The sequence below is a fragment of the Bartonella alsatica genome (genome assembly GCF_013388295.1).
GTDB lineage: Bacteria > Pseudomonadota > Alphaproteobacteria > Rhizobiales > Rhizobiaceae > Bartonella > Bartonella alsatica.
On record NZ_CP058235.1, the window covers coordinates 660,001 to 717,671 of the forward strand.

Below are 57,671 nucleotides of genomic sequence, written 5' to 3' on the forward strand. Positions count from 1 at the left end.
GACCATTTCCCCACAAACTCGCCGTATTGATCTCACTAAAAATTATGCTGAAGATATTATTCCTGTTCGTAAAAAACAAAAGATAGCCGATGCTTTTAAAAACTCCAACTATACAAAGCAACAAATTGAACAGGTTGTAAGTACTTTAACCAAATTCAACCATTCGGATACACTTAAAGAAGGAAGTCTTTTACGCATTGGTATCGTTACACAAGCAGGAGAAGAAGATCATCTAGTACGGGCAAGTATTTATCAAGGAAAATATCATATTCTCACCATAGCCCTGAATGATAAAGGTCGATTTGTAGAAAGTGCAGAACCCAAAATGTCCCAAGCACTTAAAATGGCTCTTCAGAATGGTATTCCACATTCTTATATCAATACAGCACAATTACCAACAGCCTATGATGCACTCTATACTGCTCGACTCAGCCATAATGTGTCTCAATCTCTCTCGCAGCATCTTATTCGTCTACTTGCCACCCACATTGATATGAAAAGCCGGATAACACCAACCGACCAACTCGAAATATTTTATGCCGTGCCCCAACAAAACGATACAGGAAAAAACAACAAAGCAGCCCCGAATGGCAAAAAGAACCAGAAAACGAAAGAAGCACCCACGAACGTAGATCCTGAAATTCGTTATATCAGTGTCACTTCTGGCAATACAATTTATAAATATTATCGTTATCAATCAAAAGACGGAAACGTTGATTACTATGATTCAGAAGGAAAAATTTCCAAACCTTTTTTGCTCCGCAAACCTACCCCAAATGGCATTTTTGGTTCCCCTTTTGGTCCACGTAAACATCCTATTTTAGGTTATGTTCGTATGCACACAGGCGTTGATTGGGTTGCACCCAAAGGATCACCCATTATTGCTGTAGGAGATGGTATTGTCACAAAAGTAGGTGTAACTGGCGGCTATGGAAATCATACAGAAATTCAACACAGTAATGGATATATCAGCAGCTATTCGCACCAAAGCGGTTATGCACCAGAGATCAAACCAGGCGTTAAAGTACGTCAAGGACAAGTCATTGGCTATGTTGGAACAACAGGAATGGCAACGGGGCCTCATTGTCATTTTGAAATCATTGTAAATGGCGTAAAAGTTGATCCCATGCGCATCCGTATACCTGATAGTAAAGCTTTAACAAATCAAGATCTACAAGCATTTATGGAAGAAAAAAATAATATTGATTCCTTATTAAACAGCCCGGCACCATCATTAGAAGATGCTTCTTAACCCACCTTCACATTATTCAAAATATGCCAAGAATTAAAATACACGACACCATTCCCTCTTGCATTTTTGCGAAAACAAAGAAATACCTCTAAAATCTTACACACAATTGAACTCTTTCTGAAAGAGATTTATTGACACAAGAGAAATACAATATTTGCAAAATGATTGAAGAAGAATTGCAAATGCTTCTTTAAGGAATATGAATCTTTCAATTTTACATAAAAACCAAGAGGAAATATTCGTATAAAACGTTCTTGTTTCACATTTATCTCTCTATTTACTATGTTTTCCCTGTCAGTTTTATCCAAAACGTGAGCGGCCTTACCTATCCCAATAAATCTATCCATAAGGTATACACAGATATAAATAGATTACAATTAAGCTGTTAAAGCCCACCAAAGCACCGCTGAATAGAGTAAAAGAAGCTGAAAACCAGTTTATATACTATGGAAAACTGGATCTTACTAATAGTCAAATCTTGGAGAGCTATCGCTCTGAGAAATGTTTTCTGATAATGTGCCCGTTTAAAGCCTTGCTCTGCGATGCAAAAACTCACGGTTCTCGCAGCATCATAGTAGCGCTTAGAAGAAATGCAAACCCTCACACATTGCAATAATTCACTTAACGGAAATGCACTTTTTCATTTTTGCTCCGATTTAATTACAAATCAAGCATAGAAGACACGAAAGAGAATTGCCAATGCAGTAGCTTGCATCCTGTAATAATATTTGGACACGTTGACGTTTTTTCTTAGCGTAATTGCGTGCTCTTTTTAATTCTTGCATGCATTCTCACACGCACTTCAAAAGCTACATGTCACTCTGAAGCAGATATCACAAGATAAAATACTCGACAGAAAAAATAATAAAATACAAAACAATCCAAAACTGTCTGATAAACAATATAACAAATTATATAATCAAAGTTATTCCAGATCTACTAAAATACAAATCATAAAAAATATTTGTATCAAAAAGAGTTTTATAATAAATTAGGATAGTTTATATTATAATAAGTTAGGAAGTAAGTTATGAAATATAAAATAATAACGATCATTGCTCTAATAATGTTTGCTTGTGGAGAAACAAAAGGAGATATTACACAACAAAAGAACATTAGCTCTAATCATTATTCAAAAACATCTTCGGACATAAGAAAAAAAACTTCCAAACAAAACTATACCGCTATCATTATGGCTGACCCGCAAGCATGGTGTTTGGACTATGGTGATCCTAACTCAGAAGAAAACAGAGCACTCTGGATCAGTAAAAATGAGAAAATTGCAAAAGCAATAAAATCACAGAAAGCAACTTTTCATATCGTCAATGGTGACTTAACTGAATTTGGGCGTAAAAAGACTTATGATGATTATGTAAACATATACAAAAAACTCGGCTCTCCTGTTTATGAAGGGCTCGGCAATCATGATTATGCCAATAATGTTGGCAATTGTTCGATTCCTGAAGAAATGAATTCTTCAGGTGATGCATGTGCTATAAGCGCCGTCTTGAGAATGATGAAAGAAATCAAAAAATACAGTGATGTTCTTCCTCAATTCAATCAAGATATCACAGAAAAATTGATTGATACTTCTAATGCACCTGTCCGCCTTATAGAAGGAAGTTTCGGTTATTCATGGGATTATGGAGATATCCACTACGTGCAACTTCACAATTACCCAACTTATACGGTTAATTTAAAACAAAGTGATACGCATATTCATGTTAAGAGCTCTTTAGATTGGCTAAAAAAAGATTTAGCTGCGGCTGATGCTAGAGGAAAAGTCACAATTATCAATTTCCACGATGCTAGCGCATTTTACCCTAATAGTAATGCACGTTTTCTTAAACCTGAAAATGCTCAAGATCTATCGGCATTTAAATCAGTCATTACCCCCCATAATGTCAAAGCAATCTTTGTTGGGCACACCCATTACCAAACTTATTGCCGTGCACAAAATGACAAAGTCTTCGGTAACATTCCTATATACATCGCAGGAGCATTGTTCAGAGGAGACTATTACCTAATCAATGTGAGAGGAAAAGATATATATGTTAAAGCCTATAACGGAAAAACAGGAAAACCCATTTTGATTGAGGATTTGGGCAAGATAGGCACCAACCCAGAATTATTCGAAAGCTGTAGTAATTTATAAGAATACTATTCTCATTTCATATTTACAAACAAAAGGGGATTTTAAGATCCCCTTTTACAAAAGAATTTATGAATCATTTGCACCATTTGTATTAAGTTTTGGCAAAGGGATTGTAACTTTTGTCCCACCTAAATGAGACTTTTCAAAAAGTGGTTTTTCACCAAACTGCATACAAAGTTGTTCAATAACCAAACGACCAAGCCCTGTTTTTTGCTCTGATATTTGGTGCTTTATACCCACACCATTATCTTCCACAATGAGCATCATTTGTCCATTTTCTTGGGGACCGAATGAGATATAAATATGACCAGAACGCTGATCAGGAAAAGCATGTTTTAAAGAATTTGTCAGTAATTCACCAAGAATAATTCCAAGCGTTGTTGCATCTCTTGAAGACAACCGACAATCTTTAAAGTTCGTGTGAATGGTGATATTTTCGCGCAATTCAAAAGGCACTGCCATTTCAACATCGTGCACCACCGAACTAAGAAACTCAGCCAATAAAGTTGTTTCCATATCATCACTCAAACGCAAACGTCGATGTGCTGTGGAGATTGTTTGGATACGGTCGCGTGCGGCACCAAGAACAGAACGCACTTCTTCATTTTTGCTGCGACTTAATTGTAGCCCTAACAAAGAAGAAACTGTACCAAGAGAATTGCCAATGCGGTGGCTTGCATCCTGTAACAATATTTCAACACGTTGGCGTTCTTTTTCAGCATGATTACGAGCTCTTTCCAATTCTTGTGTCCGTTCTTTTACACGTGCTTCAAGAGCAGCATTTTCACTATGAAGCAACAATTGATACATTTTTAAAGAACGTATATCGCGACGAAAACGATTAATAACAAAATAAGCAGAAATAAAAGTACTCACAACAGAAACAATCGCTGCCAATGTTAAAGCAGCCCGCATAAATGCTATACCTTCGCGCTGTTTTTGCCGCACCACATCATCACCATTAATAAAGCTTGTCATCAATTGCGCTAAACGCGCCACTGGAATCTTCGAGACTTCCAAGGATTCCGAAGGTTGAAAAGATTGATCAGGAAGCGCATCAAGCGCATGCATATGAGCTTGCATAAAAGCTTTGCGTGCTTCGACCTCTTTTTTAAAAGCCGCAAACCATTCATACCATTGCGGATGTGCATAAACAATGAGCGCTGTATAATCGAGAATATTATCAAGCTCCCGCACAGCATTTTCAAAGTGTGCTTTATCTTCTGGCTTTCGTTTTTTTGCATAGCTACGGTCAGCGACTGCCATATCAATCAAATTAATGAGCACTAAATCAGCCTGTTCACGCAATTCTGAACTTGTATTTAACTGTGCAACTTCTCGATCAACGGCATTTGAAAGCAATATAATAAAGGCTGAAGCCAAAAGGGCCATAATAAGAGAAACAACAATTGCCACCCAACGCCAACTCGATATATCTGAATCAGAAGAGGGACTTTGAGGAAGAAAACTCGTCTTTGTTGTCATAGAATTTCCATTGGCGAACCTGAAAATCGTCATTTTTCAGTACAAAGGAAGGCGTCCTTATAGAACATAACACCAACAGCCCAATGGATACTTTCGTACAGGCTTTTCTTGTTTTTCCTAAAATTAAACACCAAACACTCTGAATTTCCTCAGATACTGACTTTACTTTAATAGCTATAACGGGAATAAAAAAAACAAGGCTATCAACCATAATTATTATGCCTTTTTAGACATTAAATGAACACAATGTACTTCCAGCCGAATAAGAATCGGGTCCATAATCAGACTCACCATTCACTTTGAGCAGCTCCTGTAAGCGATTACGCGCCCTACTAACACGGCTTTTAATTGTTCCAACCGCACAACCACAAATAGCTGCAGCATCTTCATAAGAAAAACCCGAAGCCCCAATAAGAATAATGGCTTCTCTTTGATCCGCGGAGAGCATATTTAAGGCTTTTTTGAAATCTTGCAAATCAAGGGATCCATATTGAGCAGGATGAATAGCCACATTTTGAGTAAACACACCATCACTGTCCTGAACTTCCCTTCCTTTTTTACGCATTTGGCTATAAAATTCATTACGTAAAATCGTAAAAAGCCAAGCCTTAAGATTGGTTCCCATTTCAAAACTGTCCTGCTTAGCCCATGCCTTCATAATAGTATCTTGGACTAAATCCTCAGCTTTATCGTGTTTTCCACTTAAAGAAAATGCAAAAGCCCTAAGAGCTGGCAGAATTAGAAGGAGTTCCTGTTTAAAATTTTTCACGCACTTTGCCATAAAGGATTCAAACCTTTTCCACATTGTTTAAACCAAATTGCTCTGCGCGCTCTAACCTGTCTAAAAGCTCCAACAAACGCCGTGGAAGTGCTTCTTCCTGAATTTCCATGTAAAATTGGCGTAATTTTCGTGCTATTTCGCTATTAACGCCGAGAAGATCATCTCCAAATGTGAAATGATTGGTGAGATTTTTTTCATCACAGTCGTTCATTTTTTGTCCCCCTAATCCATATAATATTAGTAGCACGGAGAATATTTTCGCCTTATGGTTGTAAATATAGTTGTATGTAAAAAGTTCCATATAAACCAAGGAACTTTTTCATCTCTCAAAGATTTCAACCAACAAAGTGCTTCAAAGGTTAAAGGAGTTATAAAACATGTCATTATCTACGCGCATCGCACCACATCTTCCCTATCTTCGACGTTTTGCCCGCTCTGTCACAGGTAGCCAATCATCTGGTGATGCTTATGTTTCAGCGATGTTGGAAGCACTAATTGCAGATATTTCTATTTTTCCCAAAACATCCAGTGACCGCATTGGTACCTATTGGCTTTTTTGCCATCTTTTTGATCAAACAACACCCAATATACCAGAACCTCTACCGCAATTTGGCCTCGAACAAAAAACGAGTGCCAAATTATCGTATCTCACTCCCCGTGCACGCCAAGCCTTTTTATTGATTGCTGTTGAAGGGTTTAATGAACAAGAAGCCAGCGAAATCATGTCTCTTGATGCAAAGGAATTCCGCAAGCTTCTCAACCAAGCATCGACTGATATTTCTCAACAAATAGCCACACAAGTTATGATTATTGAAGACGAGCCTCTTATTGCACTCGATATTGAGCAAATGGTAAAAAGTCTTGGCCATCAGGTAGTAGGCATAGCACGAACCCGTGATGAGGCTGTCATCATGTATCATAAGAAAAAACCACGGTTGATTTTGGCTGATATTCAATTAGCCGATAACAGCTCAGGCATTGATGCGGTCAATGACATTTTGCAAAATGACCGTATACCAGTGATCTTTATCACCGCTTTTCCTGAGAGATTACTGACTGGAGAACGTCCAGAACCGACTTTTTTAGTCACTAAACCTTTTAATCCTGATATGGTAAAAGCACTTATTTCACAAGCTTTGTTTTTTCAAGAGAATGCTTCAAAAGCAGCCTAGAATAGAGCACCATCTTCCTTATGAGCGTTACCCCTCTTCCCAAGCCGCCCATGGATAAATCCCACCTCAGCGCTCTAATGCAAGCGATTCGTGGTGCTGATATTTGTGTTTTATATCAGACAACAAATTTGGTCTATTTATGGGCTGAAAACTTGCCGCAGCATTTGCATAATAAATGGCGAATAGGATGCCGAGATAGTGATTTTTTTTCACTTGAACTTGCAGACAACATGGAAACCATTAAATTGCAGGTTTTAGCCACCGGCAAAATGCAAACCATTGAAGCACGGTTTGAGGATATAACCAAACAAGCGATTTGGTATAAATTTTCCATTGATTGTCACCGCAATGATAATGGAGACATTGTCGGTATTATCACCACTGGTGTTGATATTTCAGGATTACGCCGACGTGAACAAGTATTGAAAATATTGCTTAGAGAAGTCAGCCATCGTTCTAAAAATCTTCTTGCCATCATTCAAAGTATTGCCAGCCAAACAGCACGTTATACTGAATCCCTTCAGATTTTCTTACGCAAATTTCAAGGACGAATCCATTCTCTTTCACATTCACAAGACCTCATCACCGATTCCGATTGGCGTGGAGCTCAATTTCGCGAATTGGTTCAATCACAAGCTTTGGGTTATTTGATGAAAGAGACAGAACGTTTTTCACTTGAAGGTGTAGATCCTTATCTTTTTCCGAACGCAGCCTTACATATCGGTTTAGCTTTTCATGAACTCATTATCAATTCTCTTTCTTTTGGCGCCTTATCACAAGAAAAAGGAAGTGTATGTATATGCTGTGAAATCCACACAAAAATGAATGGAAAAATGCAACTTCTCATCACTTGGAATGAACATTTTGAAGCAGGAACATTACTCTCTAGCGAGCAAAAAGCCTGTTTTGGTAGTACTGTCCTAGAAAAAATTGTTCCCGTCGCTGTAAACGGTTCAGCTTCTTTCAAATTAACAGAAGAAGGGATTGTTTATTGCTTATGTGTTCCCGATACTTACTTTGATATCGTTTTTTAAAAAAGCGGTTAAAATGCCGCATAACGAAAAAACAAAATACGATGCCCTCAAAATTGTTCCAATAACATCCATTACTCAATCAAAAGACATTCCAACAATCTCTCTTAGGACTCTAAAATCTTGTCCACCGGAACCAATAGATCTTTAAAAACGTTTGTTCATAACGAAAACACCCCACAGGTGACAAATTAGGCTCTACGTTGTCAACCTCTTATTCAGAAAGCATTTTATGAATACCCTTGTTTTTATCCTCTTATTGGTTTCATGCACAGATGATTTTAACAGCTGTTATTCTAACGATAAAATGGTCAAAATTTATCCAACAGCGCAAACATGTGAACAAGCCATGATACCCTCCACAAAACAATTTTCTTCTTATGGGCAACAAATCTTTGCCCAATGCACAAGGGTACTCACAAACTCACATCAACAAGAAATAAAGCTAACCTGGTCAGTAACGAACCGAGGAAATCTCCTGATTAAAAGCCAAAATATGAATGAAACAATATCCAAAATCCCCAAAGCAAATGTTTTCCTTACATCATCCCCACTTCTAAGATTTTCTCCTATAGACCTTTTGCACAAAAAACCTTAAAAGCTAAACTCATCAAGCTCTAAGGAAATAATCCATGGAAGATTACAGCATGATGGATAATAAGCGAATTGATACTTCAAAAAACCAACGTGCAGATCAATGTGCACTACCTCAAGACTTTCCCCTGGATCCAGCAGTAGAACAGGTGAGAAAAAAACTTATGCGTTTAATGATTATTTCTATTTCAATAACACTTATTCTTATTCTTGCTGTACTGTTTGGAGTTGTCTACAAAATTACAGTAACAGAATCAAACACAAAACCGACAGACCACTTTTCCTCTCACAACAGAAAAAATAAAGAAATTGCCCATCACATACTTTCTTTACCAAAAGACACACAGATTCTGTCACAAAGCCTCTCAGAGCATAATATTGTATTGAAAATTTTAACACCAAGTGGGCAGATAAAATTTATGATTTACAATTATCATACCGGTACACTAATCGCAGTTCTTTCTATTGAAACAACAGAAGAAACATTGACCACCTTACCCCATTAAGGCATACCTCTTACAACCCCTTAAACAGCGTTTTTGGTTTAAACATTTTCCTCTGCTGAAGATGTAACTACCCGACGGCGCCGTGGTTTTCTCTGTATTTCTTTATCTAATACAGGCAAAGAGGCAACTTTTTCTGTCGACGTATCTTCATTCTGAGAAGCTTCTGGGAGCTCAAAATGGGGAAACTCAAGAGATTCCTCTTCTTGAACACGCATAGTACGCCGTCTTGAAGGTCGACGCATTTTTTTAACAGGCTCAACAGTCTCTTCCCCAGTACATTTTTCCTGGATAGTTTTCTTATTCAAGAGAGTGTTAGCTTCTAATGCATCTTCACGCGCATGCCCTAATGCATCTTCACGCGCATGCCCATTTTGTGCCTTAACATGTTGGCCATTACTACTTTTTTGTGACAGCATTTGTGAGTCGTCTGTATCACAATCGACAATTTCTTTTTTCTCACCTTCAGCACTAATTTCAATGCATTCTTGCTCATTAGCTTCATCACGGCGGACATACTGTGTTTGCCCAACCGTTGCTAAAATAATACGTAAGTAGTGCTCAGCATGTTGTAGATAATTTTCCGACATAACACGATCGCCAGCACCTTGCGCATCTCGTGCAAGACTTATATATTTGTCAGCAATCTGTTGAGCATTGCCGCGAATTTTAACATCCGGACCGCTACTTTCATAATTCCGAGACAAGGGGTTAGGGCCGCGACGATTATTATTGTTATTACCATTGTTGTTATTATTGCGACCGCGTACCCGTCTATTTTGTTGTGGCCTCATTTTTATCCCTTTTTTATCCCTTTTTGGAGTCTATGTGTCTTAATTTATTTTTCTTCATTACATTATTTTCCGATAACGTTAATCACATTTAAAATACAGTTATCAGGCTATCCGCGTTTTATTTCACTCAAATGATACCTACTGATATTTGATAAAACATAATTTTCTGAAAATCACAAAAACAGCAGGGAAACCATAAGCTTAAATTCCCTTTTTCTCTGTTAACCAGCAGGAACCTAGTGATGTTCACGTAAAATGCCAAGTGTTTTTTTCTAAATAGACCATATTTTACTAAAAAAATAACTATCTTGTGGAAAAACAAAAAACGAGACTAAAGTAAAACATCTCTTGAAAACAAATAATTCCTGCCAGAGAACCAATAAAACTCTCTTTTTTTCTAAATCACTGATCCTAAAAACGCTGATAGCCCATGCCCCATTGCACACCTAACTCAGAAGACTCACTTTCTCACGAGTTACCGCACAAACGCCATCACTTTATGAGAGTAACCTTTCTTCTCCACTAAAGCAACCCCTTCGTAAGCAATAATCCGCTCCTACTTCACAAAGCCTCTTATTTTCTATAAATAGAATAGTATAAAGCATTATTCAAGTCCTATGATTACCAACAGAGTCATTTTTATGCTAAAATTTGCCCACTGCACTATTAAAATTTTTGTTTAGTTTCATGAAACTATAAATAAATCGGATCTCTCAATTTATGACAAGCTCAGCATAAAACTAAGTATAAAATAGACAAAGATTCATAAGAAAGAAACAATTGACATGCTGCGCCCTCCCAAAAATTCAGAATTTACACAAAAAATTCCAAGAACTATGAATAAAAATGGCATCATGGTCTCTCCAATTTTAGTCATACTTCCGAGTAAAGAAACTTTATTTGCAAAACGAGCACAGCGTTTTGCACATTTAGCTAATACCCTTGAACACAAACAGATTCTGCATTTTTTTTCTCATTTTTGTAATGCCCAACAACAATCGATAGAAAAATTTAAAGATTTTGCTGTTCCTCTTAGACATTTTGGTGCACCGACAACACCTCCTCTTAACCGATCAAAATTATTAACCTTAGGTTTATATGAAAGTATTGTTGGTGATTTTTTAAACCGTCTATCAAATGCAACACTTCCTGGCCAAGCATTTTGGGCTACAAAGTACGAAGCTTTAAGCCGTACACAACAGCAAAAAGACCAATGGCGTATTTGGGGACATAATCTGTTAAACCACAAACTTCCCAAACAACAATTAGCAGAACATATTTTTATCACCGGCGCATTGCAAATCATGTATTCTCTTGCCACTTCACAGCTTGATGCGCAACATTTAACTGCACAACAAAACAACCTCTGTCCTGCTTGCAACGGCACACATTCTGCCAACCTCATTATCGACTGGAAATCGCATAAAACCATAAAGGTTTGTTCTTGCCTTTATTGCGGAACTCTTTGGCACATACCGCATACCCAATGCACTTTTTGTGGAGCGACACAGAGTATTTCTACCCACACCAGCAAAAATATTCCCGACGGCATTTTATTTGAAACTTGTGAAACATGTGGATTTTATTGTAAACAGCTCAATCAACAGCAAAACTCGACACTTGATGTTTTTGTTGATGACATTAGCACCCCTACAGCTGATTTTTTACATAAAGCCTCTTTTCATTTTAAGCATAAGAGTTTCAATCCCTTTTTAGCTGAATGCAGAAAATAAGCAATTTTTCTCTAAGCCAAGCAGCTTCAAGAATATTTTCCCTTTCCTACAACGACAAGGGTGCCAAAAATCTATAGACTAATGATGATGAATTTTAAATTATGGATTTTACCACAAAGAAAATGCAAAAACTCTCGTAACACATCGAACGCATATCACATACAAAACACCTTTCTTCATCAATAACAGTACCATTTATATTATAACAGTACCATTTATATTGAAGTGTTTTTCAGGTGAAGAACACATACGCAGCATCACAAAAAATTAATAATTTTCATGCTTCTAAATCAAAGTTCAAAAACATATTTTCCATCTCTTTCTCAGCTCTTTCGAATGATCCCCATGAAGAAAGCAAATAAAGTTCAGTAATTGTTTTTTATTTTTGTAGTATTTTATAATATTGTCTGCCAATCCGTTGTGTAAAAAGCCAAAATTTTACTACCCATTTATCATAATTTGCAGTCATCATTAAAAAAAACACAACTGATACAAGACAATATGTTTTTTTAAGCAACGTAAAAATTTCAAAGAAGGAGATAGCATGTATGAAACAATGGAAAGATTTTTGCCAATCAAAATTTTGTGCTACATGAGTTTTTATATTTTTTCATCAAATTTCCTATACTCTTAAATTTTCATGTAAAAACCTAAAAGCGATTGCGTACCTTACCTTTTTCATCTTCTTTTTCATTGAAAAAACAATCACGTAAAAGAAAATAATTTCCATCCCCCGGACGCACCAATGCCACACATTTTTTCTTTGCAGCATAAGAAAGCTTATCCCACATTTCACGAATGGTAAAATAAGCTTCACTTTCCAAATGAATACAATGCTGATAGACTTCTTTTTTCATATCAAGCATAACTGAAGCAGCAATTTCCTTGCAATACACGCGGTGATCAAAGACTGGAATAGTCAATTCCGCAGATTCCTGTTGTGTTATTTGTTTATTGACAGAAAAATAGCTGATAATTTTTACAACGAAAAAACAGAACGCCAATATACAAAAGAGCAGCATACAAACAAAAGCGATCTTGCGATATAATCTTTTGAAATAAGCTTTTTGTCTTGCGCGGATTCTTTTTTCCATAAAAACCGTATCCTTTAACAACCCAAAGTAAGCTTTTTTACAGCAAACAATAATAGAAGTATCAATATCCAACATACATGTTACAGCAGCAAACTCTTTTTACATCAAAGCACACCGTTTTCTTTATCACGGACATTTTATTTTTTCATTGTTTGCACTCTTATTGGAAACTTTTTCATCTCCTTTATGAAAAAGATTATAGAGGCATTACCATAAGAGTTTGCTGATGTAAAATCCCATACAAGCAATACCAATGCTCTTATAGATAAAGATAAACAGGAATTGTCCAAAAAACGCTACCATTTTCCATGATACTATCTCCATGCTTAATCATGTTTTGCAATATTTGTAAAAGCTTCAATTTGCCCCTCATTATCGCCCAACACAACCAACACAAAGAAAGCAGTAACGAAACACATTTCTGCTTTTGAGAAAAATTAAGATAAAAATAAGCTCTTTTAATAAATATTAGTCTCTTCACCAAGAACTTACTGTAAAACAATAAGATAAAGATATCTCAATTTATCGTAAAACCTCTTGATATAACTGAACTACAATCATGGCACAGCAAGAAAAAGTGTCTCCATTATCTAGTTTAATCAGTACAAAACAAGAAGAATTAGTAAAAATATTTTATAATTCTATATGTTAAGATAGATTTTTGAAATAGCTATAAAATATAAACTGCCAAAGCAGTATCAGCTCATTTGCTAAGCTGTAAACCTAAATACAGCACCATCCAATTGAAAGAGAAAACAGAACAAAAACCCACGACCAATATCTCTTTTCATCTACGTGTCACAATATTAGAAGGAAGTGTTTCTACAAGAGGAATCTTGAGAGCAAACGAATAACCACTCTTTTAATATGATAAAGTCCCAATCGAAGAGTAAAGATATTTACTCCTATCGCCCAATAACCTAATGTGTTAATTTACAAGATACTCATACCATCTTGTTAATGGTTACAGCGAATTCCTGAATCTCATCTTCTTCACCCAAGTCTGTACTAATATTACAGATAATATAGGCCCTAGTATTACAGATAATATAGACCCTAGCAAATCAGGCTTAACTTTACAGCCTATCTCACGGAGATAATAAGCCAACTGCCCCCAACGAGTAAACCTGTTATACGTCCCCGTAGAGACATAAAGGATAGAGATCTATCAGATTCTCAACAACACGGTTTTAACCTTGACTTTATCGAAACAGCTTTTGTGCTTAATATAAAATCCGTTCCCCATATATTAATAACAAAAAATTCTATGTTCTATAGCTTCAACCAACCCCAATCATACAATTAAGAAATAACACTAAATCTCATTTGTGAGAACAAATACAACATACAAATAGAGTCATGGTCACTCGACTAAAATCATTCTCTTCTTAAAAATTCAGCTAATGCCTATTGTGATGTAACTTCGCGGGAATTTTCCTAAATAACCAATGGTATGTTCATTCAACAAACAACACACCTCTTATCAATGAATGAGCGACCATCTTGTTTGGAAGTTAAAGTGTGATCATGAAGTTTAAAAAACTATGCAATAAACAGCTATAAAAACACACCCACTATGGGCCTCGACACCATTGTAAGCAATGAAAAGGTAAACTTTTCAAGCCCTTATCACTACTCAAAACTTTGTAACAATCATCATTCCAACCTTTGCTGCGCATCAATACTGATAATTTTTTGATGAGATCTACAGTGGCGTATTCTGTTCTTTGTTTTTTATACGAAAAGAAAAGTTTTAAATCGAAACCTCTGTTTAACTAAAATACCGTTCACGATAGAAAAGACATCAATACTGCTCATTCACTCCACCTCAAGAGATAAAATCTCTTAAAATATATCTGGTAGCGAATGATTATCGCAACATCTAAACAAAGAGACACCATATTCTGGTATAGATTGATAGGAAATAGTATTATTGAGATAAACTATTATGCCTGCACTGTGCAACTCTACTTGATAAGGAAAAAAATGGTAACCGCTTTATTCACCAAACTTGGTACAATAGTACGCCATCCATTCCCGATTATAAAAGCAGACACAACTTTATAAGTATTTTCTCCTACTTTGGTCCATTTTGACAATTCAGCCCGACAACTATCCCCTGAATTTTTGAAAACATAGAATTATAAAAATTTGTATTTTTCCCTTATAGAAAAGGGGCACAAAAACGGCAAATATACCTTGGTTAAAAATCAATCACTCATCTACTCAAAGATTTTTTCAAATTGTGCTCAAGCTTTTTTAACCGTAAGAGGTTCCACTTGAACAGCAGCAACAAACTATATCTTTCTACACAAGAAGTACCCCTATTTATGCGATAACTCATTATCTTCACACCCACAGCGCTTTGATATGCGCACCCGCAGAAAATCTCCACGTATTTAATGCACACTACCTTCTCGGTTGAAATTTTTCATATTCTTTAGAACACCTCAAACGCATTACGGTATCCAGAGAACAAACCGAGAAATGAACCAATAATGTTTAATAATACCTGGATCACAACAATTAGCTAGCTTCCTTATTTTCCTCAGCAATCCTCCTATAGACTACCGTTTTTTCCATTATCTTCTGCATTGAATCGCACATTCCTATCCCTAACTTTGCTATTTCCATCACTGACTGTGCTCATTTTACAATCGTATTCATGAAATTCACTGCTAGCTATACCAATCTCACCACTGATTTTACTGCTTTTATCAGTCTTTTTTAGCATTTTGTTTATTTTTAATACTAGCAAGATCTATTGTTTGCAATTTTTGTTCTACAGTATCCATGCGCCGTGAAATTTCTGTGATGTCTTTATGTATTTTCTTCAATAATGCATTCAAAGGTGCATGACCCATTCTTCCGCTAGCATAAAGAACCACGCGAATATGTTCAGGATCATCAATATCAGCGATAGAAAATGGAAAAAGTGCCATTATACCCCCTTTTTTAATGCACTATAAAACAGCCATATTAGCAGATTTCAGTGCATTTTACCGGACAAACCTTTGCATGGTACATACCATACACAAACTCCTTGAAAGAATCTTGGCAAAGAATTTTTTTAAAACGCATTTCTTTTTCTCTCACTAAAAACGATGCTTTCACAATGTGCAACCATAGCAAAACGCAGGATCACCTTGCACCATTTGTTCAGCCATTGCCTTTTTCAATCACAGTCTTCCGGTACCAATCTTGTACTTTTTAAGAAAATTTCCTCACAAGCAAAAGTAATCATTTCTTAAAGGAAAGCTGAATTTATAAACACGCATATCTTTCAAAAGTCAGCGTCCTAAATACACCTACTCTAGCAAACATAGCGCCCATTTTGAAAAAATATGGATAAAAAGCGGTAGAGATTTTTGCTTACTTTTCACTCTTCACCAAAAGAAACAATGCATCAACTTCAAGAAACACATATTGCAAAGTCTTGCTATAAACTTAAAATTTTTCCCATACATATAAGCAAAAGCGCCTTAAAAATTTTAAACGTTTTTTCTCATAAAATTCTTCTTCATAAATTTTTCTCATACAAAGACCAAGCATGGTCTTTTAACAAAAAAGAAAAAAGCTTTCCGAAAATAAGAGTACCTTTGCTTTTTCCCTTGTACGCCTATGACAAAAAAACAGCAAAGAGATAAAGAAGCACATCCAACATTGGAAAATCACAACCACATGTATTTCATCCCTTCCCACTCAAAAAATATTGAATATATTCAATAGAGAAGAATGAGATAAACAAAGGATGCATTTTTTCTGAAACTTAAGCGCTTACCATCAAAGCTTCATAGATGACATATCTTATAATGCATGTTTTTCTCTGATAACAAACATTTTACAACAATTTTTATTTCTGAAAGAGCTTCTATTCTTACGCTTTGACAGCATAAACAACTGCCATATTAACGGGTCGAGTTTCATCACCACCTGTTTTTTCCAAAAAGATCTTATGTTCATGCGCTCCCGCAAGTTCTGTTAAAGATTGTTGGTAATTGAGTCCACATGGATAAGCTTTCCACTCATCATGACTCCTCTGCACAACCATTTCTTTAAACCCTGGGAAATTATGCTGATGCTGACCAGTAGAACTTGTTTTTCCTTCATGAGTATGGGCTTTAAAAGACTCTTCTTGTCTACTTCCCAAGAGACGTCCTTTATCAATCTCTTTTCCACTATCTAGACCACGCAAAAACATCCCACGCAAATCAGGAACATTGAATGTTTTTAGCCCATCACCTTTTCCCCATGTTTCACCAAGAGCTGCAAAGAGGTTTGCATACGCACTACGCGAATATTCTTTACCATCACACAATAACCAACCAGTTGGAACTTTTTCCATAGCAAAAGTACCAATAAAGCCAGGTGAAAAACTTTCAGGTAAGGGAGGCAATGATGGAATTTCAGGAAGTTTAATGGTAGGATTAGTTAAAAACCAACCATCAGCATTTTTTCCGGCAATATCACAAGTATAGACAAGCTCATAAAGACCGCCCTTTTGAATTTCTCCGCCTCTTAAAGGTGCTATACCATCTAGAGTTGCCATATAAACGGGTCGTGAGAGCAATTCATTTAAGGCAACATTTGTTATTCCCTTATTTTGCCCTTGTGCTTTAAAACGCACAATGATCCCACTCATATAAGACTCAAAAGAAGATTTTGTAAACAAACAAATAGATGTTCTATTCTTCTCCTCGTCGACGATAAACTGTGATTCAATGACCCCACCATTATCCAATAAATATTCTTTGATACGTTGCATCATAACGCGCGCGCTATCATTCACTGAACTTGGAAGTTGTCCCTCTGCCCAGTTTATACTCTCATCAGCATAGGCATTTTCGGATGCAGTAAGCGACCAATCATAAATCGAGCTCATAGCAAATATCCTTTTTTCAAAAAGGGAAAACGAGCAAAGAAAGAAGAAAAGAAAGCAGCAATTCTTTTTTTAGGTTCTGTAATTTTCTTCATTTTTAAACCGATTTTGTCATAATCGACATGCAATAATTTTGTTTTTGCATTAACGAACACCGCCTCAGGCTTCAAAGACAACACCTCTTGGGCAAGAACACCGCGATAACGTTGTGGATCGCCTTTATAATTAAAGGTATAAAGCGGATAGCCATTTTTTTTGCCCACAGGAACGATATTTTCTTTGGCTCTCACATCACAAAGCCCTAAAACTCCTCCCAGCAATCCAAGCACTTTCTGTGCATCGCGCAACGGATCTTTTGTAATAGAAGGCATTGTTGTAGACTTTCCTGATGTTGTTCCGTAATTTCCAGCGGCTTTTGTTCCAATGCGTAGCAACTGTTCTAATCGGTTCCAACCTTGATTATCTTGTTCTGTCCACTTTTGGCGCTCAGAATCTAAGACATTCTGACGGTTAACATCTTGGATTAATCCGCCCTTCAAAGCATTGCTTTGGGCGTTACTTTGCCCCTGATAATAACTATTTGCTGCATTAATCTGATCATATAAGGAGCGATCAATCATCTGATTAGCATTCATCATATTATGAACATCTTGATTATACTGCTGAGCAGCAGCATTTGTTGCCAATGCACCAAGCTCATCAGCAAGTACCCCCGTATGCGCACCAGAACCATACCGCCCAGCTCCAGACATGGATTGATTAATAGCATCAGAAGTTTTACTCAGTGCATTTTGCAACGCAGCATCAAATTTACTATTATTTCCAACCCAATTTCCCTTAGCCATACTAAGAAGATTCGTAGCACTTTGAGTTGGTGTATTAAACCCCTGTGTCAATACTGGATTGTTATACTGACCAGCAGCCTGTTCTAAACCAGTGAGAGCATTTTTTGTCATAGTGCCAAGCCCAGCGATGCGCTCACCTTGATAAACATTTCCACCAATTCCTTTATTATAAAGGTCAAGAGCTTGCGCACTGGCTTTTTTAAAAATATCTGCTGCCCACGCAGGAGGTGCATTTGTTTGTGTTGTTGTTTGCACTTGAGGTGTTGTTTTTCTACTCATGGGTTCAAAACCTTTCTATAATGGATCAGATTACGAGAATATCCATGATGGGCGAGCATTTTAGCCCATCCAGATCTTCCAAACATTTGCATTTCTTCAGCATTGATTGTTCGCGCCCATTCTTCAACCTTATTGATCAATTTGACCAATTTCAGCCCTCCTTCTCCGGCCAAATCTGAAAGGATAACGCGTTTTTTTCCTGTATGAGTTATTTCAACTTTGGTAATCGCAAAAGCGCTAAATTGAGTTTTATTTTTTAATACCAACCACAATTGTGCTTGACCGGTAGCAATTTCTTCAGCAATCATTTCCAGACAAACATCATCAGGAAAGCGCTTAGCATATTTTTTAAGTGCAGCATTTAGAGCCTCTTGATAAGGTGCTATTTTTTCCCATGACCATTGATCTGTAAGATAAGCAGAATAAAAATTTTGGTTATCATCGCATTGCAGTGTCATAATTTTGGCTTTTCAGCTTTCTTGCTGCATATCTTCCATTTTCTCACAGCGCATTTTAAACTTTCTCTCGAGACATAGCTCAGCGCATCATTTCTTTCCTATAGAAAGCACATGTTTTACCTTATAAATTTTATTACAGGAGGCATTCTTTACCGCATGCCGGCAGACTGCAATTCCACATCGAACCCGGTCACATGAGACCAATTCACTCCTTCTGGAATGCGTAATTTAAAGCGATAAAACCGCGCCCTTGCGCGAGAATGAATTTGCCCTGTATTACGAGAAGGTTTTCTTTCCGGCAACCAAACTGTTTTCTCTTCAAGGGATTGCCGAAAGCGCATTCCCACAGATAAATAAAACTCTGCACTATTCACTTGAGGCATAATATTTTTCATCCGTGTTATCATGCCATTTGTCTGCCCCATTTCTTGCGATGTCACGATACAAGCCATAGGGGGGCCAGAAAACGAACCAAGTTTTCCCTGATGATCAAATGCACCAAGAATAGGAGACTCATTTTTCCAAGCTTTACTGTCAAGAGAAAAAGACAAATTATCAATGCTCTCAGTAACCTGGTCCAATCCTTCTAAAGTGGTTCCAGCCAAAAAAATAGGCAAAATCATTTTGATACCCACAACCGCTTTGGTCCATTTTTGTAATCCCCAATCATAAATGAGTAAGATACGCTTGTGGATGCTCTCATCAGTATCAACCATCCAATAAACGCGATTATACACCCCATCAATAGCAGCAGATAGAGTGTAAAGATTTCTCTGAGTAGATTTTGCCGTCATAGTTCGATCCACTTTTTCGAACCCAATTGGTATAATCTGTCCCTCGTTGGTTATTTGATAAAATCCACCCTCATCAGCAAAAAAAGCAAGATCACCTCGACAAACAATAGATTCAGCATTTTTTGCGCCACGTTTATCGTGAATTTTTTGAAAACTAAAAATAATCTTAGAGCCAGGAATAAAAGATCCGGCATAGATTGCAGAACGCATAAAAATGATTGGATTTGTTGTTTCAGTCGCACCTTGAACGAAACCACCATCAGGGAAATCTTGATAATCGCAGCTTTTTTTTCCAACAGTCCAAAATTCAGCATCGTTCAATCCTGACCAATGAACACGTCTTGGATGCTCTGTCAACTTCATCAGACAAACAAAATCTCCCCATACACGAACAATTCCCGCTTGTGGTGGATTTCCGCCTAAATCTCTAAACCTTTTGTCATGATTAATATCGATCACTTGTGGTTTATCATTGGCATTAACAGCAATAACATAATCGCCAAACAAAGCGAAAGACCATGGAGCATCAACATTGGCAAGATAAGATTTTCCATTTTGGCTGATATCTTTCCAACACTTTGTTATATTGTCAAGCAGATAGATTTTTTGTTGCGTTCCAACAATAATAGACACACCATTTTTTGTTTTAACAGCAAGAGCACCTAAAATTTGATCAGGACAAGGCTCTGACAAAGGGTTAAAGCTTGGCATAGGAATATAGGAGCCATCAGCCGGTAGCACATTAATGAGTTCATCGGTAAAAAGTCCATTAATGTCCGCAACATCAGGCCGATAATCAGCGATTGGAAAAAAAGCCATTGAGCCCCCCATTAGAAGAATATTTGCAACACCTTATTACAGTGTTTTAAATCGCAAAGACTTGTTTTGTTTTAACTAAAAGAGTCCCAGAGAGTAAGTCTCTGTAACAAATCATAAGACTCAAACTATTAAGAGAACTGAGGAAAGCACATCGATGCATTCACAAATAAAATGCCACCAACGCCCACCAGAAGCACCAATCATCAACGATTAAGAAAAAACTATTTAAAACCTCATTGGCAGAATGTTTGAAAAGCTTTTTCGGCGCGATGTTTCAAATCGCAAAGCTTGAAGCTGTTCTTGAAAATCTCTAAAAGAAGCAGCAGCATATTCAGGATCTTTGAGAATATTCTTGTAGAGCTCGTATTTTGCACGTGCTTTAATGAAATCAAATGCATAAATTAACCACGGATTATCCTTCTCCATCACCTGTTCATCCCCAACACGAACAGGAGCATAAAAAAGACACACAGTTTCAACCTGTTGAGGAGTTGGAAAGAGTCCTATTTTTTGATCAAAGCAAGTGAAAAAGAGAGGTGTTCCTTGTGGAGGCTGCAATCCATATTGTTGTTGCAATGCCTCAACAGATTTAAAAAGCAACTGCATTTGTGTTGCAGGATATGTTCCTACAAGGACAGATTCCAAAACCTTTTCTGATTCAATTACAATTCCCACTTCTTGACCATACCATGTTTTTCCACTTTGTGTTTTGAAAGTCACCTGTCTTTTCTCATTAAAGAAGAAAGGTTCCCGTTCACACAAACGCAAAGCGGTAAAAATTGAATCTTGAATTTGAGTGGAATATTCAGCTGTTGTATCGTCAATTTCATCCTGAATAAGCGCGACCATATAAGCAAAAGTTTTAGAATGATTTAATTGCGAAAGGTTGGAGTTATTGGGCATAGCCATAATCAGTCATAATCCTTTTATTTATAAAGCTATTTACGTGCTTTTCCCCAACAGAGTATTCTGTTGGGAAAAAACATTTAAATAGCCTTTAAGCAGGTGCTCCATAAGTTGGAATGACAATAGTACCAAAATCCTGCACCCCTTGTGTACTACCTGGCAATGTGAAGCAAGTTTTTTTCATACCGATAATGGTTTTTGCAGCAACACCGAACTCTCGTTCATAATCGAATAGCTCTTCAACCAATTTATAGCGTGTAGCACCACGGTCTTTTCCAAAAGCAATGACAGCACTTTGTGCTCCCAAAAGAACAGCACGACGCACATTCGGCACAGCTTTATTTGTTGAACCCGACTCAACACCTTCAGTAACATGTTCAGCCTCCCGCAAAACGACGCCATTATACATACCAAGCGACCCATCATAAAGCGGATTCTTAAGACGGCTTCCACTATAGATTGCCTTAGTAATGTCGAGCCACTGTCCTGCATCTGTATTGGTACGCAGTTGTGTCACCTGAGTTGGATGCAAATAAAGTACATAGACATTTTCACCTTCAACGCGTACTGGTCTAATTTTTGGATTTGCCAGCTTAGCCCGTTCAACAGCTTTATCAATCAAGTTGAGATCAAAAACATCGTCTTCTTTCAAATCTTCATCTTTTATTTTCCCATTAGGGCGCACAACACGTTTATCAGTTGGTGCAGTTGGCACATTAAAACCGTAATGGACAGGTTTAAGAGTAATCGTGCGTCCTTCAAAATTAATAGCTTTTGCAGTATACCCGCAAACTTGTATGAAGAACATCATACTGAGACGATCAGCATACCAATCAACCAAACCATTTTTGGCTTCGGTACGCAAATCGTGCAAAATACGTTGCTGATCAATAGTGCCTTCATTTTTGACACGCACTGCATGAACAAGTTCATTAATTGCCAAACGATCATTGAGAAATTGGAGGGCTTCTTCATTGCCTTCAAGCGCCTGTCCTTCACTCACCCCATCACCAAGCAGCTGTACGCGCAAGTTAAAACTAATTGCATCACCACTTGCTTTAGTCGTTTCATCTTTTAATTGTACAATACTGTTGGAATCTTTCCCTATCAATGGTGCAATAGGAATTGCTTTTGAAACTTCCTGGTTCAATAGTTTAGACCAAGTGCGCACTGCCATTGGGTCATTAAGTCCGATATAAGTTACAGTCATTTTATCCTCTAAAAGTTTATTGACATAAAAAAACCGGCAAAGTGCCGGTTATTAACACTCCACATTTCTGATTTTCAGATGGTGGATCAGTTGTTGCGTATTGTGTATAATCCTTGTTGATAATCTTTTCCTCCCCCTTTGAGAAATTTCCTCACTGCATAGTTGTTCAAGAACCCCAACGCATTCGCTTTGAAAATTCCCTCACAACGCATTTTCCTTCTTAGGATTCTCCCCCACCCATTAAGCGGTTAAAAGCAGCTTTGTTTTTAGGATCAGTAACCCAAATGCTAAATTCTGTTTCCGACATTTTGTCGAGCATATCCAAAGAAATGGGACCACTTGGATTCAAACCGTTATAAGCAGCAAGTGTGCGTGCAGAATTGTGCCGTTCTTGCAAATTTTCGCTATTGTTATTCGGGACATTTGTGTAACCAATTTTTTGTGCAATAGTATAAATCACTTCGGCAGGGTTTTGATTTTTCTTCGCACAATCCCGTACGATTTGCTTTAATTCATTACCAATCACAGCATCAATGACATTTGGATCCGCCATTTCAGGATAGAGTGCAGCATAAGCAGCCAACTGGTTAGCCCGCGTATCATAAATAAAATCTGCGGCTTGATCAAAATCATGATGCTTTTGTTTAACACTCACAACGGATTGTTGATAAAAATCATGTAACTGTTCTGCTTCAGAGACAGTGGAAGGTGACTGTTCAGAGAGCAATGCCCCTTGTTTGTAGAGCGCTTTTCCCAACCATTGTATATAACCCATGAAGTCTTTTTGCGGATCTGGCGGGGTCTCTCTTTCTGCTTCTCCTTGAACATCTTGTAACGTTATACCTTCTTGCAATGATCGCTGTTGTTTCTGTATGTCTTGATGCCCTTGCACATTTTCTTCAAGAGTTTTTACTTTTTCTCCTTCTCCAATTTCAGTATCTCCCCTCTGTTCAGTTCCTGAAAGGAAACCCTGCTTTAATTGGTTATGTTCATCTGGTGTTAAATGTTCTTGATCCATATGTTAGCCTTCTCTTTATTCAGATGATAAGATGATGTTTTTTCAAATAAAACAGCTTATTTTGATGCATTTGCCTTCTGCAAAATAATTTGCATCAACTGCTCCACTCCTGCATTACCATTAAGCTCTCCTCTAGTCTCAACACTACCGTGTAATGGAGCACTTTCACCACCGTGCAATGGAACACTTTGATCCTCTAAGCTCTGCTTTTGTGCTTTGATAGCAATTTTGTGGATCAATGATGCCGGCAAAGGAGAATAACGCAAAAGATCGAGCATAATATCTGGCGTTGCGAAATTTTGCATCAAAGGAAGTAATTGCATAATCATCGCAAATGTCCGCTCTTTTTCATTGAGACTTGTTGGAGCATCATCGACCACAATATCGTATTCTAAACTTGTGATCATTTCGCGCGTTAGCGGTACATATTGGGCGTTTTCGTCACCAGCAATACGCACCAATCGCCCATCGGAAAGATAGTTTTGAATAAGATAGAGAATAATTTTTCCCTGTCGTTGCCGATAACGACGCAAACCATCAAAGAAAGAAGCCAACAAATTGAGTGATGATTGGCGGCGTTGTTCTTCAAGGATTCCTGGTTGGTTCACCGCACGTGTTCCAATAAATTCGGAAGATAAACCAGTCACTTGTTCAATAGCGCTTTTTGCTTCATTAAACAACTGAAAAAAGCCTTGGGGGAATTGTGCTACGGGTTTAGGCTGGATTCTTCCACCAGAAACAGCACCACTTTTCAGCCAAGTAATACTATCGGCCCTCGCCCAACTTTCCACGGCCTGGCGATCATCATCGAAAGCATCCCGTTCAGCCATAATTCCGCCTTTTGACTGACTATTGAGCAAATGCATAACTTGACTAAAATATTTATTTGCCCAACGTTGCGGATCTTTTGTTGGTTTCACAATACCATAAAATTGCCGACTTAACTTATCAAAAGTTCCTGTAATACATTCCCATCCCAATTGATTTGGTGGTACCAAAGGCTTATCAGGTGCTTCAAGCAATTTTCGACCTAAAAAAGCACGTTTGACAATTTTTCTTGTCAATCTTGTCGCTTGAAGATTAGGAGATTCTTTGCACAAATTTTGGAAATCCTGCTCCGAATAATCAATAAACTTTCCGCTTAAAGGATCGAGAACTTTATAAATCACCTCACGTTCGAACCAGCGGCATTCAGCCAATGTGACCATTTTAGGACGTTGAAAGCTGCTCACCTCCTCAATATCTTCACAATAGCCCTGCGTACCAGCAGCGCTTGTTTGGTGTAAAAAAGTCTGATGTTTGACCCAGTCGGCATTAAGATCGCTCCAATGGACATGGGGAAACATTTCCTGCGCAACCGTCAAGGGTTTTTCATCAATATACCATACACGCTGTGCATCAATTAGATTTGGTTTAACAGCACTTGCATCCCAAACCATTTTCATAGGATCTAATCGTGCAATCACAGGTTTTCCTTGCGGGTCTTCTTCATAATCAAGTCTGGTATCTGTCCAACCCATTCCGCAAATTATAGCATCTTGAAACGCATCAGAATCTTCGTACTCTCCATCAGCTTCATCACGAAACCATTCTGCGGCTCCGGTAAGGATCTGGTTAGCAAAAGCTGCACCTTCTTGACGTGGAATAAATTGTACTTGTCGTTTATTATTGCGCTCTGTGCCAATCACCGCATTAATCAAAGGCGCAATACGGTTAAAAGTCATGACCGGTCTATTTTGTTCGCGCAACACAGCAAGATCTTGTTCATTCCATTGCCGTCCATTATAAAAATCGTAATCTTCTTGGGCATTTTTTCGCCATTGCTCGACATGCACAATATCATCGTGGTACCAGCTAACAAGTTTTTTAAAGAGAGCTTGGTGTTCAAGCGTCTCAATGGGATCAAAAGAGTCTGCAGAAGTATTCATTAAAAAGCCATCCATGAAGTTTGAGAATGGTGAAAAGAACGATAAGTATTTTTTTTCGGCCGCATGTTTGGCTGTTCATAAGCCACACACATAAGCCCGAAACTATCAGCGCCATGGCTTGCCCAATCATGTTCAGCGCCTAATCCGATATTACGCTGTTCATCACGTTTTTCGTGATACCAAGCGAGCGCTTTTCGTCCAGCATGTGTTGTTTCACGGTTAAACCATATAGCAGGAAACAATCGCCTTACAGCTTCAATGCGCATTTTTACGGCCCCTACTCCTTGATTAGGAATAATTTTAGTTTGGAATCCAGCTTGTTGGAGAGCACTTTCAAAACTCACATTATAGACACGATCTTTTGTTGCACCATCATGTGGCAAAACCATCAAAGCCTTGTCATAGCCCCGCTGAAACACCCAGCCAACATGCTCTGAGAGAGGCTGTCCTTGGGCTTCATAATAATCAAGAACCCGAATTTCACGTCCAACGAACTGTGCTACCCACAAAGCGGTTGCATCAGCTTTTGCTCCAGTTCCACCGATATCCCAAAAAATTCTGATCTGCATCAACGGATCACGCGGAACAGTGGTAATACGCCCTTCCTGCTCTGCTTCAAGAAGCGCTTTTTGGTAATAAGCGCCTTCAACAGCTTGGAGATATTCACCTTCCCAAATATGGTTATACTGTTCAGGTCGTTGTTCTAAATCCGCTTTGCGATCTCGATTGAGTTTTTCGGGAAATTGAGGATTATCACGCCAATTGATTTCAACACCTTTGATATAAGGATTATTTACATTTCGGAAACGTTTTTCTACAGGCGCATTTTCACGGCAAGGATTCCATGTCACCCACAATTCGGCATTCCAATCTTTTCCTTCTTCACGCAAAGTTGGAATAAGCGTTTGCCAAGCAGTCTCAGTAACAGGTTCGGCCTCATCAACCCAGCAGAGAAAAACGCGCCCCATTGATTTAATACTTGCAATATTACGATCAAGCCCAGCAAAAACATAAACGATACGTCCATCTTTTGACTTGATATATTTATCACCGACTTCATAATAGTCCTGTAGAAAAGGATAAGCCTCAATAGCCCGTTTAATTTCTTCCAACGAACTTTCATTGAGCGAATTTTGAAATTGTCGTGCACAGAGAATAATACCCCGTTCTCCAGCCTTTCCATGCCGATATCCGATTACAGCAGACATCAAGGCAAAAGAACGTGTTTTTCCTGATCCCCGCCCTCCCCAAGCAGCACGTACATCAGCCTTTCCAGTAAAAATAGGAATAAGTTTTGGAATAAGAGCAATTTGTGTAGTTATCATGAAGCCTCAAACACGATCATTTTTAAAAATCACGATCTCCAGATATCACACCTCCAAGCCCCCCGCGTCAAAGACCACAATTCCCAAGCTTTTCCCTAAGAAGAAATGCTCCTTAAGCTCCACATTCCAGAAGACACCCCCCTCTTCAGACTTCACAATCATCAGGTCTCATATCCCTTCAGACTGCATATCCTTTAAAATCACTGACACAATTTCAACAAGTGAGGTTATTTTAACATCGCCTTTTCCTGCTACCCCAATAACCTACAAAGCCAGAATCTTTGCAAATCAATCGTTCCCCAAAAACAGGGATAAATTTTTAAAATAAGAGCGATTGTTATTAATTCTCAAAGCACTACAATTCCTAAAAACAAGATACTCTAAGGAACACATCTCCTAAGAGAAAGCGCTCCTCAAGCACCACAATCATCAGGTTTTGTAGCCCCAACAGACTTCACATTCTTTGAAACTATCGGCACAATTTCAACACGTGAAATTGTTTGAACTGGGTCTCTTCCCTCTCCAGCCACTTGCAGAGGTAAAACTTTTGCAAGAAGCGAAAAAAAAGGCACAGGATTATTGAGTGCATGATATTGAAGATAAGACACCAACCCATCTTCACCATAGTGATATCCAGCTTGTTCAGCTGCTGTAAGAAGGGCTTCATTAAACTGCCTTGTTGTTTTATTCAACGCACCTTTTGGCCGTCCTCTTCGACGTAAGGGAAGACAACGTTCTTCTGCCATCATCATGTTCCTTCAAGGAAAAAGACACTGATCCCATGACATGAAAAATGGCATAAAAATCAGCACTGCAATTTCAAGAACAATCTACACCCTTGTTCAGAAATTTCTCTTATTCAATTATACGACAAAATCCACTCGATTGACGATACAATAAATTTGACCGATGATTAAGTCTGAGGACCAGAATTTAACGGAAAATCCAAACTCACTCTAGAGCGAAGCAGACAGTACACATTATAGTTATTCTGCATAGTTATTCTGCATAGTTATTCTGCATAGTTATTCTGCATAGTTATTCTGCATAGTTATTCTGCATAGTTATTCTGCATAGTTATTCTGCATAGTTATTCTGCATAGTTATTCTGCATAGTTATTCTGCATAGTTATTCTGCATAGTTATTCTGCATAGTTATTCTGCATAGTTATTCTGCATAGTTATTCTGCATAGTTATTCTGCATAGTTATTCTGCATCTGTATTCCAGAGTTCCTCCACCCGCTCTTAGATACTCTACTTAGATACTCTACTTAGTGGCCCCCTTCAGCAAAAGGTCTCATCCACTTTTCTATTTGAGTAAAAAATACAAAAACCCTATTGTACGAAATAGTATCAGTTTAGATTTACCTTGTCAACTTTTTTATATTTACATTGAAATTTTTTGTTTACTTCATAGACATCTTCTCATTCATTGTCATATTTTCATTTCAGAGGCAGATTTTTAATTTCCAGACAAAAAAGTCAATTGATCTTTTTCTTTAGCCACTGTTACAGTTGATTCATCATGAATTTTTCCAAACAAGATATTTTCTGCTAGCGGATCTTGAATTTCTTTTTGGATAATACGTTTGAGAGGACGCGCACCATAGAGAGGATCATAGCCTTTATTTGCGAGAAATTGTCGGACTTCTGGTTTAATTTGCAAAGTTATTTTGCGTTCATCGAGCAAATGTTGCAAATGTTGCATCTGAATATCAACAATAGCTTCCATATCCCTGCGTTGCAATCTTTGAAAGAGAATAATCTCATCAATACGGTTAAGAAATTCAGGCCGGAAAGCTGCTTTTACAACCTTCATGACATCGTCTTTTGCTTGATCAGTTGTTTGTCCCTCAGGTAAGGCAGTTAAAAATTCAGCCCCAAGATTTGATGTCATAATCAACAAAGTGTTGCGAAAATCGACAGTACGTCCTTGGCTATCAGTCAAGCGCCCTTCATCAAGAACTTGCAACAAGAGATTAAAAATATCGGGATGAGCTTTTTCAATTTCATCGAACAAAATGACCTGATAAGGTCTACGCCGCACTGCTTCGGTAAGCACCCCACCTTCTTCATATCCAACATATCCAGGTGGAGCACCAATCAGGCGTGCACCAGCGTGCTTTTCCATATATTCAGACATATCGATGCGTAACATTGCATTAGGATCTTGAAAAAGAAAAGCGGCGAGCGCTTTGGTTAATTCGGTTTTTCCCACACCGGTAGGACCAAGAAACATAAAGGAACCGATAGGCCGATTTGGATCTTGCAGTCCAGCACGGGCACGCCGCACAGCGCGGGAAACAGCTTGAACAGCTTCGCCTTGCCCAACCACACGGGTACTAATTTCGTCTTCCATACGCAAGAGTGCCTCTCGTTCTGCCTCGAGCATACGATCAACAGGAATTCCGGTCCAGCGTGAAACAATTCGGGCAACATGTTCAGCCGTGACAGTTTCTTCGACGAGATGATTTTGTTGATCATCATTTTCAGCTATGCTCAATTGTTTTTCAAGTTGAGGAATAACACTATAAGCGAGTTCTCCAGCTTTTTGGAATTGTCCATCACGCTGTGCAATAGCCAAAGCATTGCGAGCCTCTTCAAGCTGTTTTTTCAAATCGGCAGCATGCCCTAACTTTTGTTTTTCGGCCTGCCAAGCAGTTGTCATTTCAGCAGATTGTTGTTCCAAGATATTGAGTTCATCTTGCACAATTTGCAAACGTTCTTTTGCGGTTGGCTCCACATCTGTTTTCAAAGCTTCGCGTTCGATTTTTAACTGCAAGATACGCCGGTCCAGTGCATCGAGTTCTTCAGGCTTTGAATCGACCTGCATACGCAACCGTGCAGCCGCTTCATCTATGAGATCAATAGCTTTATCAGGCAAGAAACGATCAGTAATATAACGATTAGACAGGCGAGCTGCAGCGATTAAAGCACTGTCAGCCAAACGCACTTTATGATGTTGTTCATATTTTTCTTTAATGCCACGCAAGATAGAGATTGTATCCTCAAGAGATGGTTCAGGCACAAAGACAGGTTGGAAGCGGCGGGCAAGAGCGGCATCTTTTTCGACATATTTGCGATATTCATCAAGTGTTGTCGCCCCCACACAATGGAGTTCTCCGCGAGCAAGAGCAGGTTTTAGCAGGTTAGAAGCATCCATAGGACCATCGGTTTTTCCAGCACCGACAAGATTATGTAATTCATCAATAAACAAAATGATTTGCCCATTTTCAGCTTGCACCTCAGCAAGGACAGCTTTAAGACGTTCCTCAAATTCTCCGCGATATTTTGCTCCAGCGATAAGTGCTCCCATATCCAGTGCGTAAAGCTGTTTATCGCGCAAAGTTTCAGGGACATCACCATTAATAATGCGCAGAGCTAACCCTTCAACGATTGCGGTTTTCCCAACACCCGGTTCACCAATGAGTACAGGATTATTTTTGGTACGCCGTGAAAGCACCTGAATAGTGCGACGAATTTCTTCCTCACGTCCAATGACAGGATCGAGCTTTCCTTCGCGCGCATCTTTTGTGAGATCTCGAGCATATTTTTGCAAAGCATCATATTGGCTTTCGGCATGAGGGCTTGTTGCTGTTTTTCCTTTACGTAACGTATCAATAGCTTGATTGAGCGCTTGCGGAGTCAAACCTGCTTTTGTTAAAATATCGGCTGTTTTTGCCGATTTTTCCATAATAAGCGCTTGTAGCACACGCTCTACGGTAACAAATTGATCACCGGCTTTTTTTGCTAAATCTTCGGCCATAGTGAATACTTTTGCTAACGGCTGGGAAAGATAGAGTTGTCCATTTCCACCTTGTACTTTTGGCAAAGCATCAAGTGCTTCTTTGAGCGCCTTTTGAATAAGAGAGAGATCACCCCCAGCTTTTTGAATCAGAGATGCGGCCAATCCTTGAGAGTCATCTAGCAATACTTTGAGAAAATGCTCTGGCATAAATTGCTGATGATCAGAAGAGAGAGCATTATTTTGTGCTGTTTGTAAAAAGCCTTGCAGTCGTTCGCTATATTTTTCCAGGTTCATTTTTCTTCCTTTCTTGCACCACCGCTGCACTTTAACTCCCCAAAGCACTCGCAAGTATAAGCCTGCCCCCAAGAAACACCACGAACGAGACAGCATGTAAAATAGCCGTAGTACTAAACCAAATATGGGTTCTCATAAGCCCTATAGCAAGAGGGGTAAGAAGATGCGCGGTCATTTTTCAACAAAACCGCAGTTTTCTTATAAAACTCCTCCACCGAAATCCCACCACCAAAGTGTCATCACCAAAGTCTCACCACCAAAGTCTCACCACCAAAGTCTCACCACCAAAGTCTCACCACCAAAGTGCCACCACCAAAGTCTCACCACCAAAGTCTCACCACCAAAGTGCCACCACCAAAGTCTCACCACCAAAGTCTCACCACCAAAGTGTCATCACCAAAGTCTCACCACCAAAGTGCCACCACCAAAGTGCCACCACCAAAGTCTCACCACCAAAGTCTCACCACCAAAGTGTCATCACCAAAGTCTCACCACCAAAGTGTCATCACCAAAGTCTCACCACCAAAGTGTCATCACCAAAGTGCCATCACCAAAGTGCCATCATTAAGATTCTGTATTTGCGTACAAACACAGCTTTTGCTTTAAATAAAGCAGTATTTTACAACATGTAATAATAATAAAAATCAAAAGTACTTCTTATATTATTTCTTTAAAAATCTTTGAATATATACTTATTAACGTATTCACATCAGCTTTATAAAATCAAAGAAGGTTAAATAATTGCAACGTAAAAAAGATGCTTAATATTTTTATTCCTTATAACAAGCAAACCAAGCTATATCGTTTTTGCCGATAAAAGTTGTTACGATGCAACATACATGACCTAATAACGCTATATTCGATCCATTCTCTTTCTCCCAGGAAATATTACGATGGTAGACTTGGTTCCATCTATTTCTGAAAAAACCAACTTCAGTTCCAAAACGAAAAAAGTAGACATATCGATTTATTCAACAGAAGCGCTAACACTGTTAATACTTCCATTACGAAGACAACAGGATAGAAAAGTGATAAATGTAAGCATTTTACCCATGAAAACTAAGAGGGTGATGTGAAATTGAATTTCTGTAAAGATTGGTCGTCAATACCAACGAGATATTTCCAAAAACGGAAATTTGGTTATAGAAACAATAATCAGCCTAATAGCTGGTAAAAAAACAACAGTTAATGCTACAGAAACTCCAGGCATATCTAGAAAACTCCATAAATCTTCAAGTTTTGTTGAAGACTATTCTCATTGGAAAAGGCATCTTTTTTCTTATTATGTATTGAGTCTGCAATTCGACCTTTTTAACCCAATGGCCAATAACAAATATTAAGTGCTACTAAATACTTCAGTTCAGAAAAAGTATAAAAAATCTTATATCGACCAAATACTATGTAAACTCAATTCTTACATGAATAGGATAAGCGACCTTGAAGGGCTTAGCATCTCCGACTGCACTGAAAGAGGCCATTTTTAATGGAAAAGATCTATCTGTACAAACTGTTTTAAATGCATTGAAAAAGAAAAACTCATTTGTCATTCGTTTGCAAAATGGTTCTTGGAAGCCAACCATCTCTTTCACGTCTTCCTGATCGACTTAAGTAAACAAACGAACTATTCTCATTTCTTCACTTCACATCAACAACAACACACGGCATAACACCACGCACTAGAAGATTATGTCTATATCTAATGGAACAACTTGGAAAATTATGAAAACAAATTAACTTTTCCCTTCTTAAGGTTACAAAATCCCTCACGCCAATTTAGAAAGAGATTAGATAAGAGATAGTTTTTTGTCTTCTCACTATTGTTTTTCTCACTTTTCCGTGCTGCTTTTTTATTCTGGATAAAACCACGCTTTAACGTTGAAAAAGCCTTTGTTCTTTAAGATGCCCAGCTTTTCACCTCAAACACCCACTTTATACTCGAGCTAAATACGCAATCCTCTTCCAAAATCCCGCATTCTCTCACCGGCTTCAAACATTCGCCCTTGCCTTAAATCCAATAATCAGCTCTCTCGGCAACTCAAACGCCTGGTCTTTTGTTTGTTTCCAAAAGCTATCTCCCTCAACGCCCCCAATATTCCCGTGCCAGCTCATCAAACACCCACTTTATACTCGAGCTAAATACGCAATCCTCTTCCAAAATCCCACATTCTCTCACTGGCTTCAAACATTTACCCTTGCCTTAAATCCAATAATCAGCTCTCTCAGCAACTCAAACGCCTGGTCTTTTGTTTGTTTCCAAAAGCTATCTCCCTCAACGCCCCCAATATTCCCGTGCCAGCTCATCAAACACCCACTTTATACTCGAGCTAAATACGCAATCCTCTTCCAAAATCCCGCATTCTCCCATCGGCTTCAAACATTTACCCTTGCCTTAAATCCAATAATCAGCTCTCTCGGCAACTCAAACGCCTGGTCTTTTGTTTGTTTCCAAAAGCTATCTCCCTCAACGCCCCCAATATTCCCGTGCCAGCTCATCAAACACCCACTTTATACTCGAGCTAAATACGCAATCCTCTTCCAAAATCCCGCATTCTCCCATCGGCTTCAAACATTTACCCTTGCCTTAAATCCAATAATCAGCTCTCTCGGCAACTCAAACGCCTGGTCTTTTGTTTGTTTCCAAAAGCTATCTCCCTCAACGCCCCCAATATTCCCGTGCCAGCTCATCAAACACCCACTTTATACTCGAGCTAAATACGCAATCCTCTTCCAAAATCCCACATTCTCTCACCGGCTTCAAACATTCGCCCTTGCCAAAACCCCATTTTAATGCTCTTAAACATCTTATCACTCTCTATTCTTCTTCATCACTTATTTGCGGTGGTGGTGGTAAAATATAGGCACCAGAAAGCCATCGGTTCAAATCAATAGCCCGACACCGTGTTGAACAGAAAGGATAAGTATTTTGTTGTGCCATCTGGCCACAAATCGGACAAGGGTGCGGAGGACGAATTGGAGATGTCTCTGTTTGCATTTAATCTGACTCTCTTAACTATTTAACGCGTCTTAGTGTTTATAGGCAGTTCTTTTTTAATTTTTTTGCTATTTCCTTTTTATTGCTTTTTTATTGCTTTTTACACTATTCCATTCGTTTTTTCTGTTACATGAATATCTCTAATAGCTCTCTCCAGTCCAATGAGAAAGAAGTGGATAGTTATAAGCTGTCAGAAGATCCATTGTTTCAGCCAAAGGCAATCCCACCACATTGGAATAAGAACCAGAAATATGGACCACAAAAGCACCAGCTTTTCCCTGAATAGCGTAGCCACCAGCTTTTCCTTCCCATTCTCCAGAAGCAAGATAAGCATTCATCAATGTAGTAGTCAACCGTCTAAAACGGACACGGCTTTCGACCAATTTCACAGTTACTTTTCTGCATTCATTCAGCGCACAAATAGCACCATACACTTTGTGGGAACGTCCAGAAAGGAAACGCAAACATTCATAAGCCTCGTCTTCGCCCTCTGGTTTAGGAAGAATGGTACGTCCAACAGCAACCACAGTATCAGCAGCCAAGATAATATTCTGCCCTGATATGTCTTGGCCATTTTGACTGTGCCATAGCAAAGTCTCTTGTGCTTTAAACGCTTTTTCCTTTGCCAAGCGTTTTGCAAGATTTGCAGGATGTTCTCTTACTTTTGGTGTTTCATCGATATTGGTTGCAAAAACCTTATGCGGATCAAGACCAATCTGCGCTAAAAGCGCTAAACGACGCGGTGAAGCGGAAGCGAGCACCAAATGGATTTCTCCAGAATTTTTTTTCGCATGCTCTTTTCTCAAGAAGGCTTTCTTTAATTTTCTCATTTTACCCCCTCAGAATGATTTTAAATCACCACTTAATTCACTTAACGCCGCTGATACCCTTCACATATTGACAACACCATTTCCGAGATCATTTTAATTTCTCCCTTATGAGAAGAAACATAAAAATACTTTAGAAACAATACGAACGCTTTATAAAACAAAAACCACCCATAACTTACTTATAGCGATACGTAATACGGCCCTTTGTCAAATCATAAGGGGTCATTTCCACCATGATTTTATCCCCAGCTAACACACGAATACGGTTTTTTCGCATTCTTCCGGCAGTATGTGCAATAATTTCATGATCATTTTCTAATTTTACGCGAAACATCGCATTAGGTAAAAGTTCGGTCACAATACCAGAAAACTCTAGAACTTCTTCTTTTGACATAAAAAATAATTTCCTTTACAGTGCATATAATTTTTTCAGCTGAGTATTATTTTTCAGCGTTCATACCTTATTTTCTCAGTTTTGTGAACAAAATTTAATAAAAAAGAGAAGGTTTTTCTTTTTGTGTTTGTTCCCAGACACTCTCAAAAAGCTTTAACCCCTAAGACTTTGGCTCCAAAATTGAGCCAATTTGTTAAAATGTCTTTCAGCAAATACTTCTTTCAGCTTATCTTTTACTCCAGCCCCCACCTCTTCTCCAATATCTTCTCACGCCTCTCTTCGCCCTACCTTAACTCCCCTCATGCAACACTTTTCCCCCTTTTGAATAACCTTTGCCCCATGGAAAGCACTTACAATAGCTCACATAATGGATAATCTCTGCGTTTTACTTTTTTACATATTCACGCTTTTACGCTTTAAAATATTTACAGAAAACCGTAAATCTGTTTAAAAACATTTCACACGATGGTGCTTCAAAACACTGTCTTTAAAAGACCATAGCCCTTTCCTTTAAAGAAATCTCACATATCAATACTTTTTCCCCCTTTTGAATAACCTTTGCCCCATGGAAAGCACTTACAACAGCCCATATAATGGATAATCTCTGCGTTTTACTTTTTTACATATTCACGCTTTTACGCTTTAAAATATTTACAGAAAACCGTAAATCTGTATAAAAACATTTTACACGATGGGCTTTAAAACACTGTCTTTAAAAGACCATAGGCCTTTCCTTTAAAGAAATCTCACATATCAATACTTTTTCCCCCTTTTGAACAACCTTTGCCCCATGGAAAGCACTTACAACAGCCCATATAATGGATAATCTCTGCGTTTTACTTTTTTACATATTCACGCTTTTACGCTTTAAAATATTTACAGAAAACCGTAAATCTGTATAAAAACATTTTACACGATGGGCTTTAAAACACTGTCTTTAAAAGACCATAGGCCTTTCCTTTAAAGAAATCTCACATATCAATACTTTTTCCCCCTTTTGAATAACCTTTGCCCCATGCAATAGCACTTACAACAGCCCACATAATGGATAATCTCTGCGTTTTACTTTTTTACATATTCACGCTTTTACGCTTTAAAATATTTACAGAAAACCGTAAATCTGTTTAAAAACATTTCACACGATGGTGCTTCAAAACACTGTCTTTAAAAGACCATAGCCCTTTCCTTTAAAGAAATCTCACATATCAATACTTTTTCTTGAAATCTTTACGTCTTTGCACTGTTTGCACAAACTAACACAAAAAAACACGCACTCTTTTTTCAAATTATCATGCAACCACATAACCCCTTCCTTACATAATACATATTTCAAGATAGCCTTTTTGTTTCGCAGATGAATGTGCCCAAACAACAATCTTAAATATTATGTACAGCTTCTCCATATAATCTATTATGTACAGCTTCTCCATATAATCTATTATGTACAGCTTCTCCATATAATCACTGTCAATGCACTCTACACATTTAAAGGTTATCCGCGCGTTTGGTAAAATTGCTTATGGTTAGTAATTTTTGAGCAACATAGTTCCGACAACTATCAAAAGAATGGAGCTGTATTATCTACCCACTCTGTTGCTACTTTAAGAACCCCTTTTAAAATGTTTACCCCTTTTTCAACATAAAAGCTTTAAAAAGAAATCTATATCCGAAAATAAGAAAAGAACGTATTATATTTCCAAATGTACAAGCTAATGAAGCATTAAAAAAAACAAAGAACAACACATAAAAGAAGCCTATTTATTACAAACAAATTTTATAGAAAATTTTTAGCACTAACCTTTTAAATCTAAAACTTCACGCTGTAAAAACATTACCCCCCTGAGCATTAATGAATACTAAACGACAAATCAGCTCACATAGAATTTAAAAGACACAAGAACAAAAAATCTCATCTCAAAGACAAAAATTTTAATAAAAAAGTTTTTCTTTAAGAGATAATAATCAAGATTTTGGCACGCAAAATCTGGTTTGCCATAATATTTTTCAGTGCAAGGAATGCATATGCCTGCGCTGATAAAAGGTAAAATCTTCCACGAGAAGATCAAAAATCTGAGTGAGATTTTAAAAGCTTTTGCAAAAAAAGAAGCAGCAATGTTGAACACTGCTACCTCTTTATCTCACCGTCAAGATATTTATCCGGAAAATTTATAAAAAAAACACTTTAAGATGAGGAAGGAAACCAATTTGACAACAATTCATATCTTACAGGATCATCAGCACATTGCCCACCACCGCATTCAAGTACAGTAGAAATCAAGTTTGCCGCGATCAAAAATATAAATAAGGAACTTGCCATTTTAGCAAAAATTGGAAAAGGAGAAAACTCTTTAAATTTGTGCGCCAATTCGCCCAAAATCATAACAATAGAAACCCCAAGAATACAAAGAACTGAAATAATGAAAGCCCAAGTATAAAAATGCAACCCAAAGAATGTTGACCCATATCCAAGATCATCTGGAGTAATATGTAAAAACACTTGCCTTGCAGCGACAATACTGGTCACCATACAACCAAGAATAACCATACCATAATGGGTATTTTTCACTTTATGGTGAATATTAAGTAAAAACCCACACCCAGCCAGCATCAAACCAACACGTTGAAGAAGACAAAGGGGACAAGGTAACTCAAACTTTACCAACTGATAATAAAAAGCTACGACCAAGACAATGGATAATCCTATAAGTCCTAAGGTATTCATCAATATAACAAAATGAGGGTTTTTTTGTTCAACATGTTCCATGGGTATTCTCTCAAAAAGATAAATTTAACGTGGAAGTTGCGTGATAATTAAAAGTGAGAAGAATAACGACCAACAGAATTGTCCACAAGGCATAACTTATATTTTTCTTACCATACACAGCTGTTATTGCTGTACCTAAAGCGATTAAAAATGGAACAAACATGACATAAAATCTCCTTTCTTATCTCTAATGCAACATATTAAAAAATTGGGCAAAAAAGAGACACTGGATTTACTATTCACAATTGATCATCCTCTTGATTGTCTCTAACAGACAACCCTCTTGATTGTCTCTAACAGACAACGAGAAAACAATAAGAAAGATAGAGCACTAAAAGCGAATATCAATAAATGTTTTATTGCGCGCTTCCTTTATCTCTAAGCAAAGAGCAGATTATCCTCTGGATAATGGAAGATTTATTTGAAAGAAAAAAGAACAAGCATCATTAGCTGAATATTGAGATTTTCACCCCTTTTTTAAAACAAAACAACCTTATTTTTGTCTTATTACCGCCATCAAATCCTTTTTATTAATTGCATCACGTCTCTATATGAGGATTCATTGTCTCCCTTTAGCAAATAAAAATAGTTGAAAACTCTTAAAAACCTCACTGCATCAACTATCCTTAATCTATTCTAATAACTATCCTTAATCTATTCTAATAATGTTACTTCCACGGCAATAAACCAAAAGCTAAAACAGCAACACGTTTATTTCATCTAGCAGCCCATATACTAAACCAAATTATGCTAAGCGCTATTGATCATGAAACCACCAAAAAGAAAGTTTTCACTTTAAATTCCAAAATAGTTTTAAATATCACGCCTATAATGCATTTGTTTTCTCAATTATTAGGATCCCCTCTTTATATTCTCGAAGTTAACAAATTCGATTGCAATTTTTTAGTGACCCAACTTAATTGACCACATTATACTGAACCGATTGCACCACTTTCCATCCATTATATCCTATAGGATATGCCTCGATCCGTTTTCTAGATATTTTCCACCATAACGCATTAAAGCTTCTCTAACAGAGTCAACTAAGTGTTAAAATATTTCTTTTCTACAAGACTTCTTCTACAAGACTTCTTCTACAAGACTTCTTCTACAAGTCTTCTTCTACAAGACTTCTTCTACAAGACTTCTTCTATAGAATGCATCACGATAAAACAACTTGGGAAAGGGGATATTTTATTTTAAAATTTATTATTATGATTTAAAGAACCTTCTTTTTTTGGGGAAAGTTCTTTTATTCTTGCCATCAACAGCTAATTGTATTTTTCTCTCATCAACAGCCAATTGTATTTTTCTCTATTGAAAAGAACGCATGGTTTTACGTAAAGAATTAAGACATAATCATATTGAAAAAAAGAGTCATCATTATTTTTTCAAATTTCGATCAATGTCTATCTATGAAATCTGTAGCTCGTCTAAAATCTTCCTTGAAAAACTGTCATTCTGTTATCAATTGACTTTGCAAAGAAAAATAAAACTCTTACAGAATAAAGAGAAAGAATCGCATTGAACACTTGAAAAGGATATAAAATGACTAAAAAATCATGTGATGTAGCGATTTTAATGGGCAGCCAATCGGATTGGCAAACAATGCGTCATAGTGCGGATATTTTGACATGTCTTGGTATTTCTCATATTTCGCATATTGTTTCGGCACACCGAACCCCTGAACGACTTTATCAATTTGCCAAAGGAGCAAAAACAGCAGGTTTTAAAATTTTGATCGCTGGCGCAGGAGGTGCAGCGCATCTTCCTGGTATGCTAGCAGCACTCACTTCCCTTCCTGTTTTTGGCGTTCCAATGCACTCACAGTCTTTATCTGGTCAAGATTCTTTATTTTCAATTGTGCAAATGCCAGCAGGGATACCGGTTGGCACGCTAGCGATTGGCAAAGCAGGTGCCATTAACGCAGCGCTTTTAGCGGCAGCAGTTATGGCAATTTACGATGATAACCTAGCAAAACGATTACAAGATTGGCGTCAGCAACAAACATCCAGTGTTGCACAAACTCCAGTAACTGAGGTTTAAAATGACAAAATCTTCCAGTACATCCTCCACACCAGAGATATCTTCTACCCAGAGCTCATCCCCCACACCAGAGATATCTTCTACCCAGAGCTCATCCCCCACACCAGGGATATCTTCTACCCAGAGCACATCCTCCACACCAGAGATATCTTCTACCCAGAGCACATCCTCCACACCAGGCATATCTCCCACACCAAGCTCATCCCCCACACCAGGCATATCTCCCACACCAAGCACATCCTCCACACCAGGGATATCTCCCACACCAAGCACATTCCCCACACCAAGCTCATCCCCCACACCAAGCTCATCCCCCACACCAAGCTCATCCCCCACACCAGAGATATCTTCTACCCAGAGCACATCCTCCACACCAGGCATATCTCCCACACCAGGCATATCTCCTACACCAAGCACATCCCCCACATCTACTATGTTACCTGCAGGTAGCACAATTGGATTAATAGGCGGAGGACAATTGGCACGCATGCTAGCCATAGCGGCAGCAGAATTAGGATTTCGAACGGTTATTTTTTGCCCTGAAACAAATTGCCCAGCTGCACAAACAGCAAACAACCACATTGTTGCGCCCTATAATGATTATTTGGCATTAGATCATTTTATTTCTCTGTGTGATGTTGTTACCTATGAGTTTGAAAATCTTTCTCTTGAAATGGTCCAATATGTAGAAAAAGCCAAAACTGTTTATCCCTCTTCCAAGGCACTGGAAATTACGCAAGATCGACTTTTTGAAAAGCAATTTTTACATGAGCAAGGTATCCGCACGGCATCGTGGTACGCTGTTAACAATTATCCCTCTCTTCTTTCAGGCCTTTCAGCGTTAGGTGAGCGTGGTCTTTTGAAAACACGTCGTTTTGGTTATGATGGAAAAAACCAAATGATGCTGAATCATCCTCATGAGCAAGCGCTTAACAAAGCTCTAAGCACTTTTCAGGGACAACCTTTAATTTTGGAAGAAATTATTCCTTTTTTATCGGAAATTTCTCTTCTTTCGGCACGTACAAAACGAGGAGAACACATTTTTTATGATTGCTCTGAAAATCAGCATAAAAACGGCATCCTTCATAAATCATTTGTACCCTCTCGTGTTCCGCTTGACGTGCAAAAGACTGCGCAAGAAATAAGCGTAACAATAATGGATGCCTTAAATTATGTTGGTATTCTTTGCATTGAATTTTTTGTTCTCATAGATGGTTGTCTTTTAGTGAACGAATTGGCGCCTCGTGTTCATAACTCTGGCCATTGGACGCAAAAAGCGTGTATAACTTCACAGTTTGAACAGCATATCCGAGCTATTTGTGGGCTTCCTTTAGGCAGTACATACCGTCATAGCAATTGTCACATGATTAATCTTCTTGGCAAGAATCTCAATGATTACAAATATTTTCTTACGCAAGAGCGCACATCAGTCCATTTATATGGGAAAGATACTGTTCAACCAAGCCGTAAAATGGGGCATATCATCCAATTAACGGGACCAGCCACCAAATTTTAACAGTAATAACACTCAACAAAATGCCGCGACACACAATAAACATGCCGCCACACAAAACATGCCGCCACACAAAACATGCCGCGACACACAATAAACAAAGGAAGGAGGAACAGAAAAAACAACAAAGCCTTCTAGTCGTATTTTCGCAAGAACAATTTCAAGGACTTCTTCCCATCTCCCAATGCATTTTTTAAGAAACCGGGCATTTCTTATAAATTCCCAAGTTTTCTCAAAACTTTCCTTCATGGTATAACAATTTTACTTTTGGTGTATGAAAAACCCACAATCCCTTTCAGTTTTTCTCCCCTTTTTGTTTAAACTTATCAAGAAATTACAAGTTTAAACTTATCGAGAAATTACAAGAATTGATAAGATATCTACTTACAGCACCTCTATACGCCATTGGGTTTTACGGTGCATTCGTATTATGCTTCATACCATCTTGATGCTATTAACGCATTTATACGAACATACTTTGTTTGTTCATGATTTCACCAAAATGAGTAGCTTTCTACTTCTTAAACTTCGTGTTCTGCTCACCAAAATTATGCCACCATATCGGTGCTTAAAGAAATCCTCAAACCTTTGTTGTCATTCACCCCTTGCAAAGGCATCTAACAGCATTTTTTCCTTAAAAACCCTAACAATTTACTTAGTCCTTTTCCACACTTCACAAATTTCGTCTTTTGCTGCGTACATACGATATTATAAGCGCATAGCATTGCCTTCACGCCCCTTACTTCACTGTAAAAACACATAATTTAGCAAAAACAAAACAAGTCTCATTGTATTTGATCAAGAGATGATCATGAAATTTGTAAAGATCCTGCAGCCTTTTACATATGCATATGACAAAAATAAACCACCACAAAAGTGAAGATATATTTTCAGTTTAGTTGAAGGAGGCTTATTAGCAGCTGATTTGCATCCCCCCTCTTTCAATAACCTGCAGGGATCACCGCAATAAATAGGTGATTTCCAATAAATAGGTGATTTCAAGGGATATTATGATATTGTTTCATCACTCTAAATAAAATTGGCACATAATAGACTACTTTAACGACACAGATATTATTATTGATGACTGAAAAAACACCAAACAATAATGAAAAGTCCTTCCTCACTAGAGTATTCTTATGCGAAGATGTAATTACAAAATTTAAATTTATCTATTACTGAAACAACCGTATAATCTTATAAGTTTTTGCATAATATTTTCCAAAATTCTAAACAGAGACATGCTCTTTGTTTCAATCTCATTATGAAGCTTGAAAGCTAGTATAAACACTCCACAAGCTTTAGCACTACAAACAACACATGACTTAGGATAAATTATAAAAGATCAATAGCCACATAGAAGTCTTTTTTCATTCTAGTTAATACATTTTCTTGGTTTTTATTTCATAGGAGAGCACACTTCATAAACGACTCTTTAATTAAAAATTGAAAAGCTTTCAGATTATCTCATATTTCTCACTTTTTCTTTTCATTTGAGCTTTCTTTAAAATTTTCACTTATTCGTTATGCTCATGAAGCGTGTAATGTACCATAGGAATTTTGTAAGGGATCTTCTCTTGACAAAAAGAATATTTCTTGTTAGAAGCGTCTGAGATTTCTTTAAAATTTTCACTTATTCGTTATGCTCATGAAGCGTGTTGATGCATTCGTTTGATTTAGTGATGCATTTTTCTTTTTACGATCACAGTGAAAAAATATGTAATGTAGTGCTAGAATGCTATCGCAATATCATGGCGTAGTATTGTAAGAAAGAGTGTTGTTGTAGTATTAGGTTAGTGTATAGTATTAGGTTAGTGTATAGTATTAGGTTAGTGTATTGTAGAGTTGAAGTGTGATATTGAGGTTATAACAATATTGGGGCTATAACATTGTGTTATATGTATAAACGGTGAGTATGATGAAAATTAAAAATTCGCTTAAAGCACTGAGGGATCGCCACCGTAACAATCGTTTGGTGCGTCGTAAGGGTCGTGTTTATATCCTCAATAAAACGAACCCACGTTTTAGAGCGCGCCAGGGTTGATAATTTTTGTGTCTGCTTTTTAGCAGGTAGTTGAACTTTATTTATGTCTTGAAAATTTGTTTTGGGTTGCAGGTCCATTGTTTGATATCTATCGTTTGAGGACTTGTTTTTATGGGTTTTTTGATTTTTTTAAGAACTCTATGCTTGCGAAGTTTTTGTATTTTCCGGCAAATTTTTTGCATTCTTTGTTTTTTTTTAATTTTTGTAGGCAGTTTTTGTTCAGTTTCTCCAGGATATGGGCAAAAGCCTCCTTCACTACCTGAAGACGATCCTTCTCCACAACTTCTTTTACCGCTGGATGATCTCATACCCAACGCCCCTCCTTCAACACCAGCTATACCTGATTCATCTGCAATTATTCTTGAAGATTTAGACTCAAGTCTCCTTTCTTATAGTGACAGGGCTAAACAGCGCAAAGAGGCGGAAATTTTACGCCTACTCAAAGAATTGAAATTTTGTGCGAATGTTTCTAAAGCCAAAAAGATAAGCGAGCAGCTTCAGCGTTTATGGTCACAATCGGGTAGTGAGACGATTGATCTATTAATGTCATGGGCTGAAAATGCTATTAATGCGGACAATTATGGCCTTGCTCTTGATTATATTGACAATATCCTCGCTCTTTTACCCACCTATGCTGAAGCTTGGGTAAGACGTGCCTGGATTCATATTCAACTGAGTGATTTCAAACTTGCCATGCTTGACCTTAACCATGCTTTAGAACTTGAACCGCGCAATTACATAGCATTTTTTGCGCTTGGAGTTACCATGGAAGCGACACAGCGTCCACAACTTGCCATCAAAGCTTATAAAAAAGCGCTTGAATATTATCCGCAAATGCAAAAACTTCAAAAGCGCCTTGAAGTTCTCTTAGAGGAACAATCACCACAATCTCTTTAACTTGCTCTTGATTATATTGACAATATCCTCGCTCTTTTACCCACCTATGCTTCAAGCTTGGGTAAGACGTGCCTGGATTCATATTCAACTGAGTGATTTCAAACTTGCCATGCTTGACCTTAACTATGCTTTAGAACTTGAACCGCGCAATTACATAGCACTTTTTGCGCTTGGAGTTACCATAGAAGCGACAAAGCCACCACAACTTGCCATCAAAGCCTATAAAAAAGCGCTTGAATATTATCCGCAAATGCAAAAACTTCAAAAGCGCCTTGAAGTTCTCTTAGAGGAACAATCACCACAATCTCTTTAACTTGCTCTTGATTATATTGACAATATCCTCGCTCTTTTACCCACCTATGCTTCAAGCTTGGGTAAGACGTGCCTGGATTCATATTCAACTGAGTGATTTCAAACTTGCCATGCTTGACCTTAACCATGCTTTAGAACTTGAACCGCGCAATTACATAGCATTTTTTGCGCTTGGAGTTACCATGGAAGCGACACAGCCACCACAACTTGCCATCAAAGCTTATAAAAAAGCACTTGAATATTATCCGCAAATGCAAAAAATTCAAAAGCGCCTTGAAGTTAAACAAATAGCTTTGAATGAGAAAAACCACCCTCTTTCCCCAAGCCCTCCACCAAAGAGACTGGTCCAAGAAACTGCATTGAAATCATTTTATATCTAGCAGAAAATCACAAACTATTTTATATTAAAAGAGGGTGTTCTGCGCTTCTCGACAGGAAATAACGCATTCCTGAGACCTTAGTGATCTCCAAGGGAGCTGTCCCTGATAAAGCCCGTGGGCTTTTTCATATGGCGCCCACCTATTTTGTAGGTTCCCGGGATCAACTTTTTCCATCGGCTGTCGTGGATCATCCTTTTTTCGTATAGATACAACAAATGATTCTATACTTTTTTTAAGTAAAGCAAGTCGCTATTATATTTTTCAAGAGATTCAACAACATTTTGATGGATTAGAAAACTTTATTTGTTGCATTTACGGCAATCTACAGAATAATTAACGGGATAATGACAGAAAACTCAAAGTACCCGCAATCTGCTACTTTAATCCGGAAACAGCTACGCCAGAGGGGCCTATTGCATCGTTCTGCCCTTTCGCCACAAGAACGTGCTGTTTTTTCCCAACGCGCCTGCTTTCACTTGATTCATAGCCTTGAAGAAAAGAAAGAAGATTTTTCACGCCTCATTTTGGCAGGGTATTGGCCAATCAAATCGGAAATCGATCCCCGTCCTTTATTTAAGGCTATAGCGTTACGTGGTGGACGTTTAGCTTTACCAGCAGTGCTTGATTCTACCACTATGGTTTTTCGTGCGTATACCCCAAAGACCGTGTTAGAACCGATGCGTTTTGGAACACTTGGGCCTGGTGCAGAAAATGCAGTTGTTGTACCGAACCTTATTATTGTTCCACTTTCAGCGTTTGATAGTCAATGTCACCGTCTTGGCTATGGGGGAGGATATTATGATCGTGTTGTTGAATCTCTTGAAAAGAAAGGACATCACATTAATTTATTAGGTTTAGGTTTTTCGTGTCAGGAAGTTGAATGCATTCCTCATGCAAAACATGATCTTATTCTGCAAGGAATTTTTACAGAAAAAGGTTTATTAAAAGGCTAAAGTGTGATTAAAACGCCTATGCGTTTTTTATTTTTAGGCGATATTGTCGGAACATCGGGCTGTATGGCTATTTTTGATCAGCTTCCAAAACTGATTAAAAAGTGGCAACTTGATTTTGTTGTCGTAAATGGAGAAAATGCTTCTAGTGGTTTTGGTATCAAGCAGGAGACTTATCAGGATCTTTTAATAGCAGGTGTTGATGTTGTAACAACTGGCAACCACGCTTTTTCCTGCCAAGAAGCATTTCGTTATGCGAATGTAAGCGATCGTTTTTTACGTCCAGCCAATTTTCCAAAAGAAACTCCTGGAAGAGGCTCTGATATTTTTATAGCAAAGAATGGGGCTCGTGTACTTGTTGCAAATCTTTTGGGAAGTGTTTTTATGCCGTGCAAAGCGGATGATCCCTTTGAAACAGCTGAAAAAATTTTGTTTTCATGTTCTTTGATGGAACAGGCAGACGCAATTATTTTCGACTTTCACGCAGAAACGACGAGTGAAAAGCAATGTTTTGGGCATTTTCTTGATGGTCGTGTCAGTGTTATTGTAGGAACGCATACCCATGTTCCTACGGCTGACGCACAGATATTAGAAGGCGGTAGTGCTTATTTGTCAGACGCAGGAATGTGCGGAGATTATAATTCGTCTATAGGCATGGATAAAGAAGAGCCTTTACACCGATTTCTTTATAAGAAGAAACAGAATCGTTATGAACCTGCACAAGGACCAGCAACTCTTTGCGGCTTAGCAGTTGAGCTTTCAGACCGCACTGGTTTAGCAGAGAAAGTTTCGGCGGTGCGGATTGGTCCTCATTTAAAGCCTGAACTTCCAGATTTTTGGTAACACTTTTCACATCATTTTATCGGTGCTGCTTTTTGAGTAGTAGGATTCTTCACGCCTTCCCCAAAGAATCTCTTCAAAGGAGTTTCTGAAGGTAAATCTTAAAAAGCGAAATTTTTAAAGCAAATACGCCAAGGAAATTTCTGAGAAGAATAATGGAATGGGAAGGATTAGATAGCGAAAAGCTTTTTAAAAACAGCATATTACGAAAAAGTTTTTCTCAAGAAACCACACCAAATATCTGCTCTAATAAAGTCACCCACAAGGGCTAACTGCAAAGGCAAAACCTAAAAAGATATCGGCGAAAGAAAAGATATCGGCGAAAGAGCATTAAAAAGCGAAATCTTTAAAGCAAATACCCCAAGGAAATTTCTGAGAAGAATAATAGAATGGGAAGGATTAGATAGCGAAAAGCTTTTTAAAAACAGCATATTACGAAAAAGTTTTTCTCAAGAAACCACACCAAGTATCTGCTCTAATAAAGTCACCCACAAGGGCTAACTGCAAAGGCAAAACCTAAAAAGATATCGGCGAAAGAGCATTAAATTGTTATCCGTTGAATGATAGCGCCACATTGGGCTAATTTTTCTTCCAACCTCTCAAACCCGCGATCAAGATGATAGACGCGGTTAACGATGGTTTCTCCCTTTGCGGCCAGGGCGGCAATAACAAGAGAGACAGAAGCACGTAAATCGGTAGCCATGACTTGTGCACCTTGTAGATTTTCTGTTCCGTGAATGGTTGCTGTCTGCCCATCGAGCTTTATGTGAGCACCCAAACGGATGAGTTCCTGAACATGCATGAAACGATTTTCAAAAATTGTTTCTGTAATACGAGAAGTTCCCTGAGCTCGTGTCATCAGCGCCATGAATTGAGCTTGGAGATCGGTTGGAAAAGCGGGATAAGGACCTGTTTTGATATCCACGGGTATTATTTTTGTTTGTCGAGGATTTCGTGTAACATAAATTCCGTTAGGTTCTATTTGAATATTGAGTCCGGTTTTTTGAAGAACCTTGAGCACTTTCATAAGATGGTTAGGGTTTGCATTTTTGAGAAATACAGCACCACCTGTCATAGCAACGGCCATTGCGTATGTTCCGGCTTCGATTCGATCAGCAATAACAGATATTCTAGCGCCTTTAAGTTTTTTGACGCCCTCAATAGTGAGTGTTGATGTTCCTTCACCCACTATTTTTGCGCCCATAGCGTTGAGTGTTCGAATAAGATTTGCGACTTCTGGTTCACAAGCAGCATTATCGAGGACAGTTTTTCCCTTTGCCATTGTAGCGGCCATGAGCATAACATGGGTTCCACCGACAGTGACTTTAGGAAAACGGTAGTGTGCCCCTTTTAATCCCCTTAGAGCTTTAGCATGAACATATCCATTTTCGATGGCGATACGTGCACCTAAAGTTTTGAGTCCTTCGAGAATAAAATCGACAGGTCTTGTTCCGATAGCACAACCCCCAGGGAGAGACACGTAGGCTTCCCGGCAACGTGCAACCAGAGGGCCAATCACCCAAAAGCTTGCGCGCATTTTTTTGACCAATTCGTATGGAGCACGTGTTGTCGTTATTTTTTGAGCAGTAAAATGGATTGTTCTTGAATTCCCATCATCGTTGTTAACTTTTTGCCCATCGACAGCATATCCAACCCCATGATTATTGAGGATACGAATAAGCAATTCAACATCGGCCAAATGAGGAACATTATCTAAAGTAAGAGTTTCTTCGGAGAGTAAAGAAGCAATCATCAGAGGCAGTGCGGCATTTTTTGCCCCTGAGATAGGAATAGTCCCTTTAAGTTTTTTCCCACCAATAATTTGAATAGAATCCATAACGCTTTATCTCTTTTCCCTTTGAGTTTCCCTTTTCAAAGGTTTTATCCCCTTGAGAAGATATTTTTATAATGATTTCAGAACGAAACCGATGATATTAGAACACATCTCAAATATCATAACGAACATTGAGAATTATGGTTGCAAAGATGCCGTAAGAGGCATTTTTTAGAACTCTGTTTGCGCTCTTTTTCGACTTTGTTCTTTTCGACGTTTCAGGTTTTGTCGCAATTGTTGAGCCAGTCTTTCTTGGCGATGTTTTTCTTTTTCATCTTTGTGTTTAATTTTTTCTTGTTTTTGATGTATTTGTGTCATTGCGCAACCTTTTAAGCAGTGTTGAGCTTTTTCAAGCAACTCATAACTTTTGTATAAGAAATGTACGTCATGACGCAAGAGCGGTTTTCTTTCAAGAATGCATAAATGTTCTCTTGCCTATTTTATGACAATATGGCACAAGACAGCGCAAACATTGAAAAGGGCTGCGGTAGCTCAGTGGTAGAGCACTCCCTTGGTAAGGGAGAGGTCGAGAGTTCAATCCTCTCTCGCAGCACCACTGCACACAATATTTTTCCATCCCCTCACTCACCACACTGTTACACCTACCTCACCTTTTTAGCTCTTTTATAGTATCCTACCAGCGCCTACTTTCACAGTGCTTTAATGCTTCCATTGTGTGAAACCGGTTTAGTCTATGTTGAACAGTAACTGATATCCCTCTCCTGTTTTTTCCCTGACCTATTACAATTCTTCGACCAAGTCTTTTCTTTATCACTCTCCCATTATAGCTCCAATCCTCACTGCCTGCCTCCCAGTTACACGCTTCTCTAGAACATCTTCCATTCTCATGCTAAACTCTATGGCAGCAGACTTAATTTTCTGAACCATAACCTCTAAGGCCTCATTAAAACGATTAATTTCACTTTCAAGCTTCCGAATATAAACTTCATCACGATAAGCGCGCTTAATCAGAGGCGGCATATCAGGCCAATAGAGCATTAAATCCACCCATTCGCGTTGTGCAATCCATAATCCTCCCTGACATTGTGCTTTATGCTCTGCAGGAAAACTCCTTTGGTAGAAATGAGGAATGAGGATTTCCGGTTTTTTTGTTTTAATTTCTAATAATCCGTTTGTTCCAATAAAAGCATCAGGGGAAAAGCCTTTCATACGGTCATCGGCTAAAACAAATCCTATGCATTCAGGCTCTGTATGCGTGAGTGTTCCATAAAGCTGCCGTGCGTTTGGTTCTAATTCTGTTCCGCGTCGCATAGAAAGCGTTTTTCCCTCATCAACGGTTTTTCCAGTGATTCTTTCTCCAGCAAGTTTCATCATAACAGAATGATATCTTGAAGTTTTTTGCCCCTGCTTTTTTTGTGCCATAACCATTTCAAACAAAGAAGCCGTGATCAAGCCATTACGCACCTGGTACCATTCAGCCGTTCCCTGAATACAATCGATGATGATTGACATGATATTTTATATCCTTTTATTTTTGAGGTACTTTTTTATTAAGCCCCTCACGTCTCTTTAAAATATTTACTATTTCTGAAGTTCACGCTTTTTTTGAAACATTTTGTCATTAATCAAATTTGACCTTTTTTACAGTTTCTGAGAAATGGTTTTCACTTACTGTAAAAAACTTTCGATTGTTTCTTTTTGATTTTTCAAACACTTTTTGCCCCTCCATTAATCAGTTTTTCTATTTCATTTCTATGCCCATACCCCAACCAGTTGTTCCCCATCCACATCTCCACCTTATCAAACGCCCCCTCCCAAATATTTGTCCATAAGCGTGTTTACTTGATGCGTTTTAGCCTCCCCACCCCCAAGTGCTTTCCAAACCCTACCTCCCCCTTAAATCATCCACCCCTATAATCTCTCCTCTCAAAACGTAGCGCCTCCTTTCCCCAACAGCCATGACACAGAGCACCCAAAGCGTTTTCGATAAATTGCTGCACAACCTGTTTTGCTGTCGCTGCCAGAATAGCAAAAGCAATTCCAACATTGCCCCCAACAAAGACTTGCAGGCTGAATTCTTCATTTATCGGCTTAAAATTCCCCCCTCAACGATGTACCATCCCCATGCCCCAACCAGTTTTCCCCATCGACATCTCCGCCTTATCAAACGCCCCCTCCCAAATATTTGTCCATAAGCGTGTTTACTTGATGCGTTTTAGCCTCCCCACCCCCAAGTGCTTTCCAAACCCTACCTCCCCCTTAAATCATCCACCCCTATAATCTCTCCTCTCAAAACATAGCGCCTCCTTTCCCCAACGGCCATGACACAGAGCACCCGAAGCGTTTTCGATAAGTTGCTGCACAACCTGTTTTGCTGTCGCTGCCGGAATAGCAAAAGCAATTCCAACATTGCCTCCAACAAAGACTTGCAGGCTGAATTCTTCATTTATCGGCTTAAAATTCCCCCCTCAACGATGTACCATCCCCATGCCCCAACCAGTTTTCCCCATCGACATCTCCGCCTTATCAAACGCCCCCTCCCAAATATTTGTCCATAAGCGTGTTTACTTGATGCGTTTTAGCCTCCCCACCCCCAAGTGCTTTCCAAACCCTACCTCCCCTTAAATCATCCACCCCTATAATCTCTCCTCTCAAAACATAGCGCCTCCTTTCCCCAACGGCCATGACACAGAGCACCCGAAGCGTTTTCGATAAGTTGCTGCACAACCTGTTTTGCTGTCGCTGCCGGAATAGCAAAAGCAATTCCAACATTGCCCCCAACAAAGACTTGCAGGCTGAATTCTTCTATTTATCGGCTTAAAATTCCCCTCAATCATACTGTTGCACAACCGAAAAATCATTTCGGAAATATTCTTCCGCTAAGTTTTTCGCAGTACACTCTGCAGCCTTTCGCGATCTGAAGAGGATAGCATTACATTTTTGTGGTTCGAGCCTAATTGTGTTTTTAGTATTTCCAGCGTAGTACAGAGGAATTCCCCGATAAAAAGTCCTAAGATAACTTGCCATGATTACTTACCACCAGTAATCGGTTAAAACATCACATGGACGCAAACGATGCTGTTTTTCGTAAGAACCATAGAAATTATCTTCATGATCATGCGCAACTTTTTTATCTAGATAAGCGTGGTAGGCATCACTATTAAAAATGAAAGGCTGAAGTTGTCTATTTTGTTCGTCAACTTCATGATTTGCGATATAGATATCAGCAAGTTGTTCACTAACATCTTCTGCACGAAGTGTTGTGAGATCAAGACGCAAGAGTCTATAGACAGATTCGTACTCTTCAATAAGTTCGAGCACTTCTTCGATTTGATCGAGTGGACCTTCATAGGCATCACTCTTTTCATCTTCACAGAGAATAATGATAACTTCATCCTCTTTAACGAATGGAATATTTTTCATAATTTCCCCCCTTTCGATAGTTGATAAAATACAGCTTTGTCTTGACAAGGCCGAATATACCGTTAGTCTTATCTCCTCTATGGGAGAGATGTCAAATTATTTTATCCTTAATAAAAGACATTTTTTAGCCTTTACGACGTTCAAAGGACATATGCGAATAAAAACTTACCCTCTCTTTCTCATCCGGTGTCCTTGTATTGTTCTCTATTTGTTCTTAATCCACGCAACCAAACAGACAGGAGAGCTAAAATGAGTGATTTAAAATTGATACAATACTGGCGCACGCTCGATTCAAAGACACAAAAAGAACTTATTTTGATGCTTCGGGGGTTGATCGCCGTAAAAGAGTTAAAATCGCCTGTCTCTCCTCAGGAGAAAGCTTTGAAATAAGATCTATAAATTCTTTATCTTCAAAACTTGCTTCCTGTCCGTAGAGGATATAATTCATACTGATATTAATTTCGTGACAAATACGCGAGAGAGATTCAATTGTAGGTTCTTTTCCCTCAGTGAGAATAGAATGAAGGTACCCAGCACCTTTACCGGCTGCAAGAGAAATAGATCTTTTTGACCGGCCACTTTTTTCAAGTGCAGCACTTAATCTATGCCGCCAACCATTGATATTCATAGTCTCACCATATAGCGTATCTTTTTTAAAAAACACGTCCTTTCTGTAAAACGAGCTTGCATTATCCTCCAAAAAGGATAAAATTAAGAGAAAAATTCACTTTTAAAGGGGGAAAAAAGTTTATTTTCGAATCAAAAAACACTCTAATCACCCCAAAGGATGCAAAAAGGTACCCCCGGAAACCCATGTGCTTAGAAGAAGTATTGTACTATTTAACCTTTGCCATCTATGCAATCTCAAACTGTATAAGGTTGCACGCACTTAAAGCACGTCCAATCACTTACTAGACTTCATCAAGAAACACCTAAAGAGTCCTCATTTAATAGAAAAAAACGCAACAAAATCGTAACATTTTGACTCAAAAGTAAAAACTTTAATCTAATGCCAATAAATGCATCACAAGCCAATAAATGCATAAAATGCTGTTCCCAGTTTTACTATGAATGGAAATCTAAAAAAGAAGAAAATGGATCTAATCATGAAACACACCAATCAACAAGCAACTCCTCACTATGAATCTTCTAGGCTTCCTTATGTTTGTTGGTATCAGAATGATTTTCTAGGGGGAGTACGTGGTATGCGTGCTCACGAAATTGGAATTTATACGATTCTTCTCAATGAAATGTATGCACGCGGTCGTCCTCTAGAACTATCGGTAGAACGTTTAGCGCGTCTTTGCGGCTGTGACAAGCGAACTTTTATAAATGTTTTAGAAATGCTGATAGAAGAAGGTAAGATTTTAAATTTAGCGAATGGTTTATGGAATAAGCGTTGCGAAAATGTCTTTCAAGAGCGAACAAAATTACTTGAACAGAAATCCTTTGCGGGTCATTCTTCGGCAAAAAAACGTAAGAAAATCAATACTGAGATTCAACAGCTGCTGAACAAGTGTGGAAGAGATGATAAACAAAACTCAGAATCTCAGAAGGAAGAAGAAAAGGAAACACCTAACGGTGTTTCACAAAAGCAATTTTTTTTGATTGAGACAAAAAAGGAGAGAAACTCGGAAACGACATGTGCAAATCTCTGGAGTGCCCCTATCTTCAATGAATCTTCTTCGCTTACACCCAGCAAACAAGATGAAATCGAAAGCCTTCCCACTACACTGCCAAACAGAGAAAGCTCTCCCCACACACCAGGGGACCTCAATAAGCCTATGCGCTTTCCTGCAAATACAAAAAACGCATCTTCCTCCACGGATCTCATCCCTTCTCCCACAGACCAAACACCGGCCTCATGCAGCAAGGCGCAAAGGCGCACGGCAATACCCAAAGGACAACGTCTTCCTGCTGATTGGCAAGCAGACATAGAATCAGCCGTTTTGGAAGGTTTGAGCGAAGAACAAGCCCGTTGGCAAGAAAAGAAGTTTCGCGACTATTGGCATGCTAAAAGCGGCAAAGAAGCGCTTAAAGTAGATTGGCAAGCCACATGGCGCAACTGGTTTCGCCGCGAGATTGAGCGGTTAAAAGAACATCAGGAAAGACTTGCTATTTTTTCCTCTCCTGGTCGCCTATCACCGCCTAACAGCGAAAATGATGCCCTTTACCGCAGCCTTATAAACTACCACACGAACTAATATGAGTATAATTTTAAAGAATTTTTTTTTGATTGAGCCAAAGAAGAAGAAAGGACAGAAAACGACAAGCTTTTCTTCTTTCCCCACATCCAGTGTATTTTCTCCCATCACACTTAGTCCAAAAGGTGAAAAAGAGAATTTTTCCGCCACATGCCGCAAGGCGCAAAATATTGTCGCCACCCTGGAAAACAGAAATATCACGACTCATTCACCAGCAAGCTTAGTCAACCCTATGACTTTACAGACCAACATAAACCACGCATATACCTGCACGAATCTATCACCCTTCCCAATAAACCACATCCCCGTCACACACGTCCCCGTCACACACGTCCCCGTCACACACGTCCCCGTCACACACGTCCCCGTCACACACGTCCCCGTCACACACATTCAAGTCCAAAACCTTACCGCCACCGCATCGACTCATACGGGTAATGCATCCTATTCACGAGCAAACATTGTCCCCACCGCAAGCTTGCAGGCAAATACAAATCATACCCTCTCCGCCACAAACCACACTCCTGAAACAAACAACAAAGCCAAAAGCCTTTCAACACACAGAGAAAGCTTTACCCGCACACCAGGGAACCTCAATAACCCTATGCGCTTTCCTGCAAATACAAAAAACGCACCTTCTTCCACGGATCTCATCCCATCTCCCACAAACCAAACACCGGCCTCATGCCGCAAGGCGCAAAGACGCACGGCAATACCCAAAGGACAACGTCTGCCTGCTGATTGGCAAACAGAAGATTGGCAAGCAGAAGATTGGCAAGCAGACATAGAAGCAGCCGTTTTAGAAAGTTTGAGCGAAGAACAAACCCATTGGCAAGAAAAAAATTATCATAACTACTGACCACGCTAAAAGCGGCAAAGAAGAGCTTAATAGCTTGGCAAGTCATATAGCGAAGCTAGTTTCGCAAAGAACTTGAGCGATTAAAAGAACATTAGGAAAGACTTACCATTTTTCCTCTCCCGATCGCCCATCACCGCCTAACAGCAAAAATGATGCCCTTTACTAGAACTTTATCAACAACCACAGATACGAACATGAACACGATTTTCGATATTAAACAAAAGCTTTCGTTTCAAGCAAGCGCTATCGCAGAAATGCTTCTTCCAAAGGGATACAGACGAGGCAATGATTGGATTGTAGGCAACACACGTGGGGAAGCTGGCCATAGTTTATCAGTGTGTTTGAGCGGCAGTAAAGCAGGACTTTGGTATGATTTTGCAGAAGGCAAAGGAGGGGACATTTTAGATCTTTGGTGTGAAGTCAAAGGGTGTAGCCTCTCTCAAGCATTAGAAGAAGCCCGAGCGATTCTCAATATTACGCGCCCAAAACCCTTTATGGCTCCCCAGCGTTCCTATCGTCGTCCATCAATTCCCACAGGTGGTACACCACAAAATTTAGTAAAAACATACTTAAACAAAGAACGCTGCATTCCCCTTGAGATTTTAAAGCGCTACCACATAAGAGAAGCAGGCGAAAAGATCATTTTTCCTTTTTATAAACCCGATGGTACTCTTGCCTTGGTAAAAGAACGGCTAGCGAAAGCGAAAGCAAAAACAAAACCAACAGCGGCACAATGCGAACCGATTTTGTTTGGTTGGCAAGCTATTTATTCCACAAATCTTCCATCCTCGCCTATCCAACATCCCCCCCAAACGTGCAGCAAAGCTAAAAACTTTCCTGCCATACCAGAAAACACGGCCCCCCCCGAAAGCTTGCAAGCAAATATACAAAACACACCATCTACCACAAACCATGCCCCCTTCTCCATAAACCAGGCTTTTTCTTCAACCAATCGAACCATTGTTATTACCGAAGGAGAAATTGATGCACTTTCCTTAGCCGCCTATGGATATCCAGCGGTATCTCTACCGTTTGGAGGAGGTGTTGGGGGAAAACACAACTGGATTGAAAATGAATTTGACCACTTAGAATCTTTTGAAACCATTTTTTTAGCCACCGATATGGACAAACCGGGGGAAGAAGCAGCACACGAAATCGCCAGCAGACTTGGCCGCCACCGCTGCTACCGGGTTTACTTACCCCGAAAAGATGCAAATGACTGTTTAACCGCTGGTATTGATGCAGAGACTATAAAAGCAGCCTTTTCGTCAGCAAAAAGCTTTGCACCAGAAGGCTTACGACGTGCCTCAGACTATAAAGATCAAGTAATAGGACTTTTTTGGCCAGAACCTGAACAGCACCTTGGCTATACAGTTCCCTACCCTAAACTCAACGGCAAATTATATTTTCGGCCAGCGGAATTAACGCTGTGGAGCGGTGCGAGTGGAGCTGGGAAAAGCCAATTATTATCAGACTGTATTCCCCATTGGATTTCGCAAAAAAGTCGTCTTTGCCTAGCTTCCCTAGAAATGAAAGGAGAACAATCCTTACGCCGCTTAACAAAACAAACGGGAGGCTTAGAACAACCAACAAAAGAGATGATTGAAAGGATTCTGCATTTTTTAGACGACGGACTTATTCTTTATGAGCACGTTGGCAAATCGAATGTCGAAACATTGCTAGATGTATTTGACTATTGTCGTGCACGTTATGGTTGTGATCAATTTATCATAGACAGTCTCATGCGTCTAGGCATTGCTTCCGATGATTATGCAGGGCAAGAACAAGCAGTTTATAAAATGGTTGATTGGGCTGTTTTAAACAGTGTGCACATTCATCTTGTTGCCCATGCACGCAAAGGTGGTTTGGATAAAGATATCCCTGGAACTGAAGATATTAAAGGAGCCTCAGAAATTGGCGCCAATGCCTTTAATATCATCACCATTTGGCGCAATCGGTCACTAGAGGACAAAATTTGTGCCGCATCGCTGCAAGAAGAAAAGGCAGATTTAACCAAACGCCCAGGCGTAATTATGAATATAGCCAAACAGCGCTCAGGTGATTTTGAAGGCAAAATAGGACTTTGGTTTGACCCCCAAACTTATCGCTATCGCTGTTCTTCTGAACGCCCTTTAACCCCACGTCGTTATCTTGAACGCCCCATTAAAACCCGCCCTCTCTTCGATAACCAAACCGTGCAACACCAAAATAACCCATCCCATTAAGAGCAAATCCCTACAAAAACGCCAACACCTCTCCGTCTTTTTCGAGAATCAAATTCATGCAACACTAAAATAACACGCTTCCTCAACAAGCACACATTAATAACA

At 38.7% G+C, this 57,671-nt stretch carries 51 protein-coding genes, 1 tRNA gene, 1 other RNA gene and 3 pseudogenes (1 of these 56 running past the window's edge); 21 read left to right on the top strand and 35 right to left on the bottom strand.

Annotated features, from left to right (window positions below; genetic code table 11):
* Nucleotides 1-1,252, top strand: the 3' portion of a protein-coding gene (locus HWV54_RS02735) for a M23 family metallopeptidase (RefSeq protein WP_176953552.1). Its footprint begins 755 nt before the window's first position; only the last 1,252 of its 2,007 coding nucleotides appear in the window; its start codon lies off the left edge, out of view; it ends in the stop codon at nt 1,250-1,252.
* A 1,030-nt stretch (nt 1,253-2,282) separates the two neighbouring features.
* Nucleotides 2,283-3,407, top strand: coding sequence for a metallophosphoesterase (locus HWV54_RS02740; RefSeq protein WP_005866961.1), 1,125 nt, complete (start codon nt 2,283-2,285; stop codon nt 3,405-3,407).
* A gap of 66 nt (nt 3,408-3,473) precedes the next feature.
* Here HWV54_RS02740 and HWV54_RS02745 read toward each other — a convergent pair whose 3' ends face one another.
* The 3 genes from HWV54_RS02745 to HWV54_RS02755 form a co-directional block, all read right to left on the bottom strand.
* A complete protein-coding gene (locus HWV54_RS02745; protein ID WP_005866959.1) occupies nt 3,474-4,892 on the bottom strand; it encodes a sensor histidine kinase in 1,419 nt (472 codons plus the stop codon).
* Nucleotides 4,893-5,118: 226 nt separating this feature from the next.
* Nucleotides 5,119-5,673 (bottom strand): RNA polymerase sigma factor, encoded by a 555-nt coding sequence (locus HWV54_RS02750; RefSeq protein WP_005866956.1) that lies wholly within the window; start codon nt 5,671-5,673, stop codon nt 5,119-5,121.
* 7 nt (nt 5,674-5,680) lie between these two features.
* The gene (locus HWV54_RS02755; protein WP_005866954.1) at nt 5,681-5,884 is read right to left on the bottom strand and encodes a NepR family anti-sigma factor; all 204 of its coding nucleotides are present in this window, start codon (nt 5,882-5,884) and stop codon (nt 5,681-5,683) included.
* A gap of 166 nt (nt 5,885-6,050) precedes the next feature.
* Between HWV54_RS02755 and HWV54_RS02760 the strand changes: the two genes are divergently transcribed.
* From HWV54_RS02760 to HWV54_RS02770, 4 genes are all read left to right on the top strand, one after another.
* The gene (locus HWV54_RS02760; protein WP_005866952.1) at nt 6,051-6,845 is read left to right on the top strand and encodes a response regulator; all 795 of its coding nucleotides are present in this window, start codon (nt 6,051-6,053) and stop codon (nt 6,843-6,845) included.
* 20 nt (nt 6,846-6,865) lie between these two features.
* Complete coding sequence (locus HWV54_RS02765; RefSeq protein ID WP_005866951.1) at nt 6,866-7,879, top strand: PAS domain-containing sensor histidine kinase; 1,014 nt, start codon at nt 6,866-6,868, stop codon at nt 7,877-7,879.
* A 229-nt stretch (nt 7,880-8,108) separates the two neighbouring features.
* On the top strand, nt 8,109-8,474 hold the full coding sequence (locus HWV54_RS06990; protein WP_040296429.1) for a hypothetical protein: 366 nt from the start codon (nt 8,109-8,111) through the stop codon (nt 8,472-8,474).
* Nucleotides 8,475-8,523: 49 nt separating this feature from the next.
* Nucleotides 8,524-8,976 carry a hypothetical protein gene (locus tag HWV54_RS02770; protein WP_040296480.1) on the top strand — a complete coding sequence of 151 codons (453 nt, stop codon included), beginning with the start codon at nt 8,524-8,526 and terminating at the stop codon, nt 8,974-8,976.
* A 38-nt stretch (nt 8,977-9,014) separates the two neighbouring features.
* Here the strand turns inward: HWV54_RS02770 and HWV54_RS02775 are convergent, their stop codons facing one another.
* Nucleotides 9,015-9,767 carry a DUF4167 domain-containing protein gene (locus tag HWV54_RS02775; RefSeq protein WP_005866947.1) on the bottom strand — a complete coding sequence of 251 codons (753 nt, stop codon included), beginning with the start codon at nt 9,765-9,767 and terminating at the stop codon, nt 9,015-9,017.
* An 836-nt stretch (nt 9,768-10,603) separates the two neighbouring features.
* Here HWV54_RS02775 and fdhE point away from each other — a divergent pair.
* Nucleotides 10,604-11,500 (top strand): formate dehydrogenase accessory protein FdhE, encoded by an 897-nt coding sequence (gene fdhE, locus HWV54_RS02780; RefSeq protein WP_245256324.1) that lies wholly within the window; start codon nt 10,604-10,606, stop codon nt 11,498-11,500.
* Nucleotides 11,501-12,150: 650 nt separating this feature from the next.
* On the opposite strand, the gene HWV54_RS02785 is transcribed toward fdhE, so the two are convergent.
* From HWV54_RS02785 to infA, 21 genes and pseudogenes are all read right to left on the bottom strand, one after another.
* Nucleotides 12,151-12,594, bottom strand: a complete 444-nt coding sequence (locus HWV54_RS02785) for a hypothetical protein (protein WP_005866943.1) — start codon at nt 12,592-12,594, stop codon at nt 12,151-12,153.
* Between the two features lie 2,717 nt (nt 12,595-15,311).
* A complete protein-coding gene (locus HWV54_RS02790) occupies nt 15,312-15,536 on the bottom strand; it encodes a hypothetical protein (protein WP_005866941.1) in 225 nt (74 codons plus the stop codon).
* A gap of 935 nt (nt 15,537-16,471) precedes the next feature.
* Nucleotides 16,472-17,476: a phage tail protein gene (locus tag HWV54_RS02795; protein WP_005866939.1), complete on the bottom strand. Its 1,005-nt coding sequence runs from the start codon at nt 17,474-17,476 to the stop codon at nt 16,472-16,474.
* Nucleotides 17,473-18,597 carry a tail fiber domain-containing protein gene (locus HWV54_RS02800; RefSeq protein WP_005866937.1) on the bottom strand — a complete coding sequence of 375 codons (1,125 nt, stop codon included), beginning with the start codon at nt 18,595-18,597 and terminating at the stop codon, nt 17,473-17,475. The genes HWV54_RS02795 and HWV54_RS02800 overlap by 4 nt, the downstream gene beginning before the upstream one ends.
* Nucleotides 18,594-19,055 (bottom strand): hypothetical protein, encoded by a 462-nt coding sequence (locus HWV54_RS02805; protein ID WP_005866935.1) that lies wholly within the window; start codon nt 19,053-19,055, stop codon nt 18,594-18,596. Before HWV54_RS02805 ends, HWV54_RS02800 begins: the two co-directional genes overlap by 4 nt.
* A 149-nt stretch (nt 19,056-19,204) precedes the next feature.
* Nucleotides 19,205-20,668, bottom strand: coding sequence for a hypothetical protein (locus HWV54_RS02810; protein WP_005866933.1), 1,464 nt, complete (start codon nt 20,666-20,668; stop codon nt 19,205-19,207).
* Between the two features lie 225 nt (nt 20,669-20,893).
* On the bottom strand, nt 20,894-21,577 hold the full coding sequence (locus HWV54_RS02815; RefSeq protein WP_005866931.1) for a hypothetical protein: 684 nt from the start codon (nt 21,575-21,577) through the stop codon (nt 20,894-20,896).
* Nucleotides 21,578-21,665: 88 nt separating this feature from the next.
* Nucleotides 21,666-22,784, bottom strand: coding sequence for a N4-gp56 family major capsid protein (locus HWV54_RS02820; RefSeq protein WP_005866929.1), 1,119 nt, complete (start codon nt 22,782-22,784; stop codon nt 21,666-21,668).
* A gap of 220 nt (nt 22,785-23,004) precedes the next feature.
* Nucleotides 23,005-23,802, bottom strand: coding sequence for a hypothetical protein (locus tag HWV54_RS02825; protein ID WP_005866927.1), 798 nt, complete (start codon nt 23,800-23,802; stop codon nt 23,005-23,007).
* Nucleotides 23,803-23,858: 56 nt separating this feature from the next.
* Nucleotides 23,859-25,730, bottom strand: coding sequence for a portal protein (locus HWV54_RS02830; RefSeq protein ID WP_005866925.1), 1,872 nt, complete (start codon nt 25,728-25,730; stop codon nt 23,859-23,861).
* Nucleotides 25,730-27,055, bottom strand: coding sequence for a PBSX family phage terminase large subunit (locus tag HWV54_RS02835; protein WP_005866923.1), 1,326 nt, complete (start codon nt 27,053-27,055; stop codon nt 25,730-25,732). The genes HWV54_RS02830 and HWV54_RS02835 overlap by 1 nt, the downstream gene beginning before the upstream one ends.
* Nucleotides 27,056-27,468: 413 nt before the next feature.
* Nucleotides 27,469-27,804 (bottom strand): hypothetical protein, encoded by a 336-nt coding sequence (locus tag HWV54_RS02840; RefSeq protein WP_005866921.1) that lies wholly within the window; start codon nt 27,802-27,804, stop codon nt 27,469-27,471.
* Between the two features lie 714 nt (nt 27,805-28,518).
* A complete protein-coding gene (gene clpB, locus HWV54_RS02845) occupies nt 28,519-31,098 on the bottom strand; it encodes an ATP-dependent chaperone ClpB (protein WP_005866916.1) in 2,580 nt (859 codons plus the stop codon).
* A gap of 31 nt (nt 31,099-31,129) precedes the next feature.
* Entirely contained in the window at nt 31,130-31,273 is a 144-nt protein-coding gene (locus HWV54_RS02850; protein ID WP_156785836.1) for a hypothetical protein, read from the bottom strand.
* Between the two features lie 1,811 nt (nt 31,274-33,084).
* A complete protein-coding gene (locus HWV54_RS07165) occupies nt 33,085-33,207 on the bottom strand; it encodes a hypothetical protein (RefSeq protein WP_281357551.1) in 123 nt (40 codons plus the stop codon).
* A 69-nt stretch (nt 33,208-33,276) separates the two neighbouring features.
* On the bottom strand, nt 33,277-33,399 hold the full coding sequence (locus HWV54_RS07170; RefSeq protein WP_281357552.1) for a hypothetical protein: 123 nt from the start codon (nt 33,397-33,399) through the stop codon (nt 33,277-33,279).
* Between the two features lie 69 nt (nt 33,400-33,468).
* A complete protein-coding gene (locus HWV54_RS07175) occupies nt 33,469-33,591 on the bottom strand; it encodes a hypothetical protein (protein WP_281357553.1) in 123 nt (40 codons plus the stop codon).
* A gap of 69 nt (nt 33,592-33,660) precedes the next feature.
* Complete coding sequence (locus HWV54_RS07180; protein WP_281357553.1) at nt 33,661-33,783, bottom strand: hypothetical protein; 123 nt, start codon at nt 33,781-33,783, stop codon at nt 33,661-33,663.
* A gap of 127 nt (nt 33,784-33,910) precedes the next feature.
* A pseudogene (gene yacG, locus HWV54_RS02855) lies at nt 33,911-34,087 on the bottom strand (DNA gyrase inhibitor YacG); the annotation flags it as partial.
* A 143-nt stretch (nt 34,088-34,230) separates the two neighbouring features.
* The gene (locus HWV54_RS02860; protein ID WP_005866909.1) at nt 34,231-34,920 is read right to left on the bottom strand and encodes a Maf family nucleotide pyrophosphatase; all 690 of its coding nucleotides are present in this window, start codon (nt 34,918-34,920) and stop codon (nt 34,231-34,233) included.
* Nucleotides 34,921-35,095: 175 nt separating this feature from the next.
* A complete protein-coding gene (gene infA / locus HWV54_RS02865) occupies nt 35,096-35,314 on the bottom strand; it encodes a translation initiation factor IF-1 (protein ID WP_004857577.1) in 219 nt (72 codons plus the stop codon).
* 2,022 nt (nt 35,315-37,336) lie between these two features.
* On the opposite strand from infA, the gene HWV54_RS02870 reads away from it, so the two are divergent.
* Nucleotides 37,337-37,486 carry a hypothetical protein gene (locus HWV54_RS02870; RefSeq protein WP_005866908.1) on the top strand — a complete coding sequence of 50 codons (150 nt, stop codon included), beginning with the start codon at nt 37,337-37,339 and terminating at the stop codon, nt 37,484-37,486.
* Between the two features lie 10 nt (nt 37,487-37,496).
* On the opposite strand, the gene HWV54_RS02875 is transcribed toward HWV54_RS02870, so the two are convergent.
* Both HWV54_RS02875 and HWV54_RS06995 read right to left on the bottom strand, forming a co-directional pair.
* Nucleotides 37,497-38,078 carry a disulfide bond formation protein B gene (locus HWV54_RS02875; RefSeq protein WP_005866906.1) on the bottom strand — a complete coding sequence of 194 codons (582 nt, stop codon included), beginning with the start codon at nt 38,076-38,078 and terminating at the stop codon, nt 37,497-37,499.
* 10 nt (nt 38,079-38,088) lie between these two features.
* A complete protein-coding gene (locus HWV54_RS06995) occupies nt 38,089-38,241 on the bottom strand; it encodes a DUF5993 family protein (RefSeq protein ID WP_005866905.1) in 153 nt (50 codons plus the stop codon).
* 1,385 nt (nt 38,242-39,626) lie between these two features.
* Between HWV54_RS06995 and purE the strand changes: the two genes are divergently transcribed.
* Nucleotides 39,627-40,124 (top strand): 5-(carboxyamino)imidazole ribonucleotide mutase, encoded by a 498-nt coding sequence (gene purE, locus HWV54_RS02880; protein ID WP_005866903.1) that lies wholly within the window; start codon nt 39,627-39,629, stop codon nt 40,122-40,124.
* Here the strand turns inward: purE and HWV54_RS02885 are convergent.
* Nucleotides 40,062-40,622, bottom strand: a complete 561-nt coding sequence (locus HWV54_RS02885; RefSeq protein ID WP_176953541.1) for a hypothetical protein — start codon at nt 40,620-40,622, stop codon at nt 40,062-40,064. The genes purE and HWV54_RS02885 overlap by 63 nt on opposite strands.
* Here HWV54_RS02885 and HWV54_RS02890 point away from each other — a divergent pair.
* From HWV54_RS02890 to HWV54_RS02930, 8 genes and pseudogenes are all read left to right on the top strand, one after another.
* A complete protein-coding gene (locus tag HWV54_RS02890; protein WP_176953553.1) occupies nt 40,558-41,640 on the top strand; it encodes a 5-(carboxyamino)imidazole ribonucleotide synthase in 1,083 nt (360 codons plus the stop codon). The genes HWV54_RS02885 and HWV54_RS02890 overlap by 65 nt on opposite strands.
* Before the next feature lie 1,915 nt (nt 41,641-43,555).
* Nucleotides 43,556-43,681: a type B 50S ribosomal protein L36 gene (gene ykgO / locus HWV54_RS02900; RefSeq protein WP_040296424.1), complete on the top strand. Its 126-nt coding sequence runs from the start codon at nt 43,556-43,558 to the stop codon at nt 43,679-43,681.
* A gap of 111 nt (nt 43,682-43,792) precedes the next feature.
* On the top strand, nt 43,793-44,578 hold the full coding sequence (locus HWV54_RS02905; protein WP_176953554.1) for a tetratricopeptide repeat protein: 786 nt from the start codon (nt 43,793-43,795) through the stop codon (nt 44,576-44,578).
* Nucleotides 44,579-44,891, top strand: a pseudogene (locus HWV54_RS02910) (hypothetical protein); the annotation flags it as partial. It lies immediately after the preceding gene.
* Nucleotides 44,892-45,270: pseudogene (locus HWV54_RS02915) on the top strand (tetratricopeptide repeat protein); the annotation flags it as partial.
* Nucleotides 45,271-45,303: 33 nt separating this feature from the next.
* A non-coding RNA gene (gene ssrS / locus HWV54_RS02920) (6S RNA) lies at nt 45,304-45,463 on the top strand.
* Between the two features lie 151 nt (nt 45,464-45,614).
* Entirely contained in the window at nt 45,615-46,223 is a 609-nt protein-coding gene (locus HWV54_RS02925) for a 5-formyltetrahydrofolate cyclo-ligase (protein ID WP_005866892.1), read from the top strand.
* Between the two features lie 18 nt (nt 46,224-46,241).
* Nucleotides 46,242-47,063: a TIGR00282 family metallophosphoesterase gene (locus HWV54_RS02930; RefSeq protein ID WP_040296478.1), complete on the top strand. Its 822-nt coding sequence runs from the start codon at nt 46,242-46,244 to the stop codon at nt 47,061-47,063.
* A 538-nt stretch (nt 47,064-47,601) separates the two neighbouring features.
* Here the strand turns inward: HWV54_RS02930 and murA are convergent.
* On the bottom strand, nt 47,602-48,897 hold the full coding sequence (gene murA, locus HWV54_RS02935) for a UDP-N-acetylglucosamine 1-carboxyvinyltransferase (protein ID WP_005866886.1): 1,296 nt from the start codon (nt 48,895-48,897) through the stop codon (nt 47,602-47,604).
* A gap of 168 nt (nt 48,898-49,065) precedes the next feature.
* Nucleotides 49,066-49,212: a hypothetical protein gene (locus HWV54_RS02940; protein ID WP_005866885.1), complete on the bottom strand. Its 147-nt coding sequence runs from the start codon at nt 49,210-49,212 to the stop codon at nt 49,066-49,068.
* Nucleotides 49,213-49,375: 163 nt separating this feature from the next.
* Between HWV54_RS02940 and HWV54_RS02945 the strand changes: the two genes are divergently transcribed.
* Nucleotides 49,376-49,450: transfer RNA gene (locus tag HWV54_RS02945), tRNA-Thr, on the top strand.
* 215 nt (nt 49,451-49,665) lie between these two features.
* Here HWV54_RS02945 and HWV54_RS02950 read toward each other — a convergent pair.
* The 5 genes from HWV54_RS02950 to HWV54_RS02965 form a co-directional block, all read right to left on the bottom strand.
* Entirely contained in the window at nt 49,666-50,367 is a 702-nt protein-coding gene (locus HWV54_RS02950; RefSeq protein ID WP_005866883.1) for a YqaJ viral recombinase family protein, read from the bottom strand.
* A gap of 1,014 nt (nt 50,368-51,381) precedes the next feature.
* On the bottom strand, nt 51,382-51,540 hold the full coding sequence (locus HWV54_RS02955) for a hypothetical protein (protein ID WP_176953555.1): 159 nt from the start codon (nt 51,538-51,540) through the stop codon (nt 51,382-51,384).
* A gap of 144 nt (nt 51,541-51,684) precedes the next feature.
* Complete coding sequence (locus HWV54_RS07000; protein ID WP_083832381.1) at nt 51,685-51,882, bottom strand: hypothetical protein; 198 nt, start codon at nt 51,880-51,882, stop codon at nt 51,685-51,687.
* A gap of 6 nt (nt 51,883-51,888) precedes the next feature.
* Nucleotides 51,889-52,278: a hypothetical protein gene (locus HWV54_RS02960; protein WP_005866881.1), complete on the bottom strand. Its 390-nt coding sequence runs from the start codon at nt 52,276-52,278 to the stop codon at nt 51,889-51,891.
* A 310-nt stretch (nt 52,279-52,588) separates the two neighbouring features.
* Nucleotides 52,589-52,906, bottom strand: coding sequence for a hypothetical protein (locus HWV54_RS02965; protein WP_005866879.1), 318 nt, complete (start codon nt 52,904-52,906; stop codon nt 52,589-52,591).
* Between the two features lie 478 nt (nt 52,907-53,384).
* Between HWV54_RS02965 and HWV54_RS02970 the strand changes: the two genes are divergently transcribed.
* From HWV54_RS02970 to HWV54_RS02980, 3 genes are all read left to right on the top strand, one after another.
* Complete coding sequence (locus HWV54_RS02970) at nt 53,385-54,482, top strand: YdaU family protein (protein WP_005866875.1); 1,098 nt, start codon at nt 53,385-53,387, stop codon at nt 54,480-54,482.
* A gap of 28 nt (nt 54,483-54,510) precedes the next feature.
* Nucleotides 54,511-55,341, top strand: a complete 831-nt coding sequence (locus HWV54_RS02975; protein WP_156785835.1) for a hypothetical protein — start codon at nt 54,511-54,513, stop codon at nt 55,339-55,341.
* A gap of 194 nt (nt 55,342-55,535) precedes the next feature.
* Nucleotides 55,536-57,566 (top strand): bifunctional DNA primase/helicase, encoded by a 2,031-nt coding sequence (locus HWV54_RS02980; protein WP_005866871.1) that lies wholly within the window; start codon nt 55,536-55,538, stop codon nt 57,564-57,566.
* Nucleotides 57,567-57,671 lie beyond the last annotated feature (105 nt).

Excerpts from the sequence above, each read along its gene's own strand:
- HWV54_RS02840 (WP_005866921.1), bottom strand. The coding sequence starts at position 27,804 with ATGATGGCAGAAGAACGTTGTCTTCCCTTACGTCGAAGAGGACGGCCA.
- HWV54_RS02940 (WP_005866885.1), bottom strand. The coding sequence starts at position 49,212 with ATGACACAAATACATCAAAAACAAGAAAAAATTAAACACAAAGATGAA.
- HWV54_RS06990 (WP_040296429.1), top strand. The coding sequence starts at position 8,109 with ATGAATACCCTTGTTTTTATCCTCTTATTGGTTTCATGCACAGATGAT.
- clpB (WP_005866916.1), bottom strand. The coding sequence starts at position 31,098 with ATGAACCTGGAAAAATATAGCGAACGACTGCAAGGCTTTTTACAAACA.
- HWV54_RS02930 (WP_040296478.1), top strand. The coding sequence starts at position 46,242 with ATGCGTTTTTTATTTTTAGGCGATATTGTCGGAACATCGGGCTGTATG.
- HWV54_RS02800 (WP_005866937.1), bottom strand. The coding sequence starts at position 18,597 with ATGAGTAGAAAAACAACACCTCAAGTGCAAACAACAACACAAACAAAT.
- HWV54_RS02950 (WP_005866883.1), bottom strand. The coding sequence starts at position 50,367 with ATGTCAATCATCATCGATTGTATTCAGGGAACGGCTGAATGGTACCAG.
- murA (WP_005866886.1), bottom strand. The coding sequence starts at position 48,897 with ATGGATTCTATTCAAATTATTGGTGGGAAAAAACTTAAAGGGACTATT.
- HWV54_RS02820 (WP_005866929.1), bottom strand. The coding sequence starts at position 22,784 with ATGACTGTAACTTATATCGGACTTAATGACCCAATGGCAGTGCGCACT.
- infA (WP_004857577.1), bottom strand. The coding sequence starts at position 35,314 with ATGTCAAAAGAAGAAGTTCTAGAGTTTTCTGGTATTGTGACCGAACTT.
- HWV54_RS02785 (WP_005866943.1), bottom strand. The coding sequence starts at position 12,594 with ATGGAAAAAAGAATCCGCGCAAGACAAAAAGCTTATTTCAAAAGATTA.
- HWV54_RS02805 (WP_005866935.1), bottom strand. The coding sequence starts at position 19,055 with ATGACACTGCAATGCGATGATAACCAAAATTTTTATTCTGCTTATCTT.
- HWV54_RS02905 (WP_176953554.1), top strand. The coding sequence starts at position 43,793 with ATGGGTTTTTTGATTTTTTTAAGAACTCTATGCTTGCGAAGTTTTTGT.
- HWV54_RS02965 (WP_005866879.1), bottom strand. The coding sequence starts at position 52,906 with ATGAATATCAATGGTTGGCGGCATAGATTAAGTGCTGCACTTGAAAAA.
- HWV54_RS02815 (WP_005866931.1), bottom strand. The coding sequence starts at position 21,577 with ATGGCTATGCCCAATAACTCCAACCTTTCGCAATTAAATCATTCTAAA.
- HWV54_RS07000 (WP_083832381.1), bottom strand. The coding sequence starts at position 51,882 with ATGGCAAGTTATCTTAGGACTTTTTATCGGGGAATTCCTCTGTACTAC.
- HWV54_RS02850 (WP_156785836.1), bottom strand. The coding sequence starts at position 31,273 with ATGACCGCGCATCTTCTTACCCCTCTTGCTATAGGGCTTATGAGAACC.
- ykgO (WP_040296424.1), top strand. The coding sequence starts at position 43,556 with ATGAAAATTAAAAATTCGCTTAAAGCACTGAGGGATCGCCACCGTAAC.
- HWV54_RS02760 (WP_005866952.1), top strand. The coding sequence starts at position 6,051 with ATGTCATTATCTACGCGCATCGCACCACATCTTCCCTATCTTCGACGT.
- HWV54_RS02830 (WP_005866925.1), bottom strand. The coding sequence starts at position 25,730 with ATGAATACTTCTGCAGACTCTTTTGATCCCATTGAGACGCTTGAACAC.
- HWV54_RS02775 (WP_005866947.1), bottom strand. The coding sequence starts at position 9,767 with ATGAGGCCACAACAAAATAGACGGGTACGCGGTCGCAATAATAACAAC.
- HWV54_RS02745 (WP_005866959.1), bottom strand. The coding sequence starts at position 4,892 with ATGACAACAAAGACGAGTTTTCTTCCTCAAAGTCCCTCTTCTGATTCA.
- HWV54_RS07175 (WP_281357553.1), bottom strand. The coding sequence starts at position 33,591 with ATGAGCTGGCACGGGAATATTGGGGGCGTTGAGGGAGATAGCTTTTGG.
- HWV54_RS02925 (WP_005866892.1), top strand. The coding sequence starts at position 45,615 with ATGACAGAAAACTCAAAGTACCCGCAATCTGCTACTTTAATCCGGAAA.
- HWV54_RS02795 (WP_005866939.1), bottom strand. The coding sequence starts at position 17,476 with ATGAGCTCGATTTATGATTGGTCGCTTACTGCATCCGAAAATGCCTAT.
- HWV54_RS02770 (WP_040296480.1), top strand. The coding sequence starts at position 8,524 with ATGATGGATAATAAGCGAATTGATACTTCAAAAAACCAACGTGCAGAT.
- HWV54_RS02835 (WP_005866923.1), bottom strand. The coding sequence starts at position 27,055 with ATGATAACTACACAAATTGCTCTTATTCCAAAACTTATTCCTATTTTT.
- HWV54_RS02960 (WP_005866881.1), bottom strand. The coding sequence starts at position 52,278 with ATGAAAAATATTCCATTCGTTAAAGAGGATGAAGTTATCATTATTCTC.
- fdhE (WP_245256324.1), top strand. The coding sequence starts at position 10,604 with ATGAATAAAAATGGCATCATGGTCTCTCCAATTTTAGTCATACTTCCG.
- HWV54_RS02790 (WP_005866941.1), bottom strand. The coding sequence starts at position 15,536 with ATGGCACTTTTTCCATTTTCTATCGCTGATATTGATGATCCTGAACAT.
- HWV54_RS02825 (WP_005866927.1), bottom strand. The coding sequence starts at position 23,802 with ATGGATCAAGAACATTTAACACCAGATGAACATAACCAATTAAAGCAG.
- purE (WP_005866903.1), top strand. The coding sequence starts at position 39,627 with ATGACTAAAAAATCATGTGATGTAGCGATTTTAATGGGCAGCCAATCG.
- HWV54_RS02885 (WP_176953541.1), bottom strand. The coding sequence starts at position 40,622 with ATGGCTAGCATGCGTGCCAATTGTCCTCCGCCTATTAATCCAATTGTG.
- HWV54_RS02750 (WP_005866956.1), bottom strand. The coding sequence starts at position 5,673 with ATGGCAAAGTGCGTGAAAAATTTTAAACAGGAACTCCTTCTAATTCTG.
- HWV54_RS02860 (WP_005866909.1), bottom strand. The coding sequence starts at position 34,920 with ATGAGAAAATTAAAGAAAGCCTTCTTGAGAAAAGAGCATGCGAAAAAA.
- HWV54_RS02740 (WP_005866961.1), top strand. The coding sequence starts at position 2,283 with ATGAAATATAAAATAATAACGATCATTGCTCTAATAATGTTTGCTTGT.
- HWV54_RS02955 (WP_176953555.1), bottom strand. The coding sequence starts at position 51,540 with ATGGCCGTTGGGGAAAGGAGGCGCTATGTTTTGAGAGGAGAGATTATA.
- HWV54_RS02870 (WP_005866908.1), top strand. The coding sequence starts at position 37,337 with ATGCCTGCGCTGATAAAAGGTAAAATCTTCCACGAGAAGATCAAAAAT.
- HWV54_RS07170 (WP_281357552.1), bottom strand. The coding sequence starts at position 33,399 with ATGAGCTGGCACGGGAATATTGGGGGCGTTGAGGGAGATAGCTTTTGG.
- HWV54_RS02765 (WP_005866951.1), top strand. The coding sequence starts at position 6,866 with ATGAGCGTTACCCCTCTTCCCAAGCCGCCCATGGATAAATCCCACCTC.
- HWV54_RS07165 (WP_281357551.1), bottom strand. The coding sequence starts at position 33,207 with ATGAGCTGGCACGGGAATATTGGGGGCGTTGAGGGAGATAGCTTTTGG.
- HWV54_RS02875 (WP_005866906.1), bottom strand. The coding sequence starts at position 38,078 with ATGGAACATGTTGAACAAAAAAACCCTCATTTTGTTATATTGATGAAT.
- HWV54_RS06995 (WP_005866905.1), bottom strand. The coding sequence starts at position 38,241 with ATGTTTGTTCCATTTTTAATCGCTTTAGGTACAGCAATAACAGCTGTG.
- HWV54_RS02810 (WP_005866933.1), bottom strand. The coding sequence starts at position 20,668 with ATGGCTTTTTTTCCAATCGCTGATTATCGGCCTGATGTTGCGGACATT.
- HWV54_RS02890 (WP_176953553.1), top strand. The coding sequence starts at position 40,558 with ATGTTACCTGCAGGTAGCACAATTGGATTAATAGGCGGAGGACAATTG.
- HWV54_RS07180 (WP_281357553.1), bottom strand. The coding sequence starts at position 33,783 with ATGAGCTGGCACGGGAATATTGGGGGCGTTGAGGGAGATAGCTTTTGG.
- HWV54_RS02980 (WP_005866871.1), top strand. The coding sequence starts at position 55,536 with ATGAACACGATTTTCGATATTAAACAAAAGCTTTCGTTTCAAGCAAGC.
- HWV54_RS02755 (WP_005866954.1), bottom strand. The coding sequence starts at position 5,884 with ATGAACGACTGTGATGAAAAAAATCTCACCAATCATTTCACATTTGGA.
- HWV54_RS02970 (WP_005866875.1), top strand. The coding sequence starts at position 53,385 with ATGAAACACACCAATCAACAAGCAACTCCTCACTATGAATCTTCTAGG.